The organism is Pseudomonas onubensis, from assembly GCF_965653655.1.
Taxonomy (GTDB): Bacteria; Pseudomonadota; Gammaproteobacteria; order Pseudomonadales; family Pseudomonadaceae; genus Aquipseudomonas.
This window is the reverse complement of record NZ_CBFHAZ010000028.1, coordinates 1-57671: the sequence shown is the minus strand read 5'-3', so window position 1 is coordinate 57671 and position 57671 is coordinate 1. Positions and strand designations below refer to the sequence as shown.

Below are 57671 nucleotides of genomic sequence, written 5' to 3'. Positions count from 1 at the left end.
GCGCCGCCGCGTTATAAGCGAGGGCGCGCTTGACCACTTGTCGTGGATAAACGATGGCCGTGTCGATGGTGCCCTCAAAGAGCGCCTCAAAGCCCAGCACCCGATGCTTTGAGTCAAGAAACAGGCAGCCAAATATCTCGTGGGGCTCATGGCGCAGCAAAGCCTTGAGGTACTCACGTACGGCCAGCGGGCTTTCCAGCACCGAGTCGGCGCGCAAGCGTTCGGCCATATGCCGTCGAGACATTTCCAGCACCGCCTGCAACTGGGCAAATTTCGCCGGCCCCAACCCCAACTGCTGGCTGAACAGGGTCTGGCTGGCCTCCAACAGCGGGCGCAGGCCACCAAATTGCGCCAATAGGTGGCGCGCCAGGTCGACTGCGCTTCTGCCGGAAACCCCGGTACGCAGGAAGATCGCCAACAACTCGGCATCCGACAGGCTCGCCGCGCCCCACTCCAAAAGCTTCTCCCGTGGGCGTTCCGCCACAGGCCAATCGCGAATACTCATCCCGCCTCCCTCTGCACGTACGCCGCTGTTGCCTGGCGGTCGCTGTGTTATCTTAAGCCCTCTTTTTTGCATGTGATTTCCCCTGGGGAGGGGGCATCGCAGGCGTCACTGAACTGGCATCACTGAACTGGAAAGGCAAACCAATGCAGCGTCTGTATCGGAAACGCATCGTTCTCGGCGTCGGCGGCGGCATTGCCGCCTACAAGAGCGCAGAACTGGTTCGCAGGCTCCTGGACCAGGGCGCCGAAGTGCGCGTGGTCATGACCCGTGGTGGCAGTGAGTTCATCACCCCGCTGACCATGCAGGCCCTGTCTGGCCACCCGGTTCACCTGGACCTGCTGGACCCGGCGGCCGAAGCCGCCATGGGCCACATCGAGCTGGCCAAATGGGCCGACCTGGTGTTGATCGCCCCGGCCACCGCCGACCTGATTGCCCGCCTGGCCCAAGGCATTGCCGATGACCTGCTGACCACGCTGGTACTGGCCACCGACGCTACCGTCGCCATCGCACCGGCCATGAACCAGGCCATGTGGCGCGACCCGGCCACCCAGGCCAACACCCAGCTCCTGCAAAGCCGAGGCCTCAAAGTGTTTGGCCCGGCGTCTGGCAGCCAAGCCTGTGGCGACGTGGGCATGGGCCGCATGCTTGAAGCCACCGACCTCGCGCTGTGCGCCGCCGAGTGTTTTCAGCACCTGGCCCTTACCGGCAAACATGTGCTGATTACCGCCGGCCCGACCCAGGAAAACATCGACCCGGTGCGTTACATCACCAACCATAGCTCAGGAAAAATGGGCTTTGCCTTGGCGGAAGCTGCGGTCGAGGCAGGCGCACGCGTCACCTTGATCACCGGTCCGGTGCACTTGCCGACCCCCGATCGGGTCACCCGAATCGACGTAGTCAGCGCCCGCGACATGCTGGCGGCCTGTGAGGCGGCCATTCCCTGCGACCTGTTTATCGCCTCGGCAGCGGTTGCAGACTACCGCCCGGAAGTTGTTGCCCCGCAAAAGCTTAAGAAGGACCCTACAAGCGGCGACGGCCTGCTCCTGCAAATGGTGCGCAACCCGGACATCCTGGCCACCATCGCCACGCGCCCGGACCGCCCGTTCAGTGTCGGCTTCGCCGCCGAAACCGAGCACCTGCTGGACTACGCCGCACGCAAGTTGAAAGACAAAAACCTCGACCTGATCGTTGCCAATGATGTCGCCAACCCGAGCATCGGCTTCAACAGCGAGGAAAACGCCTGCAGCGTGATCGACCGCGAGCTGCACGCCACCCTTTTCGCCCAGACCAGCAAGGGCAAGATTGCCCGCCAACTGATCTCTTTTATCGCCCAACGGCTGAACCAGGTTTAATTTACATGCACGCTTTGCAAGCCAAGATCCTCGACCCCCGCATCGGCAACGAATTTCCTCTGCCGGCCTATGCCACTCCGGGCTCTGCCGGCCTGGACCTGCGCGCCATGCTCAAGCAAGACACCGTGCTGGAGCCGGGCCAGACCCTCCTGATTCCTACCGGCCTGTCGATCTACGTCGGCGACCCAGGCTTGGCGGCATTGATCCTGCCGCGCTCGGGCCTTGGCCACAAACACGGCATCGTGCTGGGCAACCTCGTAGGCCTGATCGATTCGGACTATCAGGGCGAACTGATGGTGTCGTGCTGGAACCGTGGCAACACCGCTTTCAACATCGCTGTCGGCGAGCGAATCGCCCAGTTGGTGCTGGTTCCCGTGGTGCAGGCGCACTTCGAACTGGTGCAGGAGTTCGACGAAACTCAGCGCGGCGCAGGTGGTTTTGGGCATTCCGGCAGCCACTGACTAAGCTGAACCTTGCCGGACGCACTTGTCCGGCAAGACGCCACCGCATGGCTATTCAGGATGAAGAATGTGCGGATTTATTCAGCGAGATTTCCACAATGAAATCAATGCATTACGCGAACGCCCAAGCAGCGCCAGCACGCCGATGGCATTTTTGCACCACGAACTCTCTGCCGAAAACACCGTCATACCCTTCAGTTTGAGCCTGCCGGTCAGCCACTTTAAGGCCAGCTTTGCCCCCTTCAGATGGAGTTCACCCCCGCGATGAGTACCGCAGCCCGAGTAGCCCCGACATTCCCCGACAGCATCTTCCGCGCCTACGACATTCGTGGCGTGGTGCCCAAGACCCTGACCGCCGAAACCGCCTACTGGATCGGCCGCGCCATCGGTGCCCAGAGCCTGGCCCAGGGCGAACCTGATGTCTCGGTAGGCCGCGATGGCCGCTTGTCCGGCCCGGAGCTGGTGGAACAACTGATCCAGGGCCTCGCTGACAGCGGTTGCCACGTCAGCGACGTCGGCCTGGTGCCGACACCGGCGCTCTACTACGCAGCCAACGTACTGGCCGGCAAGTCCGGGGTGATGCTCACCGGCAGCCATAACCCATCGGACTACAACGGCTTCAAGATCGTCATCGCCGGTGACACCCTGGCCAACGAACAGATCCAGGCCCTGCACGAGCGCCTCAAGACCAACGACCTGACCAGCGGCAAAGGCAGTGTCACCAAGGTCGACATTCTGCAACGCTACTCTGACCAGATCACCGGTGACGTCAAACTCGCCCGTCGCCTGAAGGTGGTGGTGGACTGCGGCAACGGCGCGGCCGGCGTGATCGCCCCGCAACTGCTCGAAGCCCTCAACTGTGAAGTGATCCCGCTGTTCTGCGACGTCGACGGCAACTTCCCCAACCACCACCCGGACCCTGGCAAGCCGGAAAACCTGGTGGACTTGATCGCCAAGGTCAAGGAAACCGGCGCCGACGTGGGCCTGGCCTTCGACGGTGACGGCGACCGTGTTGGCGTGGTGACCAACACTGGCGAAAACGTGTTCGCCGACCGCCTGCTGATGCTGTTTGCCCGTGACGTGGTGGCGCGCAACGCCAACGCCGAAATCATCTTCGACGTGAAGTGCACCCGCCGCCTCACACCGCTGATCAAGGAATATGGCGGGCGCCCGCTAATGTGGAAGACCGGTCATTCGTTGATCAAAAAGAAAATGAAGGAAACCGGCGCGCTGTTGGCCGGTGAAATGAGTGGCCACGTGTTTTTCAAAGAGCGCTGGTTCGGGTTTGACGACGGTATTTACAGCGCCGCCCGCCTGCTGGAGATCCTGAGTAAGGAAAAATCCACGGCGCAGGAGCTGTTTCAGACCTTCCCGAATGATATTTCTACGCCAGAGATCAATATACATGTGACCGAGGAGAGCAAATTCAGCATCATTGACGCACTGCACGATGCGCAATGGGGCGAAGGCGCCAACCTGACCACCATTGATGGTGCGCGAGTCGATTACGCCAAAGGCTGGGGCCTGGTTCGCGCGTCCAACACCACACCGGTGCTGGTCCTGCGCTTCGAGGCGGATACCGAGGCTGAGTTGCAGCGCATCAAGGACGTGTTCCACGCCCAGTTGAAACGTGTTGCCCCTGATCTCCAATTACCGTTCTGATTTTTTACCGGAGCCCTGAATGACCCTCGAACGCGAAGCCGCTGCCAATACTGCCAAGGTCCTGTCCGAAGCGTTGCCTTACATTCGACGCTACGTCGGCAAGACGCTGGTGATCAAGTACGGTGGCAATGCCATGGAAAGCGACGAGCTGAAAACCGGTTTTGCCCGCGACATCGTGTTGATGAAAGCCGTGGGGATCAACCCGGTGGTCGTCCATGGTGGCGGCCCGCAAATCGGCGACCTGCTCAAGCGCTTATCGATCGAGAGTCACTTCATCGATGGCATGCGCGTCACCGACGCGCAGACCATGGACGTGGTGGAGATGGTCCTCGGTGGCCAGGTCAACAAAGACATCGTCAACCTGATCAACCGCCACGGCGGCAGCGCCATCGGCCTGACCGGCAAGGACGCGGAACTGATCCGTGCGAAAAAACTGACCGTTACCCGTCAGACGCCGGAAATGACCCAGCCGGAAATCATCGACATCGGCCAGGTAGGCGAAGTAATCGGCATCAACACCGACTTGCTCAACCTGCTGGTCAAGGGCGATTTCATCCCGGTGATCGCGCCAATCGGCGTGGGCGCTAACGGTGAGTCCTACAACATCAACGCGGACCTGGTGGCCGGTAAAGTGGCTGAAGCACTGAAAGCCGAGAAGCTGATGCTGCTGACCAACATCGCCGGCCTGATGGACAAGGAAGGCAAGGTGTTGACCGGTTTGACCACTCAACAAGTGGACGAACTGATCGCCGATGGCACCATCTACGGCGGCATGCTGCCCAAAATCCGTTGCGCGCTGGAAGCCGTGCAGGGCGGCGTGGGCAGTTCGCTGATTCTGGATGGCCGCGTACCGAACGCGATTTTGCTGGAAATCTTCACCGATACGGGTGTGGGCACGCTGATCAGTAACCGCAAGCGGCCTTAAGCGCTGCAAACAAAAAGGCCCCGCTCAATCAAATTGAGCGGGGCCTTTTTATTGGTACGCGGTCCAAGTGTGGGAGCGGGCTTGCTCGCGAAAGCGGAGTGTCAGTCACTGGATATGTTTCTGACCCACCGTATTCGCGAGCAAGCCCGCTCCCACACAAGCCCGCAGCCCGCATGGGCTAGCGTGTCAGACGCCGAACTGCTCGCGGTACGCGCGCACCGCCGGCAAATGCTGCTTGAGCTGCGCATCATCTTCCAGGTATTGCAGCACCTGGTTCAGCGACACGATGCTCACCACCGGAATACCGAAATCACGCTCCACTTCCTGGATTGCCGACAACTCACCGTTGCCGCGCTCCTGGCGGTTCAGCGCGATCAGCACGCCGGCGGCCTTGGCACCTTCCTGAGACGCGATGATCTGCATCACTTCACGGATGGCGGTGCCGGCGGTGATCACATCGTCGATGATCAGCACGTCGCCCTTGAGTGGCGCACCGACCAGGCTGCCGCCTTCGCCATGCGCCTTGGCCTCTTTGCGGTTGAAGCACCATGGCAAATCCAGCTCATGATGTTCAGCCAGGGCCACAGCGGTCGCGGCCGCCAAAGGGATGCCCTTATAGGCTGGGCCGAACAGCACGTCGAAGGAAATACCGCTGTCAACGATGGCTGCCGCGTAGAAACGACCCAGCTGAGCCAGGGCCGAACCCGAGTTGAACAAGCCTGCATTGAAGAAGTAAGGGCTGGTGCGCCCAGACTTCAACGTGAACTCACCGAAGCGTAAAACGCCGCGATCGATGGCAAAACGAATGAAATCGCGTTGATACGCCTGCATGAAAAAAGCCTCAGATACCACGGATTTAGCTAATTAGGTAGACGGCGTGTATCATACACGCACGCGATTTTTGGGGCCATTTATGCGGATCATCAGTGTGAACGTCAATGGTATTCAGGCTGCAGTCGAGCGTGGTTTGCTCAGTTGGCTGCAAGCACAGAATGCCGACGTCATCTGCCTGCAGGACACCCGCGCCTCCGCCTTTGAACTGGACGACCCAGCCTTCCAACTGGATGGCTACTTCCTTTATGCCTGTGATGCCGAAGTCCCTGCCCAAGGTGGCGTGGCTCTGTACTCACGGTTGCAACCCAAGGCGGTCATCAGCGGCCTCGGCTTCGAGACAGCCGACCGCTACGGGCGCTACCTGCAAGCCGATTTCGACAAGGTCAGCATCGCGACCTTGCTGCTCCCTTCGGGGCAGAACGGCGATGAAGACTTGAACCAGAAGTTCAAGCTAATGGACGATTTCGCCCGTTACCTGGATAAACAGCGACGCAAACGTCGCGAGTACATTTACTGTGGCTCGCTGTACGTGGCGCAACAGAAGCTGGATATCAAGAACTGGCGCGACAGCCAGCAATCACCGGGTTTCCTGGCGCCGGAACGGGCCTGGATGGACGAGATTGTCGGCAACATGGGTTATGTGGATGCCCTGCGCGAAGTCAGCCGTGAAGGCGACCAGTACAGCTGGTGGCCGGATAACGAACAGGCGGAGATGCTCAACCTGGGCTGGCGTTTCGACTACCAGTTGCTGACTCCCGGCCTGCGCCGGTTCGTTCGTAGCGCACGCTTGCCGCGTCAACCGCGCTTTTCGCAGCACGCGCCGCTGATCGTGGACTACGACTGGACATTGACCATCTAAGGTCTTTTTCCAGGCACAAAAAAACCGACATCGCTGTCGGTTTTTTTGTGCCTGTTCATTATTTGACCACTCGCCAGGTCAGTGGGTAGCGATAGGCTATCCCCTTGTTGGCCTTGATGCTGCCGATGATCGTCAGCACCACCGTTGCAATCGCCAGGGCAAACATCAGGAAAAACCCGATAACTGCGAAGGCCAGCACGATGCACGCCATCCAGGCGATGGCCACGGTGATCTGGAAGTTCAGGGCTTCCTTGCCCTGATCGTCAATGAACGGGTCCACTTCCTTCTTCATCTGCCACAGGATCAATGGTCCCACGACACTGCCGAAGGGGAACACAAACCCAAGAAACGCCGCGAGATGACACAACATTGCACTCTGGCGCACTTCGTAGGAAGGCGTAGGCACCGGCATTTGGCTGTCATTCATGGCGCTTCTCCTTGAGGCGGGTTCAGTCGGCCAGTGCGGCGTTCTGCAGTTCGAAGATTTCGCTCATGCCTTTCTGGGCCAGGGCGAGCATGGCGTTCAGGTCGGCCGGCTGGAATGGCGCGCCTTCGGCGGTGCCCTGCACTTCGATGAAACCACCGGTGCTGGTCATCACCACGTTCAGGTCGGTCTCGGCGGCCGAGTCTTCCAGGTAGTCCAGATCCAGCACAGGCTCGCCTTGATACATGCCCACCGACACCGCGGCGATCATCTGCTTGAGCGGGTCGCCGCCTTTGAGGCCGCCACGCTTCTTGATCACTTTAAGCGCATCAACCAGGGCTACCATGGCGCCGGTGATGGAGGCGGTGCGGGTGCCGCCGTCAGCCTGGATGACGTCGCAGTCGACGTACAGGGTCACGTCGCCCAGCTTGGACATGTCCAGGGCTGCGCGCAGCGAGCGGCCGATAAGGCGCTGGATTTCCAGGGTGCGGCCGCCCTGCTTGCCACGGCTGGCTTCACGCTGGTTACGCTCACCGGTAGCACGCGGCAGCATGCCGTACTCGGCAGTCAACCAACCCTGGCCCTGGCCCTTGAGGAAACGCGGTACGCCGTTTTCGACGCTGACGGTGCAGATCACTTTGGTATCGCCAAACTCGACCAGTACAGATCCCTCGGCGTGTTTGGTGTAGTTGCGGGTAATGCGGATCGAGCGGAGCTGATCGGCAGCGCGACCACTTGGACGTTTCATAGGGGATACCTGTACGAAGGACGAAAAACTGCCGAGCATTATAGAGCCGCGAACCGTTTCGGGGCACTTCTAAAAAATTCGGTTACGAATGTTCAGACTATTGCCCATTGTTTGGGCGCGCTCGCCCCACTGCGCTACAATCCTGCGCCTTCGCAGCCTGTCGGCTTCAACTTACTTATCAGCCCGTATTTGCGGGACTGCATCGCGAGGTACTTCCATGGTGCACAGCATGACCGCCTTCGCCCGCGTCGAAAAAGCCGGCGTCCAGGGCACCCTGAGCTGGGAACTGCGCTCGGTCAACAGCCGTTACCTGGAGCCGCACCTGCGCCTGCCGGAGTCGTTCCGCGACCTCGAAGGCGCCGTGCGTGAAGCGTTGCGCCAGGGTATCTCGCGGGGCAAGCTGGAATGCACTCTGCGCTTTACCGAAGAAACCACCGGCAAGCCGCTGCAGGTCGACCGTGACCGCGCCGCGCAGCTGGTAGCCGCCGCCGAAACCATCGCCGGCCTGATCAAACAACCTGCTGCGCTGAACCCGCTGGAAGTGCTGGCCTGGCCCGGCGTGCTGGTGGCCGACGCCACCGACCCGCAAGCCCTGAACGCCGAAGCCCTCGCGCTGTTCACCCAGGGATTGAAAGAGCTCAAGGCCGGCCGTGAGCGCGAAGGCGCCGAACTGGCCCGCCTGATCAATGAGCGCCTGACTTCGATCGAAGAAGACGTGCTCACCCTGCGCGAGCTGGTGCCGCAGATGCTCGCCACCCAGCGCCAAAAGGTCCTGGACCGCTTCACTGACATGAAGGCCGACCTCGACCCCGTGCGCCTGGAGCAGGAAATGGTGCTGCTGGCGCAAAAAAGCGATGTGGCCGAAGAACTCGACCGCCTGAGCACCCACATCCTGGAAGTGCGCCGCGTGCTCAAATCAGCGGGTGCCGCCGGTCGGCGCCTGGACTTCCTGATGCAGGAACTCAACCGCGAAGCCAATACACTGGGCTCCAAGGCGTTTGATCCGCGCAGCACCACGGCTGCGGTCAACCTCAAGGTGTTGATCGAGCAGATGCGCGAACAAGTACAGAATATTGAGTAAGGCAACTTCCATGACCCACAGCACCGGCACCCTTTACATCATTTCCGCCCCTTCGGGCGCGGGCAAAAGCAGCCTGGTCAAAGCCCTGACCGACGCTGATGAGCAGATCCGTATTTCGGTCTCGCACACCACCCGCGCCATGCGCCCAGGTGAAGTGAACGGCGTGCACTATCACTTCGTCGAGCGCACCGAATTCGTCAAGATGATCGAACACGGCGACTTCCTGGAGCGCGCCGAAGTGTTCGGCAACCTCTACGGCACCTCGCAGAGCCATTTGCAGCAGACCTTGGACGAAGGCCACGACCTGATCCTGGAGATCGACTGGCAGGGCGCCGAACAAGTGCGCCAGCTGATGCCCAAGGCGCGTTCGATCTTCATCCTCCCGCCATCTTTGGAGGCGTTGCACCAGCGCCTGACCAACCGTGGCCAGGACAGCGACGAGATCATCGAAGGCCGCATGCGCGAAGCTGTCAGCGAAATGAGCCACTACGTCGACTACGACTACCTGATCATCAACGACGATTTTGCCCACGCACTGGATGATTTGAAGGCGATTTTCCGCACCAATCAGCTCCAGCAAAAGCGTCAACAGCAGCGTTTTGGCAAATTACTGGCTGAACTGCTCGGTTGATTGGCCCTTCCCAAAACCGCTGCAAGGGCTTTACATTGGCACTTGTAGCGGTTTTGCGAGGGCGCGGGAAAAATCAGCGCTTCCCTAAACGCTGGTGATTTTTTAAACTGTTTAGTCCGCTCGCCCAACCGGGCAGCGCGCATCTTGCATTCGCTCCGAGGAATACCATGGCCCGCGTAACCGTTGAAGACTGCCTAGAACACGTGGATAACCGCTTTGAGCTGGTCATGCTCTCTACCAAGCGTGCCCGTCAACTGGCCACCGGCGGCAAAGAGCCCCTGGTCCAGTGGGAAAACGACAAGCCTACCGTTGTAGCCCTGCGTGAAATCGCTGAAGGCCTGATGAGCTACGAGTTCATCGCCAACGCTGAAATCGTTGAAGACGAACCGCTGTTTGCAGCGTTCGAGGACGAGTCCAACGAGGCCGTCTAAGCCTATGCCTGGTCGACGTAGCACGGCGCGGGGTCACAGCCAACGGCAGGAGTTCATACTTTGCCGAGCATAGACGCCCTCGCCGATCGCTTATCGGCCTACCTCGGCCCAGACCAGGTCAACCTGGTCCGCCGAGCGTATTTCTACGCCGAACAAGCCCACGACGGCCAACGCCGCCGAAGCGGTGAGGCGTATGTCACGCATCCTCTTGCAGTGGCCAATATTCTTGCCGACATGCACATGGACCATCAGAGCCTGATGGCCGCGATGCTGCATGACGTGATCGAAGACACCGGCATCGCCAAGGAAGCGCTCAGCGCCCAATTTGGCGAAACCGTGGCCGAACTGGTCGACGGGGTCAGCAAACTGACCCAGATGAACTTCGAGACCAAGGCTGAAGCCCAGGCAGAAAACTTCCAGAAGATGGCCATGGCCATGGCACGGGATATCCGTGTGATTCTGGTCAAGCTGGCCGACCGCCTGCACAACATGCGCACGCTGGAAGTGCTGTCCGGCGAAAAACGCCGGCGCATCGCCAAGGAAACTCTGGAAATCTACGCGCCCATCGCCAATCGGCTGGGCATGCATGCCATTCGTATCGAATTCGAAGACCTCGGCTTCAAGGCCATGCACCCAATGCGTTCGGCGCGCATCTACCAGGCAGTCAAGCGCGCACGCGGCAACCGCAAGGAAATCGTCAACAAGATCGAAGAGTCGCTGAGCCACTGCCTGGCGATCGACGAGATTGAAGGCGAAGTCAGCGGTCGGCAAAAGCACATCTACGGCATCTACAAGAAGATGCGCGGCAAGCGCCGGGCCTTCAACGAGATCATGGACGTGTACGCGTTCCGGATCATCGTCGACAAGGTAGACACCTGCTACCGCGTGCTGGGCGCTGTACATAATTTGTACAAACCCCTGCCGGGCCGCTTCAAGGACTACATCGCCATTCCCAAGGCCAACGGCTATCAGTCGCTGCATACCACGCTGTTCGGTATGCACGGGGTGCCGATCGAGATCCAGATCCGTACGCGGGAAATGGAAGAGATGGCCAACAACGGCATCGCGGCGCACTGGCTGTACAAATCCAGCGGAGACGAACAGCCAAAAGGCACGCACGCACGTGCTCGCCAGTGGGTCAAAGGCGTGCTGGAAATGCAGCAACGTGCCGGCAACTCCCTGGAATTTATCGAAAGCGTGAAGATCGACCTGTTTCCGGACGAGGTCTACGTGTTCACGCCCAAAGGCCGAATCATGGAGCTGCCCAAAGGCTCCACGGCGGTCGACTTTGCCTACGCGGTGCACACCGACGTCGGTAACAGCTGCATCGCCTGCCGGATCAACCGACGCCTCGCGCCGCTGTCCGAACCGCTGCAAAGCGGCTCCACGGTCGAGATTGTCAGTGCCCCCGGCGCGCGCCCGAACCCGGCCTGGCTCAACTTCGTGGTTACCGGCAAAGCGCGGACACACATCCGCCACGCCCTGAAGTTGCAACGCCGCTCCGAATCCATCAGCCTCGGCGAACGCTTGCTGAACAAGGTCCTCAACGGTTTCGACAGCGCTCTGGACAAAATCCCGGCAGAGCGCGTGCAAGCGATGCTCCATGAGTACCGCCAGGAAACCATCGAAGACCTGCTCGAAGATATCGGATTGGGCAACCGCATGGCCTACGTCGTAGCTCGCCGCTTGCTCGGCGAAGGCGAGCAGTTGCCAAGCCCGGAAGGCCCGCTGGCAATTCGCGGTACCGAAGGCCTGGTGCTCAGCTACGCCAAATGCTGTACGCCGATCCCTGGCGACCCGATTGTCGGCCACTTGTCGGCGGGCAAAGGCATGGTGGTGCACCTGGACAACTGCCGCAACATCACCGAAATCCGCCACAACCCGGAGAAATGCATCCAGCTTTCCTGGGCCAAGGACGTGACCGGCGAATTCAACGTCGAGCTGCGTGTAGAGCTGGAACATCAGCGTGGCCTGATCGCCTTGCTGGCCAGCAGCGTCAACGCGGCCGACGGCAATATCGAAAAAATCAGCATGGATGAACGCGATGGCCGCATCAGCGTGGTCCAGCTGGTGGTCAGCGTGCACGACCGTGTGCACCTGGCCCGCGTGATCAAGAAACTGCGCGCCCTGACCGGAGTGATCCGCATCACCCGCATGCGTGCATAGCCCCTCTCTTACAAGGAGCAACTCATGACCAAGACTGTTATCACCAGCGACAAAGCCCCGGCCGCCATTGGCACTTACTCCCAGGCGATCAAGGCCGGCAACACCGTCTACATGTCCGGCCAGATCCCGCTGGACCCAAAGACCATGGAACTGGTTGAAGGCTTCGAAGCACAAACCGTACAAGTCTTCGAAAACCTGAAATCCGTAGCCGAAGCCGCCGGTGGTTCGTTCAAGGACATCGTCAAGCTGAACATCTTCCTCACCGACCTGAGCCACTTCGCCAAGGTCAACGAGATCATGGGCAAGTACTTCGAACAGCCGTACCCAGCCCGCGCCGCCATCGGCGTTGCTGCCCTGCCAAAGGGCGCACAGGTTGAGATGGACGCGATTCTGGTCATCGAGTAAAACACCCGGCGCAGCCTCAACAGGCTGCGCCGACTTCGTTTCAGAAGGATTCCGTAATGCGCAAAGCGCTTGTAGCCACTTCGTTGCTCGCCCTGTTGCTCGGCGGCTGCGCCAGCAACCCCGCCGACCTGGATGTAAGCGGCACCTGGATCAACCAGGCCGCCATCAACGCGGCAGCCAAGGGCGGCCCTTTGCGTGAAGCGCTGCAGAGTTTTGGCCCGAACCTCGAATGGGAGGTCAACACCAAGGCTTTGCAGGCGCGCTACTACAACGGCTTTGAAGTCGCCGAAGGCAAGTTGCTCGGCGATAAATCCAGCGCCTGGAACGTCGAGTTCTACGGCAGCTCCGCCACCGAACTCAAGCGCAAAGGCAAACAACTGCTGCAAGTGGCCAACGATAACGAGCCCGAGCAGGTGTTCGCCCGTGCCAAGGATCCCGCCCCGGAAGGCGCGCCACTGGGTGCCAACTTCGAACGGGCACTGTATGCAGCCTATATGGGCGGCGACTGGAAGATTACCGACGGCACCGGCGATGGCGCCACGGTGCAGTTCCAGGCCGATGGCAAGGTCGCCGGCCTGCCAGGCGTCGACCGCTACTCGCTGTGCCTGGCGGGCGACTGCGCCTCCATGAGCGGCGGCTATGACAGCATCTGGCTGCAACTGAATGGCCAGGGCAACCCGTGGATCTTCACGCGCAAGGGCAAGCAGCTGGCGATATTCCAAGCGATCAACACCGCCCTGGCTGACGAGGTGCCGCAGTTCACGCCCGGCCCGCGCCAATGGCTGCTTGAGAAGAAATAACAGCAAAATACATATCTCAATGTGGGAGCGGGCTTGCTCGCGAATACGGTGTGTCAGCCAGCATATTCATCGACTGATTCACCGCATTCGCGAGCAAGCCCGCTCCCACATTTTTGACCGAGTTTCAGCCTTTCAATATCGCCGCATACCCTTCGCGATAACTCGGGTAGGTCGGCACCCAACCCAACGCCTTCGCCCGGGCATTACTACACTGCTTACTGCCCGCACGCCGCACACTGGCGTCATCCGCCCAGTCCGTTACTCCCAGGTACTCACGCAACCAACCGACCACCTCGGCCAATGGCGCCGGGGCATCGTCGACGCCAATGTAGACCTTGTCCAGCGAGCCGCCCTGCTCTACATGACGCAGCAAAAAGGCCAGCAAACCCGCCGCATCATCCGCGTGAATCCGATTGCCATATAAAGGTGGATCGATTGCCACGCGATAGCCTTGGCGTACCTGGGTCAGCAGCCATTCGCGGCCCGGGCCGTAAATCCCGGTCAAGCGCACGATACTCGCTGGGATCCCACTGTTGAGCGCGACCTGCTCGGCCTCCAACATGACCTGGCCGGAATAGCCCAGCGCCTTCGTTTCAGAGGTTTCGTCGACCCACTCACCATTCTGCTGGCCGTACACGCTGCTGCTGGACACAAACAGCAGATGCTTGGGCTCCTGGCCATAGTCACTCAGCCACTCCAACACATGCTGCAACCCTTGCACGTATGCCGCGCGATACCCGGCCTCATCGTGGTCGGTGGCGGCTGCGCAATACACCAGGTAATCCACCCCGCCGATCGGCCAGGTCTCAGGGCAATCCTTTTTGAACAGGTCGCCGGCAATGCCGATCACGCCATCGGGGAGCTTTGAAATATCACGGCGCAGGCCATGAACCTCCCAATTCGCGGCGAGCAATTGGCTGGCCAGCCGACTACCCACATCGCCGCAACCGGCAATCACAACAGAAGGCGCAGACATCATAAAACTCCGTTCTCAAAGGTCTAGATTAGCCTTCGCAGATGACGAGCGGCCAGAAAAAGCACAAATAAAGTTACTGTATTACTTCTGTTAACAAGAATTACTTGCAATAATAACCGCCCATTTGTCCTCGACCTCCAAGGGTCTGGCAGGACGATCACTCATTTTTTCCTCTCAGGTCCGGCCAGCATGACACGTAATACAAACCCCGCTTCGCCAACCAAGCTTCACAGCCCATCCCGCGCCTGGCGTGCGATTGCTGCGCTGCTGTTCAGCGTACTGCTGGCACCGACCGCCGCCTTCGCTGATGCCACCGCCCCAGCCGCACCGGCGGCTGCCGAGCACACTGGCGCCACGCCAGCCGCTCCTGTTGCTGCGCCGGTTGCCACCGACCCGGCTCAGGCTGCAGGCGACGTCGCACCTGCCGACGAAACCGGTGTAGTGCTGGAAGAAGACAACAGCCTGGGCATGGCCCATGACCTGTCGCCTTGGGGCATGTACCAGAACGCTGACGTGGTGGTAAAAGCCGTGATGATCGGCCTGGCCATCGCCTCGATCATCACCTGGACCATCTGGATCGCCAAGGGCTTCGAGCTGCTGAGCGCCAAGCGCCGCCTGCGTACTGAGATCGTCCACCTGAAAAAAGCCACCACCCTCAAGGAAGCCAGCGACACCGCGACCAAGAAGGGCACCCTGGCCAACCTGCTGGTACACGACGCGCTGGAAGAAATGCGCCTGTCGGTCAATACCCGCGAAAAAGAAGGCATCAAGGAACGCGTCAGCTTCCGTCTCGAGCGCCTGGTTGCAGCCTGCGGCCGTAACATGAGCAGCGGCACCGGCGTGCTGGCTACCATCGGTTCCACCGCACCGTTTGTCGGCCTGTTCGGCACCGTGTGGGGCATCATGAACAGCTTCATCGGCATCGCCAAAACCCAGACCACCAACCTCGCCGTCGTCGCCCCCGGCATTGCCGAAGCTCTGCTGGCAACTGCCCTGGGCCTGGTTGCAGCAATCCCAGCGGTGGTGATCTACAACGTTTTCGCCCGTTCGATTGCCGGCTACAAGGCCCAGGTTTCGGACGCGTCGGCAGAAGTTCTGCTGCTGGTGAGCCGCGACCTCGATCACCTGCCTACCGAGCGCAGCTCGCAACCGCACATGGTGAAAGTGGGGTAATCGGCCATGGGCCTGCATTTGAATCAAGGCGACGACGAGCTCGTCGAGAACCACGAGATCAACGTCACGCCGTTTATCGACGTAATGCTCGTGCTGCTGATCATCTTCATGGTGGCCGCGCCGCTGGCCACCGTGGATATCAAGGTCGACCTGCCCGCGTCCAGCGCCAAGCCTGCGCCGCGGCCGGAGAAGCCGATTTTCCTCAGCGTCAAGGCGGACCAACGCCTGTTCCTGGGCGAAGAAGAAGTCAAAGCTGAAACCCTGGGCCCGGTGCTCGACGCCAAGACCCAAGGCAAAAAAGACACGACGATCTTCTTCCAGGCCGACAAAGGCGTGGACTACGGCGACCTGATGAGCGTGATGGATGCCCTGCGGGCAGCCGGCTACCTCAAGGTAGGCCTGGTCGGACTAGAGACGGCAGCCAAGAAATGATCACGACGCGCCACAAACTGACGCGTTATGGCACCAGCCTCGCCGTCGTGCTGGGCGTGCATGCCGTCGCGATCATCATCGCGCTCCAATGGTCCGCGCCGCACCCGGTAACGTTGCCACCGGCGGCCATGGTCATCGACCTGGCGCCGATGCCTGCACCGCCGCCGCCGGCACCGCCCAAGGTTGTCACGCCGCCGCAGCCGCCTGCACCCGCGGAAGAGCTTCCTTTGCCGAAACTGGCTGAGTCGCCCAAGCCAACGATCCAGGTGCCCAAGCCGGTCAAGCCAAAACCCAAACCTCAGCCGCCCAAGCCGGTGGAGAAGAAACCCGAGCCGCCCAAGGAAAAACCTTCCGAAGAGCCGCCGAGCGAATCGCCACAGAACAATGCGCCGGCTGAAAAATCGGCTCAACCGGTTCCTGGCCCGTCGCCACAGCAGATCGCGGCGAAAGCATCCTGGGAAGGCACGCTGCTGGCGCACCTGCAGAAGTACAAGAAGTACCCGCCAGGTGCCCAACAGCGTGGCAAGGAAGGTTTGAACCGCCTGCGCTTTGTGGTCGATGCCGAAGGCAACGTGCTGTCCTATGAGTTGGTGGGCCGCTCCGGCAACGCCGACCTGGACCGTGCGACCCTGGACATGATCCGTCGTGCCCAGCCACTGCCCAAGCCACCGGCCGATATGTTGAAAGGCGGTAGCGTCGAAATCGTCGCGCCGTTCGTTTACAACATCGAGAAGCGCCGCCGGTAAGCAGCAAACGGGAGCTGGCTTGTGTGGGAGCCAGCTTCCACACAAGCCAGCTCCCACATTTGGTTTCACCACTTCAGCAAAATCCTCAACATTCCCCGCTCAATCCCCATCAAAGTTCTGATAACGTGCGTCTATCGATTGCAGCCGGTATGCTTGGCCCGCAACCTCATGGACGCTCGCTATGACTCTTACAGAATTACGCTACATCGTGACCCTCGCCCAAGAGCAGCACTTCGGCCACGCGGCCGAGCGTTGCCATGTCAGCCAGCCGACGCTGTCGGTGGGTGTGAAAAAGCTTGAAGACGAACTCGGTGTGCTGATTTTCGAGCGCAGCAAGAGCGCCGTGCGCCTGACGCCAGTGGGCGAAGGTATCGTCGCCCAGGCCCAAAAGGTCTTGGAACAAGCGCAAAGCATTCGTGAACTGGCCCAGGCCGGCAAGAACCAGCTGACCGCACCGCTCAAGGTCGGCGCCATCTACACCGTCGGCCCGTACCTGTTCCCGCACCTGATTCCGCAGCTGCACCGCGTTGCGCCGCAGATGCCGCTGTATATCGAAGAAAACTTCACCCACGTACTGCGCGACAAACTGCGCAACGGTGAGCTGGACGCGATCATCATCGCCCTGCCGTTCAACGAGGCAGACGTGTTGACCCTGCCACTCTACGACGAGCCGTTCTACGTGCTGATGCCGGCCTCCCACCCGTGGACGCAAAAAGACACCATCGACGCCGGCCTGCTCAACGACAAGAGCCTGCTGCTGCTTGGCGAAGGCCACTGCTTCCGCGACCAGGTACTGGAAGCCTGCCCGACCCTGACCAAGGGCAACGACGGCGCCAAGCACACCACCGTGGAGTCGAGCTCCCTGGAAACCATCCGTCATATGGTTGCGTCCGGTCTGGGCATTTCGATTCTGCCGCTGTCGGCGGTGGACAGCCATCATTACGCCCCCGGCGTGATCGCAGTCCGCCCACTCACGCCACCGGTACCGTTCCGTACCGTGGCGATTGCCTGGCGCGCCAGTTTCCCACGCCCCAAGGCCATTGAGATCCTGGCCGACTCGATCCGCCTGTGTTCGGTGGCCAAGCCGCCTGCTGCGAGCTAAATAGACGTATGACTGAGCTGTCGCAGGTGTCGGTGACGGCACTTAAAGGTGTCGGTGACGCCATGGCTGAGAAGCTGGCCAAGGTCGGCCTGGAAAACCTCCAGGACGTGCTGTTCCACCTGCCCCTGCGTTATCAGGACCGCACGCGCGTGGTGCCCATCGGCCACTTGCGCCCTGGGCAGGATGCAGTGGTCGAAGGCACCGTCAGCGGCGCCGACGTGGTAATGGGCAAGCGCCGCAGTTTAGTCGTGCGCCTGCAGGACGGCACTGGCGGCCTGAGCCTTCGCTTCTACCATTTCAGCAACGCGCAAAAGGACGGCCTCAAACGCGGCACCCGCGTGCGTTGCTATGGCGAGGCGCGCCCCGGCGCATCCGGCCTGGAAATCTACCACCCGGAGTACCGCGCAATCACTGGCGACGAGCCGCCTCCGGTCGATACCACACTCACACCGATCTATCCGCTGACCGAAGGCCTGACCCAGCAACGCCTGCGCCAGTTGTGCATGCAAACGCTGACGATGCTCGGCCCCAAAAGCCTGCCCGACTGGTTGCCTCTGGAGTTGGCGCGCGACTACCAACTGGCGCCGCTGGACGATGCGATTCGCTACCTGCATAACCCACCCGCCGACGCCGACGTCGACGAACTCGCACTGGGCCATCACTGGGCTCAGCATCGCCTGGCCTTCGAAGAACTGCTGACGCACCAACTGTCCCAGCAGCGCCTGCGCGAAAGCATGCGCTCCCTGCGTGCGCCGGCGATGCCCAAGGCTACTCGGCTACCTGCGCAATACCTGGCCAACCTTGGCTTTGCGCCAACGGGAGCCCAGCAACGTGTAGGCAATGAAATCGCCTACGACCTCAGCCAGCAAGAACCCATGCTGCGGCTGATCCAGGGCGACGTGGGCGCAGGTAAAACCGTAGTGGCCGCCCTCGCCGCCTTGCAGGCATTGGAAGCCGGTTACCAGGTGGCGCTGATGGCGCCTACCGAAATCCTCGCCGAGCAGCACTTCATCACCTTCAAGCGTTGGCTCGAACCCTTGGGCCTGGAAGTGGCGTGGCTGGCCGGCAAGCTCAAGGGCAAGGTACGTGCCGCAGCGCTGGAACAGATCGCGGGTGGCGCACCGATGGTGGTCGGCACTCACGCCCTGTTCCAGGACGAAGTGCAGTTCAAGAACCTCGCCCTGGTGATCATCGACGAACAGCACCGCTTCGGCGTGCAGCAACGCCTTGCTCTGCGCCAGAAAGGCGTGGGCGGGCGCATGAACCCGCACCAGTTGATCATGACTGCTACGCCGATCCCGCGCACCCTGGCGATGAGCGCTTACGCCGACCTCGACACTTCGATTCTTGACGAGCTGCCGCCCGGCCGTACGCCGGTCAACACCGTACTCGTCACCGATACGCGCCGCGTCGAAGTGATCGAGCGCGTGCGCGGCGCCTGTGCCGAAGGCCGTCAGGCGTACTGGGTGTGCACGCTGATCGAAGAATCCGAAGAGCTGACGTGCCAGGCAGCCGAGACCACATTTGAGGACCTCACCAGTGCTTTGGGCGAACTTAAGGTCGGGCTGATCCACGGGCGCATGAAACCTGCGGAAAAAGCCGCCGTCATGGCCGAATTCAAAGCTGGCAACCTGCAACTGCTGGTGGCCACCACCGTAATTGAAGTCGGCGTGGACGTGCCCAACGCCAGCCTGATGATCATCGAAAACCCCGAGCGCCTGGGCCTGGCCCAACTGCACCAACTGCGCGGCCGTGTCGGCCGGGGCAGCGCCGCCAGCCACTGCGTGCTGCTGTACCACCCGCCGCTGTCGCAGATCGGCCGTCAGCGCCTGGGCATCATGCGCGAGACCAACGACGGTTTTATCATCGCCGAAAAAGACCTCGAACTGCGCGGCCCCGGCGAAATGCTCGGCACACGCCAGACCGGCCTGCTGCAATTCAAGGTCGCCGACCTGATGCGCGATGCCGACTTGCTGCCTGCCGTGCGTGATGCGGCGCAAGCGCTGCTGGAGCGCTGGCCGGAGCATGTCAGCCCATTGCTGGATCGCTGGCTCAGGCATGGGCAGCAATACGGCCAAGTGTGACGCCTGACTCACTTATCCAACCAACAGTTGTATCAAGCTGGTTATACTTCGGTGACTGTACGAAATTGGATCAGGCCATGTCAGAAGTTGCCCTCGCCACAGCCCCACTGACCGCCCCGCCGGTCATTCGGGCTCTGCTCGCAAAGCTCGCCATCCCCTACACGGAAGTGACCGAAGACGCCGGCCTGAATCCCGCACGAAAGGTCCAGGCAGTACTGCTGGAAGATGCCGTGGGCGCACTCATGGTGCTGTTCCCGCAGAGCCAGTTGCTCGACCTCAACCGGTTGGCTGAACTCACCGGCCGCCGCCTCACGGCTGTGTCGCCGGACCGCATCGAACGCATGCTGGCCAAGCACGACTTGAGCCTGTTGCCTGGCCTGCCGGTACTGACCAGCTCGCCGTGCCTGTATGAAGGCAGCCTGCTCAGCGAGCCAAGCCTGTTGGTGCATTCCGGTGAAGCCGGGCTGCTGCTGGAAATCGCCAGCAGCGATTTCAAGAGCATGCTCACCAAGGCCAGCGCCGGGCACTTCGGTGAGCCGCTGAGCAACATCCGCCCCAACCTCGACCGCCCAAACGATGACCGCGAGGAAATCACCCAGGCAATGCAGGCGTTCACCGCCCGCCGAATCCAGCAGCGCCTGGAAGCGACCATCGAGATTCCGCCGCTGGCCGACACCGCGCAGAAAATCATCAAGCTGCGCGTCGACCCCAACGCCACCATTGATGACATCACCAGCGTCGTCGAAACCGACCCGGCCCTCGCTGCCCAAGTGGTGAGCTGGGCAGCGTCGCCCTACTACGCCTCGCCGGGCAAGATTCGTTCAGTGGAAGACGCCATCGTGCGCGTGCTGGGCTTTGATCTGGTGATCAACCTGGCACTCGGCCTGGCCCTGGGCAAAACCCTGAGCCTGCCCAAGGACCACCCGCACCAGTCCACGCCGTACTGGCACCAGTCGATCTACACCGCCGCGGTGATCGAAGGCCTGACCCGCGCCATGCCCCGCGCCCAGCGTCCGGAAGCTGGCCTGACTTACCTGGCCGGCCTGTTGCACAACTTTGGTTACCTGCTGCTGGCCCATGTGTTCCCGCCACACTTCTCGCTGATCTGCCGCCACCTGGAGGTCAACCCGCACCTGTGTCACAGCTATGTCGAGCAGCACCTGCTGGGCATCAGCCGCGAGCAGATCGGCGCGTGGTTGATGCGCTACTGGGACATGCCGGACGAACTGTCCACTGCCCTGCGCTTCCAGCACGACCCGACGTATGACGGGCAATATGCTGAATATCCCAACTTGGTGTGCCTGGCCGTGCGTTTGCTGCGCAGTCGTGGAATTGGTTCCGGGCCGGATGCGGCGATACCCGACGCCCTGCTCGAACGTTTGGGCTTAAGCCGGGAAAAGGCTGAAGAAGTGGTCGGCAAGGTACTGGATGCCGAGGTGCTGTTGCGCGAGCTGGCGTCTCAATTCAGCCAGGGCTAAACATGATCGTTCCCACGCTCCGCGTGGGAATGCATCCGGTGACGCTCTGCGTCACGACTTCAAGCGCGGACGCAGAGCGTCCAAAGCAACATTCCCACGCAGAGCGTGGGAACGATCAGGCCTTACTTCTTTTTCTTCGGTTTCAAATACTTGGTCAACCCCTGGAACCAGATCACCAGCGCCGGGTTGCCCTTGATCTGAATCGACTTGTCCTGAATCCCCGTCATGAATGCCAATTGCTTGTTCTTCGCCTGCATCGTGGCGAAGCCATAGGCGGCATCTTTAAAGGCAATGGCAAATGCCGGCGCTGGGTGGACACCCGAACGGCTGGTGATGCGCTGGTCTTTGACGATGAAGTGACGGGCAACCTTGCCGTCGAGGGTCTGCAACTGGAACGCCAGGTCTTTGTCACCCAGCTGTTGCTGGAAAGCAGGGTTGGTGCGGCTGGCTTTGCCCATCATCAGGCCCAGCACCCACAGCAGAAGACGAAATTTCATGCACACAGCCTCAGTGTATTTATTAAGTGGCCGCAGCAGTGTAACGATTTACCGGCGTAACGCCACCGATCTCGCGCTTTAGCAGGAGATCGGCAGGCGTTTAACGCTTATAGCAACATGTTGCTTAAACGTTAGGGCACGGCACTGGCGCCCAGTCGGCCAGGTTCGGATCGCGGCAGGTGCCTTCGATCTGCGCCTTGCCGGCGCTGGCGACCTGCTTGCTTTCAGCCTGCTTGGTTTGCACTGTCTGAATACTCTTCTCGGTGGTCACCGCCTCTTTCGGCACGGTTGGCAGCACCGGTTTTTTCGCGACTTTGGCAGGCGTCTTGCCTTTCTTCGCCGGCACCACCTGCGGCGTCGTTGTGTCGGCCTGGGCCACGGTCACCACGTCAGCACGCTGCACACCCACTTGTTTCAGGTCTTGCTCGTAGGCCTGTGTGTAGTTGTTCAAGTCTTCGCTGGCCTTGCCGTTCACTGCAACGATCAGGTCATTGGACTCTTTCAAGCCAGCCACGATTTCCGCCAGGCGCTTGCGGCCTTCGGTATCGTTGACGGTTTTGGCCTTGCGGTCGGCCACCAGCTTGGTGAAGGCGCTCTGGTAGCACTGCTGGGATGCCTTGGCATACGCGGTGCTGCGGTCGATGTCGGACGCGCTTTTGTTGAAGTCGGTGGAGTAGGACGCGATGCGCTGGTTGTCATCGGTAATCTGCTTCTGACGCTCGGTGTAGTAACCCGCCGCGCCACCCGCCAGGGCGCCGCCCGCTGCACCAATGGCAGCATTACGGCCGCGCTTGTCGGAGTCGCCGGTGAGCGCGCCCAGCAATGCACCGCCGGCTGCGCCCAGGGCGGCACCCGTCACGACCGACTTGGTCATGTTCGAATCGGTTGCACGCAAGTGCTGCACCGGCTCGTAGCAGTTGGGGTAGTACTCGACCTTGGTGCTCGACGCGACCTTGGAGGCCGGCGACGTAGCGCAACCAGTCAACACGGTGCTGAAACCAGCTGCGATCAGCAGCAGGTGACGCTTGGAAACCGCCTTACGGGAAAAAAGCATAGGTGTGTTCTCTGTTAAGTTTGACTTGCCCAGCACGGCCCACCGCCGCCTGAGTCCCTTCCAAGCTCGCCGCACAACCAGCGGTCAAGACCGCTGACCGCTCGCTGCGAGCAGTTCCTTCAAGATCGCTGCCGGGTCGGCCCGCTGTTGCTTGCGGTAGTTGCCGACATGGCGAACGAACAGTGTCGCGCGCGTCACCAGGCTCTTGCCGAGCACTGGCTTGCGATCCAACTCTTCCTTGATCCGTTGAAACTGAGCCTGGATCACCGCATCGGTGTAGCGCGTGCCGGTGGCCAGGTTGTCGATGTAAATCGCCACCGCGCCGTCGAGGGCACTGCGACCATTGGTGATGGCCATGTCGAACAGTTGCGCGCTGGCCTCATCCTTATTGTCTTTGGCCTGTTGGCGGCTCTTCTGCAAGTTGGCCAGGCGGATGTTGTAGTTGCTGATGGTCTCGGCCACCAACGCGGCCGACTGGATCAGGTTGCCCGCTGCTTCTTCGCGTTGCTGGGCAATCAGCGAGACGTTGCGTTTCAGCTCTTCGTTGACCAGGCCGAGTTCGGCTTGCAACTTGGGGTCGACGCTGGCGGCGATGATGCTGTCCAGGCGCTTGGTCGGGTCCTGGGCGTCATCGATGGCGTCAGTCAGCGAGGCCAGGCGGCCTTCTTTCTGCCACTGGGCGAACAGCTCCTTGTAGCGCGAACGCGGCGCCGACAGTGCACCGATCGCCACGCGAAAACCGGTGGTTTCGTTGCTTTGCTCAGTGCCATCGGCTGCGAACAACGGGTACTCACGGCGCATGCCGGTAAACAGCGTGCCCTCGCCTTCCAGGTAATTGCCGCCCTTGACCACAAAACCGCCGTAGGTGCCCTGGCGACGTCCGGCATGCACCAGCTGGAACGATTCCTGGACCATTTCCGCCGCGTTGCCGATCACGTCAAACAGGCCGATGGGGTTGGGCAATTTGGTGCCGATGGGCATCAAGCGCGCCGCCTGGCCAGTGCCGCCGGCGACCTGGTTGAACACCGCGTAATCGCCCAGCGGGCCGTCGCTGTCGCTGCCCTCGACACGGCGTGGGAACAGGCGCCCTTCCAGTTCCTGACGGCTCACCGCCTGGCCACCGCGTGCGGCATATTCCCATTCCACTTCGGTGGGCAGGCGCACAAAGCCCAGGCCACCGTCATCCACGGAAGACCCGCGCCCGCTCACCGGCAGCAACTCCCGGTGGTATTTCATCAGCCAGGCGCTGTACACCGCCGAGAAACGCTCCGCTTCAAAACGCGACAACTTCACCTTGGGCAAACGCCCGGCCATGCCAGTCGGTGCATCACACGCAGGTGCCGGTTCGCCGCTGGCCAGCGACTGTGCCTGAGACATCACCTGTGCATACTGGCGGGCAGTCACTTCGTACTTGCCGATGAAATACAGCATCGGCTTGAGCGGAGTTTTGGCGTCGGTTTTCGGCATCAACGGCGCGATGACTGTGTTCCAGTCCTTGGGCAAGTCCTTGAGGGTGAACTGGCCGTTGATAAAGTCGCGGCGGTAGCCGGAAATAAACGATTGCTGATAACCCGCCTCGCCTTCGGCAAAGGGGTAACCGAGGCTGATCTCGCGGTCATCCAGCGTGCCTTGGGCCAGCACGTAGGCGTAGCGGAACACCATGTTGCCTTCGCAGGGCAGCGGCAGGCTCACGTCATCGGGCAACGGTTTAGGGTTATCGAGTTTGTCACTCGCCTCATCGGCCCACGCCAGCGAAGCCAAGCTCAGCGCCATGGCGGCGCCCAGTAACTTATACATCTCTGATTCCTTCAGAAGCCTGGACCCGCGTCACTCGCCAACCGCCACAAGCCGCTGCCACGGCGCTGACGCCGAGGATTGCAACCAGGGCCAGGCCGTAGTGACGCGCCAGCAGGTGGCTGGCGTACTCGCCCGGCACCTGCATAAACATTTGGTTCAAACCTGCCTCGGCCAGCCCATACAGACCGGCGCTGAGCAAGGCCGCAAAACCTGCGCTGTAAAGCGCCTGCACCACCACAAACAGCGATAGTGCGGCGGTGGAAAACCCCAGCAGGCGCAACACCGACAATTCCCGCCGCTTGCGTGCAACCGCCGCCAGCGCCCCGGCGAAGATCGCTGCAAACGCCCCGGCCAAGGCCAGCCCGGCAATAATCCAGAACACCAGCGACAGGTTGCGGCTCAGCGACTGCACCTGGGCGATGGTCTGTGCCTGGGTCGATACCAATAGATTCTGCCCGGCGAAATACACCCGCAACGGATCTACATCGGTGAGGTTGCGCGCGTACAGACGAAACGCCGGATACACACGCTGCTCGCTGACGCCCATCGCATCACCTTCCCAAGCCAACGCCGGCACGGCGCGACCATCGCGGTAATCTTCCGCTGCTTCCAGTAAACCCAAATCCGCAAACAAGCCATCACGGGCGAAAGCTGCCAGCGGCAACACCGCCAGCACTTGCAGGCGCATACGCTGGGCTTCGACGCGCCCCGCCACTTGTCGTGCAAAACTGGTTTCCAGCCAGTCGCCAGGCCGCGCCGCGAGCTTTTCGGCGGCGGTGTGGCTCAGCACGATCTGGTCCAGGCCCTTGGGCATAGGCAAACCGCTGAGTAATGGATCACCCGCCGCCGTCGGCAGCATTTCCAACGTCAGCGTACCCACCTGCGCAGTTGCCGCAATTTGCCGGGTACGCGGCACGGCAAACGCCACATCGCTGCGCTGGCCAAGCTGCTGGATAAATTCGCGGCTGAATCGGCCACCGCCCAATGGGATAATTTCACGGGTAGCCGGGTCGGTCTCCAAGCGTTCGGTCAAACTGCCAACCAGTCCAAATTTCAAGCCGAATAACACCAGCAACGGCGCGATCACCGCCACCAGCGCCAGCACCGAACAGGCCGACAGCCAGGCGTCATTGCGGTAATCCTGCCAAGCCAGTGACGCCACCAAGCCGATGCGCATCAGCACACCTCCCCGAGCATGGCCGTGACGCCGCCGTCAGGGTCACGACGGCAACCGATGCGCCGTACCTGCAAGCCACTGGCGCGGGCCAAGGGTTCGTCATGGGTGGCGATCACGCAGGCGGCACGCTGTTCGCGGGCCTGGGCCAGCAGCGCTTGCATCACGCGCTCGGCATTCAGCGGGTCCAGCGACGCGGTCGGTTCATCCGCCAGCACCAACTGCGGCGCATGGGCCAGGGCTCGGGCGCAACTCACGCGCTGGCGTTGGCCTACGGACAAGTCGGCCGGTTTCTTCGCCAACTGGTCACTGATCTCCAGCTGTTGGGCCAGGCGCGCCACGCTGCCGTCATCCTTCAAACCGAGCAATTGCCGCGACAAGGCGATATTGCTCCGCACATCGAGAAAGCCCAGCAGGCCGCCGGTTTGCAGCACATAACCCAAGTGCTGGCGGCGCAGCGCAGCCAGTGTGGATTGCTGATCGGCACGCCACAGCCCACCGATGTCGGCCTGGTGAAATTCAAACTGGCCAACGTGATCCGGCGCCAACACCAGCGCCAGCAGGTCCAGCAAAGTGCTTTTGCCGCAACCACTGGGCCCGACAATCGCCAGTTGCTCGCCCGCACGCAGCTGCAAAGCCGGAATCACCAGGCTGTAACGCTGGCTCCCCGTGCCCCGGCTTTTGTGCACCGCGCTCAAGTTCAGCATTACGGCAGCGTCGACAATGGCACGCGGTACAACGCATCGCCCGGCTCGGCATCGCCGAAACGGACCCAGTTGGCCACGTCATTGTGGAAGGTTTCGTAGAGGCGGATCTTCGAATCCAGCTCGTCGATAAAGTCTTCCTGCTCGGCCACACTCAGCGACAACCACAAGTCCTGGGTCATGTTCAGCGACTTGCTGCGATACGGCAGGCCTTCCAGGTACTCGCCAAGCAGGCCGCCATTGGCCAGGTTACCGCCCTTGCGCAGGGCCTGCGGGTCACGGCTCATATAGGCCGAGGCGCTGGCGATTTCCTGGAAGAAGTCCTTGGGCGAGGTCTGGGTTTTGCGCGCGGCATCCACGATCAGTTTCAGCGATTGCTGCAGGTCGTTGAGCTGCAACTTGGTGAGCATCACGCACACCTGAAACGCCGGCAACGCCGGGTTAGTCAGGTCGCGGTCGGCGGTCCAGGCGCTGACCAGCTGCGGCGCCTGGCTCGCGGTTTTGCGGCCGAGGAAATCCATGTGCATGGCGTAGCCGACTGCTGCGGATTTGTCCGCCAGGCTCGGCGCGCTGCTCAGCAACGGCACCGGTTGCGGCGTGTCGCTGCGTACCTGGTGCACCAGATTGGCGAACACCGTGCCGATCTCATCCACCCGCTCACCCAGCTTGTGCACATCACCACCGGGTACCGGCGTGTAGAGGTCGCCGATCTGCGGGTTAGCGTCGGCGGTGAGCACGCGGTACTGGGTTTCGGCACCGGCATGGGTTTTCTTGCCGGCGTCGGTGCGCAGGTGCAAGGCGTAAATCTTGATCTGCTTGCCGAGTGCCGCCTGACGCACTTCGGCTTCGTTCATCTGGGTAGCGGCGAACAGATCGTTTTTGCGCAGCGCGCCAGCATCGGTGACCAGCAGAATGATGCGCCCGCCATAGCCGGACCAGTCCATGCCATCGACCGCCTGCATCACTCCGGCAAATGCATCTTCGTTGAACGAATGGCTGGACACCGTGGACGCTTTGACCTGACGCGCCATGTCGAGGAAGCGCTGCGGGTCGCGGCCCTGGTCCAGAGTGATAAGCGTCTTGGCGACGTATTCCAAACCGGGGGTTTTCTTGATGCTGTTGCGAAACCCCACCAGCCCGAAGCTCACGCTATCAAGCTCGCCGCGCTCGGCGATGCGGGTTTGCAGTTCATGCACCACATCGCGAACCTGATCGATGTAAGGCTGCATCGAAACCGTAGTGTCGACCACCAGCACCACGGCCGTGCGGAAAGCGTCTGCAGCGATCGCTTTGGTGGCCGGCTTGGCCGCCGCGCTGCCTGGGTCGATGGACGCCACATTGAGCAACTGCACCGGCTGGCCGTTTTCGTCGAAGCTTTCTTTGGAATCAAAAATCGGCAGCAGGTAAAACTGGTTTTGCGGCACCGCGCTGGCCGTCGGCTCAAGCGCCAGCACCTGTTGATTGTCTTCGCGGTTCTTCTGCGCCTTGGCCAACACGTTTTTGGCGGCGGCGGGATCAGTCAACAGCTTTTCCACCTGCGCCGATTGGCGCAGGAACATCACCGGCGCGCGGCCCGAGCGCTCGGTGAACTTGAGCACCAGGCTTTGCTTCCAGTCGCTGACTTGAGCGGCGGGCAACCACCCATCGCTGCGCCCATCGGTAGCGGCGCCGACGCGCACCCACGGGCTGCCGTCAATGTCTTTGCGCTGGTAAACATAGAGCACCGAAAACGCTGGCAGAGCTTCACCTGCTGCACCACCGGCATCATGGGACAGCTTGGCGCCCGGCTTACTGAGCACGCGCTGGAACAAAGTCTTTTTACCGGCCATCAGCAACGGCCGCTGACCGCCATCCGCCTCGGCCACCACCGGCGTTACCGCTGGCGGCGGTGTGGTCTTGGGCACCACGGCGACAGGCGGTTTGGCAGGTTCATCGCTGCCGCTCAGCCACCAGTAACTGGCGCCGCCGATGGCCAGCGCAACCGCCACGGCAACAGCCGCCAGCGCCAACACAGGCCCACGGCGTTGCTCGGACACGGCGCGGTGTTGCGTTGGCGTCACCACCGGCTGACGCACCGGTTGCGGCTGGGGTTTTTCGGTCGGAATCTCGATGGACACTGGCGTCATTCCGGCCAAGTCAAAACTCAGCGGAATCGGCAACGGCCGCACCAGCGTGGCTTCCGGCGAATCTGCCGGCAGTTGGTCCAGCGCGCGCAGCAACGCCGCCGCATCCGGGAACCGCTCGGCCGGGTCTTTGGCCAACAGCTTGCGTAGCACGTCCTGATAACGCCCGTGGTGCACCGGCAGTTCCGGCAGCGGCTCGGTCAGATGCGCCAACGCAGTGGACAGCGCATCAGTGCCGTTATACGGCAGCTTGCCGACGAGGATTTCGTAGAGCACCACGCCCAACGCATACAGGTCGGCGCGGCCATCGATTTCCTGGCCACGCGCCTGCTCCGGGCTCATGTAGCTCGGCGTGCCCACGGCAAAACCGGCTTGAGTGAACTGGGTGCGATCGTCCAGGGACTTGGCAATGCCGAAGTCCGAGAGCACGGCGGTGCCGTCAGCGCGAAACAGGATGTTCGCCGGTTTGACGTCGCGGTGTACCAGCCCTTGGGCGTGCGCATAGCCCAACGCCGAAGCAATCTGACGAATCAGCGTCACGCCCTGCTCCGGCGTCAGGCCGGCGGCGATGCGCTCTTTGAGCGTGCCGTTGGGCAGGTATTCCATAGCCATGTAGTACAGCTCACCGACATTGCCGATGTCATGGATGGTCACCGTGTGCGGGTGCGACAAGCGCGCCAGGGTCTTGCCCTCACGCAGAAAACGCTCGCAAAAACTCGGGTCGGCCGCCAGTGCCGCCGCCATCACCTTCAAGGCCACCTTGCGCTCAAGCGAGCGTTGGGTCGCCAAGTAAACGCTGGCCATGGCGCCTTCGCCGATCTCGCCTTCGATGTCGTAGCCTGGGATCACAATGTTCATGGCGAAACCTTCACGACAATGGCAGTGATATTGTCCGGCGCGCCACGGTTGAGCCCCAGGTGCACCAGGCTGCGCACGATTTCGTCCGGCGCGTCGTGGCTCAGCACTTCACGAATTTCATAATCTTCGACGGTCTTGTTCAGGCCATCGCTGCACAGCAGGTAACTGTCGCCTGGAGCGATCAGCAGGTCAGCCACCGCCACTTCCAGCTGGGCTTCCACGCCCACCGCGCGGGTGACGATATTGGCGCGAGGATGCACGCGCGCGTCGGCTTCGCTGAGCAGGCCGCTGTCTTGCAGGTCTTGCACGTAGCTGTGATCGCGGGAAATGCTGTCCAGTTGCCCCTCCCGCAGGCGGTACAGGCGACTGTCGCCGGCCCATAAACACACGCCACGCAGGCCACGTGCGGCGAGCACCACTACGGTGCTGCCCATCATGGTCACGCCACGGTTGGCGGTTTCTTCACGCACGCTGGCGTTGATGCGGATCAGGTCATTGCGCAGGGCCGCTGAGTATTCATCCAGAGAGCGCCCCACCGGCACATTGCGCAGGCTGTCGACGATCAGGCTGCTGACGTAATCGCCGGCCGCATGCCCGCCCATGCCATCGGCTACCACCCACAGGCGGTTTTCCGGCAGGTCCAGGCACGCGTCTTCGTTGACCTGGCGCACCATGCCCACATGGCTTTTGCTCGCTGATTTGAACGTCGCCCCCATCTACACCACACCTTCTTGTCCGAGCAAAAACTGCGCAAAATCGCCGGCAGCAGGCAAACCCTGGCACCGCAATAAACCTGGGGAAATACGTTGTGAACCACGGCCCCACCACAGGCTGGCGCCTTCACAGGCCTGCTCGGCCAGGGCGGTCATGCGGCTGTGGGGCACCGTGGCGGCGACCCGTTGCAGGCCCGCGAAGCGACTGTCGACCGCGCGTTGTTCACTGGCCGGGATGCCCAGGCTGTCGACACCCTCGTTGAAGTCTTCAAACGTAGCGCCAGCCTCCAGCGTGCCGAGCAAAAGCTCCTCAGCCTGCTCAAACCAGGTGTCCGGGCCGCCCACCAGGGACGCCGGATTAGTGTCGTGATCGAGCAACGCCACCACCGCCAACGGGAAATAGCGCCCGACCCGATCAATGCTCGGCATTACCACGCCTGCCGCCGCGTCCGGCCCGCAAACGCCCGGCGCCAAGACAAAACGCCACAACGGGCTGACCAGATAGACGTTGAGCCAATCGCCGCCCAGGCTGCTCTGGCTGGCGAGCAAACCTGCCGCCAGCCAGCTGTCCCACGGGCCGATAAAACTCTGGGGCAAGGCGCGGCTTACAAAGTCACCGCGGCTGGCCAACTTGCCGTAGAAGCCCAGCGTGGTCATAACCGCTCCGGCAGGCTGAAGCCACTGAGTACGCGGCTCTTGAACGGGTTGAAGGCGCTGTTGGCGCGCAACTCGTAGGCAATGCTCGCGCCGTCGACCCGCAGACGCAGGTTGAAGCGGTCCGGTGAGTTACCAGCGCTCAGGTCCGATTGCTCCAGCAGACGGAACCATGCCCATGGGCCGTCCAGCGTCACGCCGGAACGGCCGCTGGCTGACGGCGGCATGATCGAAATACGCACCACGCCGATGCTGCCGGGGTTGGGCCATTGCATCGCTACCGGGCGGCTCGGGCCGTGGTCGTAGCTCAACTGCTGGCCGTCGAGGTCGAGCAGGAACTGGGTGATGGTCGGGTCCATCGACACCGGCTTGAGCTCGAAACGCACGATCGGCTGGGTGCCCCCCGATCTAAAGAACGCGTCACGAATAGCCGCCGCACGCTGGAAGGTTTGCAGCACGCCCGGCGCAATCCCAAGCTTCTGCGCCGCGCCCGGTTGCCAGCGCCAGGTTTGCGCCGAGGTGTCCACATAAGGCTGCAGGTATTTGCGGAAGTAATTATCCATCACCCCGCCCACACCGAAGAACTGGCCGAAGTCATCCAGGGTGGCATCGCGCGCGCTGCCCGGCGACATCGGATAACGCCCCGCCAGGGATTGGCGATACACGTTGACCACTTCGCTCACCCACGCCGCATTCAGTTGGTTACGCACCCCGCCCATCATGCTGTTGGTGGTGGAGTTGACCACCGACTTGACCATGCCCTGCACCAGCGGTGGCTGGCGTTCGGCATTCAGGCTGACCCGCGTGGCCGCAGCCGCCGCCTGGTTCTTGGCCTCGCCGAGCAAGGCGTCGCCACTGGCGCCGACCATGGCGCTGACTTGCACATACAGCGCGTTCATGTCCGCCAACAGGCCGTCGATGGCCGCCGGTTCGCCTTCGTTTTTGCTGACGATGCTATTGAGTTCGGCAAAGTGCGCGGTCACCGGATCGTCCGCCGCTTGGGGTGCACTAGCGCTCGGTTGTTCCTGGCCCAGCAAGCTGCCCAGTCGCTCCTTGAGCTTGTCGACACCGCCTTCTACCGGCACGCCTTTGGCGGCCAGTTGGCGTTCTTCAGCTTGCAGATCGGTCTCTTTAGCCACGGCTACCAGCAGCTTTTTCAGCGGCGAAGTCGGGCCGGAAATCACCCGCAGCACATCAGCCGCCTGGGCCACGCTGGTGATCGGCACAAAGTCGATGTCCGCGAGCAAGGCGTCCCACTGGCGCTGGTAGTCCTGGAAGTACAGGCGGCGCACATCGGCGGCCAGGCTCACTACGTTCTGTTGATCGGCTTGCTCACGGCCCAGCACCCATTGCTCTTCGGCCAGAGTGCCGGTCTGGTTAAGACTGCTGAGCAGGAACGCCTGGCGATAGCCTTTGGCGGTGAAAAACCCGCTCAGCGGTTCGCCCAATGGCTTGCCGCTTTTACGGCTGAAGACAAGCGCAGCATCACGGCCGGCGGCTTCGTTGAGGCGAAAGTCCGCAATGCCCTCGGGCAGTTTCTGGCGTTTGACCCGGTCGTAAACACGCTGTGCAACCGGCAGCTGTTGCAACTGGCGACGCAGGTCGTCGATCAAGCGTGGGTCCAGCCGCGCATTGGGCGGGTGGCGGTCGAACAGCGCCTGCAAGTGCCCGGTCAACGCCTGGCGCTGATCGGCCGGCAGGTCACGCGGCAGGTTGCGGTCCCAGTCCAGGGCGATCCAGGCCTTGATGAAGTCCGGGTCGTAATGCTCGCTGTCGGCGAGCATCAAGTAGGCCTTGAGGCCCTCGTAGAGGAAGTCGGAAGTGCCGCCGCCGTGCAGTTGTTCTTCGATGCGCGTCACGAGTCGCGGCGCGAACACGGCGATCAACAGCTTGCGGTAGACGCTGGCGGATTCGGCTTCAAGCATATCGCCCTGATACAGGCCCAGGCCTTCAGACCAACTCGGCGAATCACCCGCAAGGCTCTTCACCGCGTTGAGCAGGGGCAACACCGCCAGCACTTCGCGCTGCGCCGGGCTGAGGTTCTGTACGGCCTGGCCCAGCGGCGCGACCTTCTGATCAACCTGGGCGATGTACGCCTGGTTGGCGCGATAACTCACCCACCACAGGCCACTGACCACCACCACCAAGGCGACGGTAGCTGCCAGCACACCGCGTGCAATCCACTTGCGGCGATGCTCGACTTTCGGGTTCACACCCACCAACCCACGCTCGGCAAACGCCACGGCGGTGAACAACTTTTCGATGAAATAACTGCGCCCGGTGCCGCTCTGGCGCGCCAGGTGCTGGCGGTCCAGGTTCATGCTCTGGGCCATGGCGCCGATCAGGCGATCAATCGGGCTGCCTTCCTGGGTGCCGCTGGTGAAGTACACGCCGCGCAACAACACGCGCTCTTCGAAGGCGTTGGGTTTGAACACGCCTTCGAGGAAGCTTTGCAGGCAATTTTTCAACGCGCCGAACTGCTGCGGGAAGCCGTAGATCAGATCACGCCGCGCCGGGTCACGCTCCTGTTGCAGGCGTTCCACCAGCCGTTCGTTCAGGCGCTGCTCAAGACCGGCAAACTCGCTTTGCAGATGGGCCAGTGGGCTGTCGCTGTTTTTGCCGTCGTCCAGGGCGAAGGTCATACCCCACACCTGGGCGCGGTCTTCCTTGCTCAGGTTGTCGAAGAACTCCATAAAGCCCGGCACCAGGTCGAGCTTGGTCAGCATCAGGTAGATCGGGAAACGCACGCCCAACTGGGTGTACAGCTCCTGGATCCGCAGGCGAATCGCGGCCGCATGGGCGGCGCGCTCGGCATCCGTACCGAGCAGCAGATCCGACAGGCTGATGGCGATAAACGCGCCATCAATCGGGCGACGCGAACGCTGCTTTTTCAGCAGCTCGAGAAAGCCCAGCCATGCAGCTTTATCCACTGTGGAGTTGCTGTCCTGGGTGGTGTAGCGGCCAGCGGTATCGAGCAAAACGGCCTGGTCGGTAAACCACCAATCACAGTTGCGCGTACCACCAACGCCACGCACGGCACCGGCGCCCAACTGTGCAGCCAGTGGAAAGTGCAGGCCCGAATTGACCAGCGCGGTGGTCTTGCCCGAACCCGGCGGGCCGATGATCACGTACCACGGCAGCTCATAGAGGTTGCGGCGCTCATCACCACCCAGCCTGGCCTTTTTCAGCAATGTCAGGGCTTCGTCCATGCGCTGGCGCAAGGTCGACAACTCTTCGGCGGTGGCGACGCTGTTGGGGTCGGCTGGGGTTTCGGCGGCGAGGCTGCGCATCACTTCGGCGGCCTGGCGGCGCGCCTGGATAATGCGCACTACGCGGTAGGCGATCCACAGCGCAAACACCAGGATGATCAGCGCCCAGCGCCGCCCTTCCGGCATCAGCACATCGAGCAACGGCCCTACAAACCAGATGATCAGGCTCAGGGCAATCAGGCCCAGCACGGGGATCACCCAGCGAATCATGAAACTGAAAAACGCCTTCACTCGACGCCCTCCGCCAATACGGTGATTTCAACCCGACGATTGCGGGCACGGCCTTCGGCAGTGCTGTTGGTAGCCACCGGCTCGGTGTCGCTGCGGCCTTCGGCGCTGAAGCGATCCGCCTGGCCGGTCTTGGCCGCCAGAATTTCCAGCACCGACTTGGCGCGTGCTTCGGACAATGCCCAGTTGGACGGGAAACGCAGCGTGGCAATCGGGCGGTTATCGCTATGGCCGGTGACGCGCACTTGACCCTTGACCTTGCGGATGGCGTCGGCGATGCGCAGCATTAGCGGCTCGAAATCATCGCGGATGCTGGAGCTGGCAGAAGCGAACAGTTCATCACCGCGGATCGTCACCACGGAACGGTCGACCTTGTCTTCCACCGCCACGCGGCCCGCCTTGATATCTTCCACCAAAAAGCCGGCCAGGCGCGGCCGCTCGATGACTTTGGGCTGCACCACTGGGCGGTCGATGGCCTGCACCGGAATTTCGCCCAGGGCATGAATATTCTTGAACACCGGTTCCGCATCCGACGCCAGCTTCATGCGCAAGCCAAACAGCAATGCCAGCAGCAACGCCAGGCCGATGGCCACGGCGATCCACGGCGGCATGAATTGCGCCAGGCGATCACGCGCCACGGTCACGCCGCGCCAATGCGGCGACAGCTCGCGCTCGTGCTCGCCACGCGCACTGCGAATGGCGGCGGCGGTGCGCTCACGCAGGGCTTCCAATTGGCTGCGACCGTCATTCATCACGCGGTAGCGGCCTTCAAAACCCAGGCACATGCACAGGTACAACAGCTCCAGCAGGTACAACCGTTCGCGCGGGCTTTGCAGGCAATGGTCGAGCAACTGGAAGACTTTTTCGCCGCCCCAGGCTTCATTGTGCACGGTGATCAACAGGCTCTGCTTGCCCCAGTCGCTGGCACTGCCCCACGGCGTGCTGAGCACGGCTTCATCGAGGGCGGTACACAGCGCATAACGCGCCAGCAGCACTTCGTTGCGCGCCACGCCGGCAGCCTCGGCGCGTTCTTCGAACTGGCGCAGGTAGGCCAGCAACTGCGCACGCAAACTGGCCGGCGCTGGGTGCGCGATGGTGTTGCGCAGGCGCGTCAACAACGCCAATAACGGCCCGGCGGCGCTTTCCAGCGGGTTGAGGCCCTGGCTTTTGCCGGTGAGAATCGGTGCCGCCGGCATCGACAGCGGTGCCGGTTCAGCACGTGCAGGTTCTGGCGCACGGCCACCTGGGCGCGGCATGAACTGGGTGCGGTCATCATCATTGGGATGCATCGCGGATTATCCTCGGATCGCCCAGAAGGCCAGGTTCAAGCCCGGGAACTGCCCGGCGATATGGAAGGCAAACCCGCCGGAGTTGTTCAGTTGCTGCCAGTGCTCGCTGCCACGGTCCAGCTCGTAATAGGTGCTGCCTGCGTGGTACGGGATCTGGCGTGGTGCAACCGGCAACGGCAGCAGGCCGATGCCTGGCAGTTGCAGGTTGACCATGTCGCGGATGTGCTCCACCGAGCCGACTTTGCTCTGCTGGCCGAAGCGCGCGCGCAGGGTTTCGCCGGGCACGTCGGCGCGTACCACGAGGATGAAACTGGCGCTGTCGAGCAAGGTTTTGTCGGCGAGCATGGCCACGTGGATACCGTAGGCTTTTTCCACAATCGGGATCGGCGTGGCTTTGCTGTCGATCAGCATTGACAGTGCTTCACGCAACGCCGCCACCACCGGGGCGAAGCTCAGCGACAGGTCGTCGTGCTGGTATTGCGGGTATTCCTGAGGGCGACGGCCTGAGGTTGAAAAGGTCGAAAACTCACCGGCCAGGCTCACCAGTTCGCTGAAGAATCGCTCTGGGTGCAACGGGCTTAACTGGCTCAAATGCTGGATCAGCGGCTGTGCCCGGTTGACCAGTTGCAGCAGCATGAAGTCGGCAATCTCCGACGCACCACCCGCACCCGAGGCGACCACGCGGCCCGCCAGGGCTTCGCCGCGCTGGTGCAGCAGGCCGAGCAACTCGCTGCGAAAGGCGCTCAGCGGTTTGCTCGCGGCGACGTCCAGCACTGGTGGGATGTAAGTGTCGTCGAGTACCAGCGCGCGGTCGGCGCGTTTTTCCTTGATGCGCACCAGGCCGATGGCGGCGTAGTCACTGATGCCGTCCTGGGCGGTCAACAGGCGCAGCGCTCGGGAGCCCACGGCCACTGTCGCGCGGTTTTCAAACGGGGCGTTATCGTCGCGCACTTCACGCACCTGGCTGACGTAGCGCGCCGCTTCCAGCGCTTCGCCTTCATCCACCGTGTCGCGCGCACCGGCACGCTTGAGCGGCAACGCCAGGTACACCAAGCCATCGCGCAGGCTGTCGTCGATATTCAGCGGGCTCGGCGCCAGGTCGTCCTGGGGAATATTGAACGGCGTGCCGTCGGGCAACAGGCCACGCGCCGACACAATCGCCAGCTTGCCCTGGGCCAACAGGCCCTGGTCAATCAGCAACTCGGAAAAGCCCCAGGCACCGGCGGACAACGGGCGGCTGCGCGCGTCGATGAGGTTTTCCAGGTAACGGTCATGCTGCTGGAAGTGCTGCGTTCCGATGAACATGCCTTCCGACCAGACCACGCGATTGTTCCAGGACATGGGGACTCCGAGGGTTTCTTATTGGGCAGGGCTGGATGGGGGAACCACGACGTCGGCGCGCACGGCGCGCACATCGAGGCTGATCTGGTATTCGGTGTATTGGCGCGCCGGAACGGTGAGCACCGTGCGCCATTGCGCGCGGTCCAGTTCGCGGTAGCCCACCAGCAAGCCGACCTGGCGTGTGGAGGGGTCAAGGTCGCGCTGAATGCTCAGTTGCTGGCCGGGCTGGATCATCACTTCGTCCTGGTCCAGCAGGTCCAGGCCAAGGGTGGATTGCGCGCGGTCAGCCAAGGCGAAATAGTCGGACCGACTGAAGGTGGCGGCGTTTTTCAGCTCAAAAATGCGCACCCGCACCGGCGCGGCCAGGCCGTTGGCGCCGGGGTTCAGCCCGGCAATGGCGTGAAAGTGCAACTCGACGGCGGCAGTGCCTGCTTGCGCCTCAGCGGCAACCTCGGGTTTGACCGCGTCCTTGGCACACGCCGTCAGCAACAGCGCGGTGGCGGCTGCGAGTAAAAACCTAGGAATCATCCTGCGTCCTCAATGACGTACTTAGCTATCCGTTTTATCCATTGTTGCGGCGCGTTTAGCGTCGCTGTCGTGCGCTGTGTTCTTCGTAAGCCCGGCTGAATTCGCGACCGAACAGGTCCTGGAAATCTTCCTGGGCTTCGCGGGAAATATTGCTGTAGAGCTCGGTGAACTGCTGCCAGTACTGCGCCTGGCGCGAGCCGTTGAACAGGCTCGACAGCCCGGCGGGCTTGCCCATGCGCTCTTCCAGCTGTGCCGGTTCAAAACGCGTGAGCAGGTGTTTGATCGCCGCTTCCACACCGGCCATCACCGCCAGTTGGTGAGCGCGCAGGTCGTCGAAACTGTCGCGCACGGCAATGTCCGGCGCCATAAACGCTTGGTTTCCATGACGAAGCAGAAGCAGTAAGGCTTCGTCGGCATTCGGCGCAAATTTCAACGGGTTGTTTTCAGCCGGCTGGATCATGGTCTGCTGCATGCGGAACTCGCCCTTGAGGCTGGCGCGGGCACGCAACACATCGATCAGCCCTTCGACCATAAGGCGGTAGCTGCGGCCGATGCTTTCCATTTGCGCTTCGGCTTGAGCCTTGTCGAGGCGCAATTGGTCCAGCCCGGCGCCGCGCAGGAAGGCTTGCAGCAGGTCGGGCTGTTGGGTGATGGCCGGGGCGGTTGGCTGGTCGTCTGGCGCTGCCGGCGGTTCAGGTAGCGCAACCGGCAGTGGCGTTGCAACAACGGGCGCGGGCGTGTCGCCGAACAAATCCCAGTCTTCGGGAATCACCGAGCCCGACACGATGGGCTTTTCGTCCACGGGCACCACGACCGGCGTAGGCGGACGAAAATCGTGCTGCTCGCTGGGTACGTGGTCCGCCACGGTAGGCGGCGGCACGGTGGTCGGAGTGAGGAAGTCGAACAGGTCGGGCAGCGTATCCATCGACGACGCGCCCTGGAACTGCGGCGCGATCACAGGCACGGGTGCGGGTTTGTTCGCCACTGCGCCCATCAGCGCTTCAAAACTGTTCGGCGAATCGCCAGTGAACGGTTGGCTATCAAGCGCTTGCACGTTGAAATCGATACGCGCCTGGATCTCGTAATCGCCGATGCGGATCAACTCGCCATCTTGCAACGGCTCGCTGTTCCCTCTACGCATTCGGATACCGGCGTTAACCAGCTCCACTCCGTTTGTACTGTTATCGGTTAGATAGTAACGGCCATCTTTGTATTGGATAACGCAATGTTGCGAGGAGACTAACCGCTCTGGATCAGGCAATACCCAGTCATTGTCGGAGCTGCGGCCAATAGCCATCGCGCCCTGATTCATGGACTTTTCAGGGCATTGACCAGGGGTGATCTTGTGATAACTAGTGATAGTCAAACACAGCGACATCTTGCCTCCTTGCTGATACATCGCGCGCGGTCTATTCCAAGGGAGAGCGCTTCCCGCAAGCACCCTGCCAAGTCGTGCAAACGACCGTAAAATCTGCTTTTGTCAGCATGATTGCTGATCTTAACCGGCTTCTGTGACAAAAATCCTGTCTGGGGGCGCCGTCAGACCCGTCAGTCGCGCAGTGTGTTAAACACCGCACATCTGTCACAGAGGGCGAATAGCTTACCTTGACAAGGCGTAACTACTACACCAAAAATGCACAACTTCTTGAACATAAGTGATGGCACCGTAGTGGCACGCTGAGTATATGACCAAGAAAACATGCAAAGTTCATTGCGCAACTAATGCATGCATTGCCCGCCATCTAACGGGCTGATAAGGAGATCGAATCAAGTGGATGTGCCGTTGCTGCTCGCCGCCGTTTCCGCGACTTCGCCCTGTGGCGAAGACATGGAATATGACGCGCAATTCCTCCAACTGGAACGTGATGCCAAGGGCCAACCCGAGCGCAGCATGGGCGACTCGATCTTGCCCGCCGAACCACCGCAATGGCGCAGCATCCAGCAGCAAAGCCTCGACTTGTTGCAACGCAGCAAAGACCTGCGTATCACCCATTTCCTGTTGCAAAGCTCCCTCGCCCTCCAAGGCGTGGCCGGGCTTGCCGAAGTCCTTACGCTGATCAACGCGCTGCTGCGCGAATACTGGGCCGAGCTGTACCCGCGCCTGGATGCCGACGACGATAACGACCCCACGGTGCGCATCAACGCCCTGTCTGGCTTGACCAGCGACGCGACCATCCGCCTGCTGCGCGAAAGCATCCTCACGCGCTCACGCACGTTCGGGCCGGTGAGCCTGCGCGCCGCGCTCAACGCCAGCGGCTTGTTGAACTTCCCGGATGAACAACTCGGCGCCCAGCAACTCAACGCCGCGTTCCTCGACAGCGACCCCGAGCAGCTGCAAGCCACCCGCGACGCTTTGAGTGCCGCGCGCGCCGCCTGCGAAGCCATCGAACAACAGGTCAGCGACCAAGTCGGCTCGGCTCAGGGCGTGGACCTGAGCCTGTTGAAGCAACCGCTCAAGCAGGCGTTGCAGATCCTCAATCAAGCCGTACCCGACCCTGCAGGCAGCAGCGAACCCGAGGCCGTCAGTGAAGACGATGCCCCCTCGGTCGATTTGGCCGCAGCCACCGCCGCACCGCGCCCGACGGGTGACATCGCCACCCGCGATGACGTGCTGCGCAGCCTCGACAAGATCCTTGCGTACTACACCCGGCACGAGCCTTCGAGCCCGCTGCCGGTGCTGTTGAACCGGGCGAAGCATCTGGTGCACGCCGACTTTGCGGCCATCGTGCGCAATCTGATCCCCGACGGCATGTCCCAATTTGAAAACCTGCGCGGCCCGGAAGGCGAATAAGCCGCCGGACTGTGCAGTAACAACACCGTCGCTCAAGCGACCAGGAGCAGCAACGTGGCGAAGCAAAGTTCTCAGAAATTCATCGCGCGCAACCGTGCGCCTCGAGTGCAGATCGAGTACGACGTCGAGCTTTACGGCGCCGAGAAAAAGGTCCAGCTGCCCTTCGTAATGGGCGTGATGGCCGACCTCGCCGGCAAGCCTGCCGAGCCGCTGGCGCCTGTGGCTGATCGCAAGTTCCTTGAGGTGGACGTCGACAACTTCGACTCGCGTCTCAAGGCCATGCAGCCACGCGTAGCCTTCCACGTACCGAATGAGCTGACCGGCGAAGGCAACCTGAGCCTGGACATCACCTTCGAAAGCATGGACGACTTCAGCCCGGCCGCCGTGGCCCGCAAAGTCGATTCGCTCAAGCAACTGCTCGAAGCCCGCACCCAACTGGCCAACCTGCTGACCTACATGGACGGCAAGACTGGCGCCGAAGAAATCATCATGAAGGCGATCAAGGACCCGGCACTGCTTCAGGCACTTGCCAGCGCGCCCAAGCCAGCAGGGGATCAGTAATCATGACCGACAATACCGCCCGCGAAGGCTCCCAGATCCTGGGGGCTACCGAAGAAGCCAGCGAGTTCGCCAACCTGCTGCTGCAAGAATTCAAACCCAAGACCGAGCGTGCCCGCGAAGCCGTGGAAACCGCTGTGCGCACCCTGGCCGAACAGGCCCTGGCGCAGACGGACCTGGTTTCCAATGACGCGATCAAGTCGATCGAATCGATCATCGCCGCCATCGACGCCAAGCTCACCGCCCAGGTCAACCAGATCATTCACCACCCGGATTTCCAGCAGTTGGAAAGTGCCTGGCGTGGCCTGCACTACCTGGTCAACAACACCGAGAGCGATGAGCAGCTGAAGATTCGCGTGCTCAATATCGCCAAACCTGAACTGCACAAGACCCTGAAAAAATTCAAGGGCACGGCGTGGGACCAGAGCCCGATCTTCAAGAAGATGTACGAAGAAGAATACGGCCAGTTCGGCGGCGAGCCTTACGGCTGCCTGGTCGGCGACTACTACTTCGACCAGTCGCCTCCGGATGTCGAGTTGCTGGGCGAGTTGTCGAAAGTCTGCGCCGCCATGCACGCGCCATTCATCGCTGCGGCTTCGCCGACCGTGATGGGCATGGGCTCGTGGCAGGAACTGTCGAACCCGCGCGACCTGACCAAGATCTTCACCACCCCGGAATACGCCGGCTGGCGTTCGCTGCGTGAATCGGAAGACTCGCGCTACATCGGCCTGACCATGCCGCGCTTCCTGGCGCGCCTGCCGTATGGTGCCAAGACCGACCCGGTGGAAGCCTTCGCCTTCGAAGAAAACACCGACGGTGCCGACAGCTCCAAGTACACCTGGGCCAACGCTGCCTACGCGATGGCGGTGAACATCAACCGTTCGTTCAAGCACTACGGCTGGTGCTCGCGCATCCGTGGCGTGGAGTCCGGCGGTGAAGTGGAAAACCTCCCGGCCCACACGTTCCCTACCGATGACGGTGGCGTGGACATGAAGTGCCCGACCGAAATCGCCATCAGCGACCGCCGTGAAGCGGAGCTGGCAAAAAACGGTTTCATGCCGCTGCTGCACAAGAAAAACACCGACTTCGCCGCGTTCATCGGTGCCCAGTCGTTGCAGAAACCGGCCGAATACGACGACCCGGACGCCACCGCCAACGCCAACCTGGCCGCGCGCCTGCCGTACCTGTTCGCCACCTGCCGTTTCGCGCACTACTTGAAGTGCATCGTGCGCGACAAAATCGGCTCCTTCAAAGAGAAGGACGAGATGCAGCGCTGGTTGCAGGACTGGATCCTCAACTACGTCGACGGCGACCCTGCGCACTCCACCGAAACCACCAAGGCCCAGCATCCGCTGGCCGCCGCAGAGGTGATCGTGGAAGACGTCGAAGGCAACCCGGGTTACTACAACTCCAAGTTCTACCTGCGCCCGCACTACCAGCTCGAAGGGCTGACGGTGTCGTTGCGCCTGGTATCGAAGCTGCCTTCGGCAAAAAGCGCCTAACTAACGGTTGAACCGGCTCTTCTGTGGGAGCCGGGCTTGTGTGGGAGCGGGCTTGCTCGCGAATACGGTGGGTCAGTCGAAACATCTTAGGCTGATACACCGCTTTCGCGAGCAAGCCCGCTCCCACACAAGCGGGTTCCCACACAAACCAAATTCAGTGGCGCACGCCACACAGGGAGAAAACATGGCTGTTGATATTTTCATCAAGATCGGCGACATCAAGGGCGAGTCCATGGACAAGGCCCACAAGGACGAAATCGACGTGCTGAACTGGAGCTGGGGCATGGCCCAGTCCGGCAACATGCATGTGGGCGGTGGCGGCGGCGCGGGCAAGGTGAATATCCAGGACCTGTCGCTGACCAAGTACGTCGACAAGGCTTCGCCCAACCTGATGATGCACTGCGCCAGCGGCAAGCACATCGACAAGGTCAAGCTGACCGTGCGCAAAGCCGGCGGCGAAAGCCAGGTCGAGTACATGGTGATCAACCTGGAAGAAGTGCTGGTTACGTCCCTGAGCACCGGCGGCTCGGGCACCGATGATCGCCTGACCGAAAACGTCACCCTCAACTTTGCCCAGGTGATGGTCGACTACCAGCCGCAGAAAGCCGACGGCACCAAAGATGGCGGCGCGATCAAGTTTGGCTGGAACATCCGTTCCAACACCAAGCGCTGATAGCCCTGGCGGCCGCAGCCAATGGCCGCAGCCCCTGGCTGCGACCCCTGGCTGCGGCCCCTGGCTGCGACCCCTGGCACCTTGTCCCTCTCTTAGCCCGTCCGTGGAGCTGCTTTGGTGGTAACTGAAATCGCTTCCCGCGACCGTCTGCAACCGTCCCTGCTGGACCGGCTGACCGACGACGACCCGACCAATCCCAAGGAAAGCGCCGATAAACGCGTGCTGTCCCTGACCCAATTAAAAGCCTCGGTGCTGCGTGACCTGGCGTGGTTGCTTAACACCACGTCTTTGTTGGATGCCGATGCTACGTTGCACACACCAGCCGGTACTTCGGTGGTCAATTACGGCCTGCCTGCGCTGGCGGGCAACAGCGTTTCCAGTGTGGATATCAAAGCCCTGGAAGCCTTGATTTACCAAGCCATCGCCACCTTTGAACCACGTATTTTACGCCACACGCTGCGCGTCAAAGCCCGCGTGGGCCATGGCGAGATGAACCACAACGCGCTGAGTTTCGAGATTGAAGGCGACCTGTGGGCGCAGCCGGTGCCGTTGCGCCTGCTACTGCAAACCGACCTCGACCTGGAATCCGGGCACGTGCGTGTCGTCAATGCCGACCAGCGGAGACGCCCATGAACCCGCGCCTGCTGGAGCTGTACAACCAGGAACTGCACCACGTGCGCGAAAGCGCCGCTGAGTTCGCCAAGGAATACCCGAAGATCGCCAGTCGGCTGACGTTGTCCGGCATGGACTGCGCCGACCCGTACGTCGAACGCCTGCTCGAAGGCTTTGCCTACCTCACGGCCCGCGTGCAGCTCAAGCTCGACGCCGAGTACCCGACCTTCACCCATAACCTGCTGGAAATCGCCTACCCGCACTACCTCGCGCCCACCCCGTCGATGACCGTGGTGCAATTGCAGACCGACCCCGACGAAGGCTCGCTGGCCAGCGGTTTCCCGTTGCCGCGCGACACGGTGCTGCGCGCCGCACTGGGCCGCGAAACCCAGACCTGCTGCGAGTACCGCACCGCGCACCCAGTAACACTGTGGCCGTTGCAGGTCAGTAATGCTGAGTACTTCGGCAACCCCGGCGCCGTGCTGGGACGCCTGGCCGCCAGCGAACCCAAAGCCAAGGCGGGTTTGCGCCTGACCCTGCGCACCGGCGCCGATTTGCAGTTCAACAGCCTCGACCTCGACAGCCTGCCGCTGTACCTCAGCGGTGCCGATGAGCAGCCGTTTCGGCTCTACGAACAATTACTCGGCAATGCCTGCGCGGTATTTGCCCGCAAACCCGGTGGTGATTGGGTCGAGCGCCTGCCGCAAGACGCGTTGCGCTCCCGGGGTTTTGACGACGCCGATGCGGCCATGCCGGTGGTGGCCCGTGCGTTTCAGGGTTATCGGCTACTGCAGGAATACTTCGCCCTGCCCCACCGCTTCCTGTTCGTCGAATTTGCGCAGCTGAGCCGTGCGGTCAAACGCTGCGACGGCCAGGAGCTGGAACTGATCGTACTGTTCGACCGTCACGAGCCGAGCCTGGAAGGCAGCGTCGGCGCGGCGCAGTTCATGCCGTTCTGCACGCCGGCGATCAACTTGTTTCCCAAACGCGTCGACCGTATCCACCTGTCGGACCGCGTTAACGAACACCATGTCATCGCTGACCGCACGCGGCCGATGGATTTCGAGATTCACTCGTTGAGCGGCGTCACCGGCCATGGCACTGGGCCGGAGCAGCCGTTCCTGCCGTTCTATGCGGTGCGCGATCCATCGCGCTATGGCCGCGACCAGGCCTACTACACCCTGCGCCGTGAACCGCGTGTGTTGTCCAGCGACCAACGCCGTAACGGCCCGCGCTCGACCTATGTGGGCAGCGAAACCTTTGTCAGCCTGGTCGACAGCCAGCAAGCGCCGTACCGCCATGACCTGCGCCAGCTCGGCGTGACCGCGCTGTGCACCAATCGCGATCTGCCGCTGTTTATGAGCGTGGGCAACGGCAAAACCGACTTCACATTGGCCGACAGCGCCCCCGTATTGTCGGTGCGTTGCGTCGCCGGGCCGAGTCGTCCGCGCGCCAGCCATGCCCATGACGCTAAAGCGTGGCGCCTGATCAGCCAGCTGTCGCTTAACTACCTGTCGCTGAGCGAACAAGGCCAGGGCGCTGGCGCCTTGCGTGAACTGCTGCGCCTGTACGGCGACAGCAATGACGCGGCGCTGCAATTGCAGATCGAAGGCTTGCGCGAAGTCAGCAGCAAAGCCGTGACCCGGCGCCTGCCGATGCCCGGCCCCATCGTGTTTGGCCGGGGTTTGGAAATTACCCTGGAGTTCGATGAAAACGCGTTTCGCGGCACCGGCGTGTTCCTGCTCGGTGCGGTGCTGGAACGCTTCCTGGCACGTTACGTGTCGATCAACAGCTTTACCGAGACGGTGATCCGTACCACCGAACGCGGCGAGATCATGCGATGGAAAGCCAAGCCCGGGCGACGTCCGACCCTGTGAACACACTGGATGCGATGCATCAGGAGCCCTGGGAATACGATTTCTTCCAGGCGCTGCGGCGTATCGAGTGCGAATCGCCAGAGCTGCCGCGCCTGGGCCATTCCCTGCGCCTGGCGGATGACCCGCTGCGCCTTGGCCAGCAGGCCGATTGCACCTTCGCCCCAGCCACCCTGGCCTCGGTCGACCCCGGCGGTGATGGCAAACCGGCGCGGCTGGAGCAGTTCTTTTTCGGCCTCGGCGGCCCCAACGGCCCGCTGCCGCTGCATATCACCGAGTACGTGCGTGAACGCCAGCGCAACAACGCCGACAGCACCAGCAAACAGTTTTTGGATGTGTTCCACCATCGCCTGCTCAGCCTGTTTTACCGGGCCTGGGCCGAGGCGCGGCCGACGGTCAGCCACGACCGCCCGGCTGATGACTACTGGTCCGCGCGCCTCGCAGCGCTGAGTGGCCGAGGCATGCCGAGCCTGCTGAATCAGGGGCTGATTGCGGACACCGCGAAGCTGCATTACAGCGGCCACCTGTCGGCGCAAACCCGCTACCCGGACGGCTTGAAGGCCATTCTCAGCGAGTACTTCGGCCTGCCGGTAGCCATCGAAGAATACGTCGGCCAGTGGCTGGAACTGCCGGAGCGCAGCCGCGTGAGTGTCAGCGCCAACCAGCTGGGCGTGGACTTTTGTCTGGGTCGCCACGTGTGGGATCGCCAGCATAAATTCCGTATTCGCTTGGGCCCGCTCAAGCTGGACGATTACATGGGCATGCTGCCCGGCAGCCAGCCGTTCAACGAGTTGGTGGCGTGGGTAGCCGAGTACCTGGGCCATGAACTGGACTGGGACTTGAACCTGGTTTTGCAACAACCCGAAGTCCCAAAGCTGCAACTCAATGGCCAGTTCCGCCTGGGCTTCAACACTTGGCTCGGCCAACCCGAGCATGACGCCAACGACCTAATCCTGTCCCGGCACTACGCCGACCACGCCACCACCTCAAGGAATCCAGAGCATGGGTGAAATCAGTCGCGCCGCACTGTTCGGCAAACTCAACAGCGTGGCCTACAAGGCCATCGAAGCCGCCACCGTGTTCTGCAAACTGCGGGGCAACCCGTATGTGGAACTGGCCCATTGGTTTCACCAATTGCTGCAACTGCAGGACTCGGACTTGCACCGCATCATCCGTCAGTTCAACGTGGAGCCGGCGCGCCTGGCCCGTGACCTGACCGAAGCGCTGGACCGCCTGCCCCGTGGTTCGACGTCGATCACCGACTTGTCCTCCCACGTGGAGGAAGCCGTAGAGCGCGGCTGGGTCTATGGCAGCTTGATGTTCGGCGAAAGCCAGGTGCGTACCGGCTACCTGGTGTTGGGCATTCTGAAGACGCCAAGCCTGCGCCATGCGCTGCTGGGCTTGTCCGCCGAGTTCGACAAGATCAAACCCGAAGCCCTGAGCGAGCGTTTTGACGAATACGTCGGCGACTCGCCGGAGAATGCGCTGAGTGCCAGTGATGGCTTCAATGCCGGTGCCGTGCCGGGCGAAGCCAGCGGCGCCATGGCACCCAGTGCGATGGGCAAGCAGGAGGCGCTCAAGCGTTTTACCGTCGACCTGACCGAACAAGCGCGCAGCGGCAAGCTCGACCCGATCGTGGGGCGTGATGAAGAGATCCGCCAACTGGTGGACATCCTGATGCGCCGCCGCCAGAACAACCCGATCCTCACCGGTGAAGCGGGTGTGGGCAAAACCGCCGTAGTGGAAGGGTTCGCCCTGCGCATCGTCGCCGGTGACGTGCCGCCTGCGCTCAAGGATGTGGAACTGCGCAGCCTCGATGTGGGCCTGCTGCAAGCCGGCGCCAGCATGAAAGGCGAGTTCGAACAGCGCCTGCGCCAGGTCATCGAAGACGTGCAGGCTTCGCCCAAGCCGATCATTCTGTTTATCGACGAAGCCCACACCCTGGTAGGTGCCGGTGGCGCCGCCGGGACTGGCGACGCCGCCAACTTGCTCAAGCCTGCGCTGGCCCGTGGCACCTTGCGTACCGTGGCCGCCACGACCTGGGCCGAGTACAAAAAACACATCGAGAAAGACCCGGCCCTGACCCGCCGCTTCCAGGTGGTACAGGTGGCCGAGCCGTCGGAAGACAAAGCGCTGCTGATGATGCGCGGCGTGGCCTCGACGATGGAGAAGCACCATCAGGTGCAGATCCTCGACGAAGCGCTGGAAGCCTCGGTGAAACTGTCGCACCGCTACATCCCCGCGCGTCAGTTGCCGGACAAGTCCGTCAGTTTGCTCGATACCGCCTGTGCTCGCGTCGCCATCAGCCTGCATGCGGTGCCGGCCGAAGTGGACGACAGCCGCCGTCGCATCGAAGCGCTGGAAACCGAGCTGCAAATCATCGCCCGTGAGCATGCTATCGGCGTCGCCATTGGTGCGCGTCAAACCAATAGCGAAACCTTGCTGAGCGCCGAACGTGAGCGCCTGGCGACGCTGGAAAGCCGCTGGGCCGAAGAAAAAACCCTGGTTGATGAGCTATTGGCCACTCGCGCGACCTTGCGCGAAAAGGCCGGCGTGGTAGACAGCGGCAACGATGAGTTGCGTGCGCAACTGGTCGACCTGCAACAACGCCTCACTACCCTGCAAGGCGAAACCCCGCTGATCCTGCCGACTGTGGATTACCAGGCCGTGGCCTCGGTGGTCGCCGACTGGACCGGCATCCCGGTGGGCCGCATGGCGCGCAACGAGTTGGAGACGGTGCTCAATCTCGACCAGCATCTGAAAAAACGCATCATCGGCCAGGACCACGCCTTGCAGATGATCGCCAAGCGCATCCAGACCTCCCGCGCCGGGCTCGATAACCCGAGCAAACCGATTGGCGTGTTCATGCTCGCCGGCACCTCGGGTGTGGGCAAGACCGAAACCGCCCTGGCCCTGGCCGAAGCCATGTACGGCGGTGAGCAGAACGTCATCACGATTAACATGAGCGAGTTCCAGGAAGCCCACACCGTGTCCACACTCAAGGGCGCGCCACCGGGTTATATCGGCTACGGCGAAGGCGGCGTGCTGACCGAAGCGGTACGGCGTAAACCCTACAGCGTAGTGCTGCTGGACGAGGTGGAAAAAGCCCACCCGGATGTACACGAGATCTTCTTCCAGGTGTTCGACAAGGGCGTGATGGAGGACGGCGAAGGCCGGGTGATCGACTTCAAGAACACCCTGATCCTGCTGACCACCAACGCCGGTACCGAGCTGATTTCCCAGGTGTGCAAAGACCCGGCGAACCTCCCCGAGCCGGAAGAAATTGCCAAGGCTTTGCGCCAGCCGCTGCTGGAGATTTTCCCGCCCGCGCTGCTGGGCCGTTTGGTGACGATTCCGTATTACCCGTTGAGCGACGAGATGCTCAAGGCGATCACCCGCCTGCAACTGGACCGCATCAAAAAGCGTGTGGAGAACACCCATAAGGTTGCTTTCGATTACGACGACGCGGTGGTCGATTTAATCGTCTCGCGCTGCACCGAAACCGAAAGCGGCGGGCGCATGATCGATACCATCCTCACCAACAGCCTGCTGCCGGACATGAGCCGTGAATTCCTCACGCGCATGCTCGAAGGCAAGGCGCTGGCGGGTGTGCGTATCAGCAGCCGGGATAATGAATTGCACTACCAATTCAACGATTGACCTGACGGAATACGATCAAAACTGTGGGAGCGGGCTTGCTCGCGAAGGCGGTGTGTCAGTGGATGCATCCGGTGACTGATTCACCGAATTCGCGAGCAAGCCCGCTCCCACAGTTGGAGCCGGTTCCTACAGTTATTACGCAATTTACGGGTTAACCGATGCTATTCAACCAAGCCTCACGCCTGGCCAAGATCACCAGCCCACTTGGGCCGGATGTGTTGTTGCTCAATGAAATGGGCGGCGGCGAAGAGCTGGGCAGGTTGTTCAACTTTGAGCTGCGACTGACCTCGCTGGACGCCAACATCGACCTTAACCAGTTGCTGGGCAAGCCGATGAGCGTCGGCGTGCAGTTGGCGGACGGTGGCGAGCGGCATTTCCACGGCATCGTCGCGCGCTGCAGCCAGAATATCGACCAGGGCCAGTTCGCCAGTTATCAGGTGACCCTGCGCCCGTGGTTCTGGCTGCTCAGCCGCACCTCGGACTGCCGGATTTTCCAGAACCTGAGCATCCCGCAGATCATCAAGCAGGTGTTCCGTGACCTGGGTTTTTCCGACTTCGAAGACGCGCTGAGCCGCCCGTATCGCGAGTGGGAATACTGCGTGCAGTACCGCGAGACCAGTTTCGATTTCGTCAGCCGCTTGATGGAGCAGGAAGGTATCTACTACTTCTTCCGCCATGAACAGGACCGTCATGTACTGGTGCTGGCCGATGCTTATGGCGCCCACACCACGGTGCCGGGCTACGCGTCGATCCCGTACTACCCCAAGGACGAACAGCAGCGCGAACGCGACCATATGCACAACTGGCACCTGGCGCAGGAAGTGCAGCCGGGGTCGCTGGAGCTTAACGACTACGACTTCCAGCGCCCCAGCGCCAGCATCGACGTGCGCTCGGCCATGCCGCGCCCGCACACCGCCGGCGACTACCCGCTGTACGACTACCCAGGCACCTACGTGCAAAGCGCCGACGGCGAACACTATGCGCGCACCCGCATCGAAGCCCTGCAAACCCTGCATGAGCAGATCGAGTTCAGCGGTAATGCGCGGGGCTTGGGCTCGGGCCATTTGTTCAGCCTCACCGGTTTCAGCCGCCAGGACCAGAACCGCGAATACCTGATCGTCGGCTGCCGCTATGTCATCGTCCAGGAAAACCTGGAAAGCGGCGGCGGCTCGGGAGCGGCGCAGTTCGAAAGCAGCCTTACCTGTATTGACGCCCAGCAAAGCTTCCGCCCGCTGGCCAGCACCTATCGGCCCATCGTCAAAGGCCCGCAGACTGCGCTGGTGGTCGGCCCCAAGGGCGAGGAAATCTGGACCGATCAGTACGGCCGCGTGAAGGTGCATTTCTACTGGGACCGTCATGATCAATCCAACGAAAACAGCTCATGCTGGATTCGTGTATCGCAGTCCTGGGCCGGTAAAAACTGGGGCTCGATGCAGATCCCACGGATCGGCCAGGAAGTGATCGTGAGCTTTCTGGAAGGCGACCCGGACCGACCGATCATCACCGGGCGCGTCTACAACGCCGAGCAGACCGTGCCTTACGACCTGCCGGAAAACGCCACCCAGAGCGGCATGAAAAGCCGCTCCAGCAAAGGTGGCACGCCGGCCAACTTCAATGAAATCCGCATGGAGGACAAGAAGGGTCTGGAGCAACTGTATATCCACGCCGAGCGCAATCAGGACATCGTGGTGGAGGTGGATGAAAGCCACTCGGTGGGGCATGACCGCAACAAGAGCATTGGGCATAACGAGACGGTGACCATTGGTAATAACCGCCTGCGCATCGTCAAGCAGGAGGACATTCTCTCGGTGGGCCAGCGCAAGACCGACAGCATCAGCCAGAGCTACGTGATTGAAGTGGGCGAGAACCTGCGGCTGGTCTGCGGCGAAAGCATTCTGGAGTTGAATGCCAGCGGGCAGATCAACCTTACGGGTGTGAACATCAGTTTCTATGCCAGCGGCGATGCCGAGTTTAATACCGGCGGCCTCCTGCACCTGAACAACGGCGGCGGCCCGGGCGCCACACCCGATGGTCAAGGCCAGAAAGCCAGCATCGATGCCAACATCAAAGCCGCGTTCCCCACGCCTAAAAGCTCCTGACGAGACCTGTTTGCCATGACGTACCGAATCAACGAATTTCAGTTCCAGCTGCCAGCCGCAGAGTTGCAGGACGCGACGATCAATATTCTCAAATTTCCCGAGCTGGGCACTTCTTTGATCGTCAGCCGCAGCTTGCTGGCCGAAGGCGAAACGTTGCACAGCAACTTCGATGACCAGCTCAAGCGCCTGGAAAAACAAGTGCAGGATTTGCGTTGCCAACCCAGCGTTACCGTGCGCCTGGGCGCCGCTCAAGAGGTGGAAGGTATCGAGTTGCGCAGCCAGTTCAACAAGGGCAATGACAAGGTGTTCCAGTATCAGTTGGCGCTGGTGTTGCCGGGTACGCGCAAGATGCTTGCCTTGAGTTATGTGAAGGCCGAAAAGCTGGGCGATGCCGAGGCTGCGCACTGGGCATTGATAAAAAATTCGCTGTCGTTTGACGCTATTTCTTGATGAGCTGCCTGCATGTCTGACGCGTTATGGGCAGCCCGGATGGGCGATGCGCTCTCCCACACTTCGATGATGGCGGACATCCTCGGCGGTGTGCTGGAAGTGGCGGCCAATATCGCGATCACGGCGGTGGCGACGGCTGCCGTGGTTGCGGCCACCGGCATTACCGTGGTCACCGGTGGCCTCGGCTGCTTCCTGCTGGGTGCGGTGGTGGGCACGATTGTTGGCCTGGCCATGAGCAAAAGTGGCGCGGACAAAGGCCTGACCAAGATATGCGATGCCTTCAGTAACGCCCTGTTTCCGCCCACGGTGCAGGCGAACATTCTCACCGGTTCCACCAATACCCTGACCAATAACATGCCTGCCGCTCGCGCCGCCGGGGCGATCAGCTCCCATGTCACACCGGCCGGTACCGAGCTGGAAGCGCCTGAACCGGAACCCGAAGCCAGTTATCTGGACATGGCCGCAGGTTTCTTTTCGCAGATGTGGCGCCCTACCGTCGCCACACCTGCGCCGGGTGCCGTGCCCAAGCCGCTGGATCTGGTGGTGTGCATGAAGCACCCGCCAATGCCGCCGCAGTTTCTGGCCGAAGGCTCGGATAAGGTCACGATCAACGGCCAACCCGCCGTGCGCAGTGGTGATCGCAGTACCTGCGATGCGACGGTGGTGTCGTCCGGGCTGATTTCCTCCAACGTGACCATTGGTGGCGGTTCGGTGGTGGTGCGTGAAATTCGCAGCGGCAAGACGCCCGGAGTCGGGCTGGCGGTTACAGCGCTGTTGATGCTCAAGGGTGGCAAGGGCAAGTTCTTCAGCAAGTTGCCGTGCATGTTGGTCAGCGGCGCCACTTCGATGGCGATCAGCAGTGCGATGGGCGCTGCGGCCAACGCTGCGATGGGCTCGTCGAACCCGGTGCATGCCGCGACGGGCGCGAAGGTACTGGGCGACGTCGACGACCTGGATTTCGTGCTGCCGGGTATCCTGCCGATTGACTGGCAGCGCTTTTACAACAGCCGCGATGAACGCCCGGGCAGCCTGCTTGGCGCTGGTTGGAGCGTGCCCTACGAAGTATGCGTCGACATTCAGCCGCATCCCGAGGGCGGCGAAACGCTGGTCTATACCGATGAGCAGGGCCGGCCCATCGACATGGGCGCCATTCCGTTGGGCGGCGCAGTGTTCAGCGCGGGCGAAGGGCTCGCGGTGCGGCGACACCTCAATGGGCAATTGCTGATCGAAAGCGACGACGGCATGTACCGCTTGTTCGAAGCTGCTCCAGCAGCCCCGTCGCGACTGCGTCTGAGCCAACTGGGTGATCGTAACGACAACCGCATCTACCTCGACTATGACGAAGCCGGGCACTTGGTGCGCCTGCGCGATACATTCGATCTGGTTCAGGTTGAGCTGATCCGCGATCAGCGCCATGTGACTCATATTGAGCGCCTCTACCCGGATCAACGTCGCGAAGTGCTCGTGAGCTACGGCTACGACGCGGCAGGCAATCTCGCGCAAGTGCGGGATGCAACCGATCAAGTGCAGCGGCGCTTTGCCTACGATGCCGGGCGCCGAATGGTGGAACATCAATTGCCCACCGGATTGCGCTGTTTCTATGAGTGGGCACTGGTCGAAGGCCTGGAATGGCGCGTGGTTCGGCATTGGACTGATGAGGGCGACGCTTACCAGTTCGACTATGACCTGCAGGCTGGCTTAACGCGCATCACCGATGGCCTGCAGCGCGTGAGTACGCGGTACTGGAACACTCAGCACCAGATCATTCAGTACAGCGACAACCTCGGCCAGACTTGGCTGTTCGAATGGAACGACGAACGTCAGTTGCTCACCGCGACTGATCCGTTGGGTGGGCGCTATGAATACAGCTACGATGAGAGCGGCAACGTAATCGGCGAAACCGACCCGCTGGGCCGCAGTGATTCGACCTTGTGGCTGGAACATTGGGCATTGCCGCTGGTGGAAACCGACGCGGCCGACAACAGCTGGCAATATCGCTATGACCCACGCGGTAACTGCATCGCCGAGACCGATCCGCTGGGTTATATCACCCGCTATCGCTATGACGCCCACGGCCAGGTCGTGGAGATTGTCGACGCCACCGGCAAAAGCAAAAAGCTGCGCTGGAATGCATTCGGGCAGTTGGTCGAGCATATCGATTGCTCGGGCTACCCGACGCGTTTCAGCTACGACGAACGCGGTTATTTGCAGGTCATCACCGATGCGCTCGGTGAACGCACGCAGTTCAGCTATGACGCTCAGGGGCGCTTGCTCAGCAGCCAGCTACCAGACGGGCGCACTGAGCAATATCAGCGCGATACCAGTGGGCAGTTGGTGGGTTATACCGACCCCGCCGGGCACACCACGCTCTACCAACACAACCGACGCGGCCAGGTACGCCAGCGCACCGATGCCCATGGGCGGCAGGTACAGTTTGGGTATGACAGCTACGGGCGGTTGCAAGCGCTGGTCAACGAGAACGGTGAAAGCTATCGGTTTGCGTGGGACGCCGGGGATCGGCTGACCGAGCAGCAAGACCTCGACGGCAGCGCCAAGCGCTACGACTACGACTTGCTCGACAACATCACGACGGTGACTGCGCTTGCGGCGCCTTATGGCAATGGTTTGGCGGTGGTGCCCGAGACGCCACCCGCGCCCATCGTTCATCGGGTGGAGCGTGATGCGGTCGGGCGACTGGTGGCCAAAACCACCGACGATGGCCGCACCGACTACAGCTATGATGCAGTGGATCAGCTCACGGCTGTGACCTTCACTGATCTGCAAGGCAATTCCCAAGCCTTGGGTTTCGCCTACGACGCCGTCGGCCAGTTGCTTGCCGAACAGAGCGCCGCCGGCAACCTGCAACATCACTACGACGAACTCGGCAACCTGATCCAGACCCAGCTGCCGGACGGCCGCTGGCTCAACCGCCTGTACTACGGCAGCGGCCATCTGCACCAGATCAACCTGGACGGCCAGGTGATCAGCGATTTCGAGCGCGACCGCCTGCACCGCGAAGTGCTGCGCACCCAAGGCCAGCTCAGCACCCGCAGCGAATACGACCGCAGCGGCCGCCTGCGCTCACGCCAGCGCCGCCTGAACAGCCAGCCAACGCTGATGCCCGCAGCGGCACAAAAGCAATTCGAATACGACCCCGCCGACAACCTGATCGGCAAACTCGACCAGCAACCCACCGCGCAACATCGCCAACTGCTGCACTACGACGCCACCGGCCGCATCATCGCCAGCCAGGACAGCCTGCATGGGCAGCGCGAAACCTTTGCCTACGACGCCGCCGCCAACCTGCTGGATGGCCCGCAAGCGGGCGCCGGGTTGGTGGTGCATAACAAGCTGCTGACGTATCAGGACAAGCGTTATCGCTACGATGCGTTTGGGCGGATGATTGAAAAGCGCAGCGTCAAGCGTGGCGTGCAGCGGTTTGCGTATGACGCTGAAAGTCGGCTGGTTGAAGTGCGTAATGACGATGGCAGCGTGGTCAGGATGGTGTATGACCCGCTGGGGCGTCGGATAGAAAAAACCGAGCATGGCAGTGATGGGTATCCGCTGGGGCAAACGCGGTTTACCTGGGACGGTTTACGGTTATTGCAGGAGCATAAGCACAGTCAGACAAGCCTGTACGTCTATGAAGATGAAGGCTACCAGCCTCTGGCTCGCGTGGATGGGACCGGGCCGCTGCAGAAGATTCGTTACTACCACAACGATCTGAATGGGTTGCCGGAGCAGTTGACCGAGGCTGATGGGCACATGCTCTGGCAGGCGACTTATCGGGTGTGGGGCAACACGCTGGAAGAGGTGCGTGAGCCTTATTACATTGAGGAGCAGAACCTGAGGTTTCAGGGGCAGTACCTGGACCGGGAGACGGGACTGCATTTTAATACGTTCAGGTTTTATGATCCGGATGTGGGGCGGTTTACGACGCCGGATCCGATTGGGTTGGCGGGAGGGGTCAACCTATATCAATACGCGCCAAATCCACTGACCTGGATTGACCCATGGGGATGGGCTTGCAAAAGTGCAGTCAGTGGTAATAAAGGCCGGACCAAAGCGATTCATGACTTGAAGCGAAATGGGTTCAAAGTCGTCTCCGAGGAAGTCACCATGAAGGTAAACGGAAAACGTATACGGGCTGACTTCGTAGCCAAAGACCGCCACGGAAAACTCCACGTCTTTGAAGTGAAACACGGCACTGGGAAACTGACCCCTAATCAAACCAACTCCAATGTATTTGACATGACCAAGCCCGCCAACACGACGAAACACTTGGGAGGGGGCACAATCAAGCCCTCAGCCGGTACCAAGGGATCGTTCACGGTTGATACCAAAGGAAAACCGGGCGTGCCGTTAGGCGGGAAAGGCACACCGCACAAAGCAACCTTCAATCTTCTGATCTACAAGTGAATACCATGAGCCAAGAAGTCCGTAAAAATGTTGAAGTGGAGTTACTGGCAAGACTGAAGCAAATCACGTCTCCTCACCTGGACTTGAAGGCAGGTAAAAACAAACTTGGCCTACTTGTAGCGAAGGAAAAATTTGGAGAAATTTACGTCCAACATTTAACCAAAGCCGATGGTTACTATGCGGGAATGGAAATTTATATATGTGAGGCATATAGGTTTTGTAAAAACCAATCACCTCCTTATCAGAGCAGGCTGTTGAACACGTCATTTTTGTCCAAGAGTTCCCTGTCGGAAGAAACAAAACAGTTCGGCGACGAGTTGGGCGGTATCATTAGAACCCCTGCGCCTCAGGATATAAGCACAGCAGTAGAAAAAATCACTGACCGCATAAAACTTTTTTACTTATCAAAGGCGGAGAACTGCATACTTGGTACAACGTCATTAATTGACGACGTGCTGACCGAACCCGACAACTATGCATTCCCGTTTTTGACAATTCTCTTCGTTGCCCATAAAAACAATCTGAAGCTCGAATCAGAATTGCTCAAAAAAGCTTTTGCAACAAAGTCAATCTATGGAAACAAGCAATTCGACTTAGCATTGGCAAGTAAGATTTTGAATCCTAAAGACAAATAGCCGCAAAAAAATGCGTGTCTGACAATCTTAAAATTGCGCACCAAGAGGGATAGATTTATTGGATAGCTTTAAATAAATCCGTCCCCTTTATACTACAAGCAGGTCGCTGCGGGAAATAATATGTACCTATTGGACGTCAGTGAAAGTTACTCGGAAATTTACTGGTTTAAATACGACCAGAAAGCCTCCCCCGATCACCTATTGTTTATAAGTGGAGAAAAACATTCATCGATTACTACCACACCGACCTTTAGAAACAAAAAAAAGGTCAGTAAGCCTCGCGTACTGTCTTACGATCTTCTTCAAAGTGACACACTCGAGTTTGTAAGTACCGCAATGGCCAACATACTGTGCACGTTTCCAGAAGACGTTCAGCTCTTCCCTGCTGACGTTTACCTCAAAGAAGAAAAACTGCATGGCTATTATGTATTCAATGTAATCCAGACGTTACCTTGTATTGACTTGGATAACTCTGAGTATGGCCCCATGTTTAGTTTTATGCCTGATGGCCCTCTTAGATTTACATCACTTCAAAGTCTACCGCCTGATGCTTTAGGCAATCATCATATCGTCAGGGCGAAGGAAAGCTCTCAACGCATCTTCGTTTCCCAGCAGTTCAAGGAGCAGTGCGAAGCTGCCCAACTTAAGGGCATGCAATTTGTAGATTGCTCTAAAGGCATTCAAGTGTGAGCTTATATAATAGACGTTTCCACACATTAAAAGTTAATTCAAGTTATATAGGTCAGCAAGGAATGGCACTTCCTTAACAGCTAACCAGCTGATCTGACTACAGAAAAATGAAAAAAGGCCGTCCTTGGTCTACGGTGATAGTTGCGAACACACACCACTCGAACAAGGACAGCCCGCGTGAATCGTAGACGTCAAATCGTCAGG

General features: G+C 61.1%; 47 protein-coding genes and 1 pseudogene (1 of these 48 running past the window's edge). 30 read left to right on the top strand and 18 right to left on the bottom strand.

The window, feature by feature from the left end; translation table 11 throughout:
* On the bottom strand, positions 1 to 505 hold the 5' portion of the coding sequence (gene radC / locus ACTD9P_RS12260) for a RadC family protein (protein WP_219270054.1). 170 nt of this gene lie to the left of the window's left edge; only the first 505 of its 675 coding nucleotides appear in the window; its start codon is at positions 503 to 505; its stop codon lies beyond the left edge, outside the window.
* Between the two features lie 143 nt (positions 506 to 648).
* Here radC and coaBC point away from each other — a divergent pair, with 143 nt between their 5' ends.
* The 4 genes and pseudogenes from coaBC to argB all read left to right on the top strand — a co-directional run bounded on the left by coaBC (position 649) and on the right by argB (position 4905).
* On the top strand, positions 649 to 1857 hold the full coding sequence (coaBC, locus tag ACTD9P_RS12255; protein WP_015886530.1) for a bifunctional phosphopantothenoylcysteine decarboxylase/phosphopantothenate--cysteine ligase CoaBC: 1209 nt from the start codon (positions 649 to 651) through the stop codon (positions 1855 to 1857).
* A 5-nt stretch (positions 1858 to 1862) separates the two neighbouring features.
* A complete protein-coding gene (gene dut / locus ACTD9P_RS12250) occupies positions 1863 to 2318 on the top strand; it encodes a dUTP diphosphatase (RefSeq protein WP_053258661.1) in 456 nt (151 codons plus the stop codon).
* 240 nt (positions 2319 to 2558) lie between these two features.
* A pseudogene (locus ACTD9P_RS12245) lies at positions 2559 to 3980 on the top strand (phosphomannomutase/phosphoglucomutase); the annotation flags it as partial.
* A gap of 19 nt (positions 3981 to 3999) precedes the next feature.
* Positions 4000 to 4905: an acetylglutamate kinase gene (gene argB, locus ACTD9P_RS12240; protein ID WP_015886532.1), complete on the top strand. Its 906-nt coding sequence runs from the start codon at positions 4000 to 4002 to the stop codon at positions 4903 to 4905.
* Positions 4906 to 5091: 186 nt separating this feature from the next.
* Here the strand turns inward: argB and pyrE are convergent, their stop codons facing one another.
* Positions 5092 to 5736, bottom strand: coding sequence for an orotate phosphoribosyltransferase (gene pyrE / locus ACTD9P_RS12235; protein WP_017135848.1), 645 nt, complete (start codon positions 5734 to 5736; stop codon positions 5092 to 5094).
* Positions 5737 to 5818: 82 nt separating this feature from the next.
* On the opposite strand from pyrE, the gene crc reads away from it, so the two are divergent.
* Entirely contained in the window at positions 5819 to 6598 is a 780-nt protein-coding gene (gene crc / locus ACTD9P_RS12230; RefSeq protein ID WP_003176915.1) for a catabolite repression control protein Crc, read from the top strand.
* A gap of 58 nt (positions 6599 to 6656) precedes the next feature.
* Here crc and ACTD9P_RS12225 read toward each other — a convergent pair whose 3' ends face one another.
* Both ACTD9P_RS12225 and rph read right to left on the bottom strand, forming a co-directional pair.
* On the bottom strand, positions 6657 to 7025 hold the full coding sequence (locus ACTD9P_RS12225; RefSeq protein WP_200432373.1) for a DUF4870 domain-containing protein: 369 nt from the start codon (positions 7023 to 7025) through the stop codon (positions 6657 to 6659).
* 22 nt (positions 7026 to 7047) lie between these two features.
* The gene (gene rph, locus ACTD9P_RS12220) at positions 7048 to 7770 is read right to left on the bottom strand and encodes a ribonuclease PH (RefSeq protein ID WP_057961002.1); all 723 of its coding nucleotides are present in this window, start codon (positions 7768 to 7770) and stop codon (positions 7048 to 7050) included.
* Between the two features lie 217 nt (positions 7771 to 7987).
* Between rph and ACTD9P_RS12215 the strand changes: the two genes are divergently transcribed.
* From ACTD9P_RS12215 to ACTD9P_RS12190, 6 genes are all read left to right on the top strand, one after another.
* Entirely contained in the window at positions 7988 to 8851 is an 864-nt protein-coding gene (locus tag ACTD9P_RS12215) for a YicC/YloC family endoribonuclease (protein WP_438867912.1), read from the top strand.
* A 10-nt stretch (positions 8852 to 8861) separates the two neighbouring features.
* Positions 8862 to 9482, top strand: a complete 621-nt coding sequence (gene gmk, locus ACTD9P_RS12210) for a guanylate kinase (protein ID WP_010168203.1) — start codon at positions 8862 to 8864, stop codon at positions 9480 to 9482.
* Between the two features lie 167 nt (positions 9483 to 9649).
* A complete protein-coding gene (rpoZ, locus tag ACTD9P_RS12205; RefSeq protein ID WP_003176920.1) occupies positions 9650 to 9913 on the top strand; it encodes a DNA-directed RNA polymerase subunit omega in 264 nt (87 codons plus the stop codon).
* Positions 9914 to 9973: 60 nt separating this feature from the next.
* A complete protein-coding gene (gene spoT, locus ACTD9P_RS12200) occupies positions 9974 to 12079 on the top strand; it encodes a bifunctional GTP diphosphokinase/guanosine-3',5'-bis pyrophosphate 3'-pyrophosphohydrolase (RefSeq protein WP_056860838.1) in 2106 nt (701 codons plus the stop codon).
* Between the two features lie 24 nt (positions 12080 to 12103).
* Positions 12104 to 12484, top strand: coding sequence for a RidA family protein (locus tag ACTD9P_RS12195; protein ID WP_003176922.1), 381 nt, complete (start codon positions 12104 to 12106; stop codon positions 12482 to 12484).
* A gap of 56 nt (positions 12485 to 12540) precedes the next feature.
* Positions 12541 to 13284, top strand: coding sequence for a hypothetical protein (locus ACTD9P_RS12190; RefSeq protein WP_438867911.1), 744 nt, complete (start codon positions 12541 to 12543; stop codon positions 13282 to 13284).
* Positions 13285 to 13408: 124 nt separating this feature from the next.
* Here ACTD9P_RS12190 and ACTD9P_RS12185 read toward each other — a convergent pair whose 3' ends face one another.
* A complete protein-coding gene (locus ACTD9P_RS12185; protein ID WP_438867910.1) occupies positions 13409 to 14260 on the bottom strand; it encodes an SDR family oxidoreductase in 852 nt (283 codons plus the stop codon).
* Positions 14261 to 14449: 189 nt separating this feature from the next.
* On the opposite strand from ACTD9P_RS12185, the gene exbB reads away from it, so the two are divergent.
* The 6 genes from exbB (at position 14450) to ACTD9P_RS12155 (ending at position 21275) form a co-directional block, all read left to right on the top strand.
* Entirely contained in the window at positions 14450 to 15433 is a 984-nt protein-coding gene (gene exbB / locus ACTD9P_RS12180) for a tonB-system energizer ExbB (RefSeq protein ID WP_438867909.1), read from the top strand.
* Between the two features lie 6 nt (positions 15434 to 15439).
* Complete coding sequence (gene exbD / locus ACTD9P_RS12175) at positions 15440 to 15865, top strand: TonB system transport protein ExbD (RefSeq protein ID WP_003195519.1); 426 nt, start codon at positions 15440 to 15442, stop codon at positions 15863 to 15865.
* Positions 15862 to 16611, top strand: a complete 750-nt coding sequence (locus tag ACTD9P_RS12170; RefSeq protein WP_438867908.1) for an energy transducer TonB family protein — start codon at positions 15862 to 15864, stop codon at positions 16609 to 16611. The genes exbD and ACTD9P_RS12170 overlap by 4 nt, the downstream gene beginning before the upstream one ends.
* A 181-nt stretch (positions 16612 to 16792) precedes the next feature.
* Positions 16793 to 17713 (top strand): hydrogen peroxide-inducible genes activator, encoded by a 921-nt coding sequence (locus ACTD9P_RS12165; RefSeq protein WP_003213305.1) that lies wholly within the window; start codon positions 16793 to 16795, stop codon positions 17711 to 17713.
* A gap of 8 nt (positions 17714 to 17721) precedes the next feature.
* Positions 17722 to 19797 carry an ATP-dependent DNA helicase RecG gene (gene recG, locus ACTD9P_RS12160; RefSeq protein ID WP_438867907.1) on the top strand — a complete coding sequence of 692 codons (2076 nt, stop codon included), beginning with the start codon at positions 17722 to 17724 and terminating at the stop codon, positions 19795 to 19797.
* 77 nt (positions 19798 to 19874) lie between these two features.
* The gene (locus ACTD9P_RS12155) at positions 19875 to 21275 is read left to right on the top strand and encodes an aminoacyl-tRNA deacylase and HDOD domain-containing protein (protein ID WP_438867906.1); all 1401 of its coding nucleotides are present in this window, start codon (positions 19875 to 19877) and stop codon (positions 21273 to 21275) included.
* Between the two features lie 122 nt (positions 21276 to 21397).
* Here the strand turns inward: ACTD9P_RS12155 and ACTD9P_RS12150 are convergent, their stop codons facing one another.
* The 13 genes from ACTD9P_RS12150 to tagH all read right to left on the bottom strand — a co-directional run bounded on the left by ACTD9P_RS12150 (position 21398) and on the right by tagH (position 38882).
* Complete coding sequence (locus tag ACTD9P_RS12150) at positions 21398 to 21772, bottom strand: hypothetical protein (protein ID WP_003195530.1); 375 nt, start codon at positions 21770 to 21772, stop codon at positions 21398 to 21400.
* Positions 21773 to 21896: 124 nt separating this feature from the next.
* A complete protein-coding gene (gene tagQ / locus ACTD9P_RS12145) occupies positions 21897 to 22826 on the bottom strand; it encodes a type VI secretion system-associated lipoprotein TagQ (protein ID WP_438867905.1) in 930 nt (309 codons plus the stop codon).
* A gap of 84 nt (positions 22827 to 22910) precedes the next feature.
* Positions 22911 to 24623 (bottom strand): formylglycine-generating enzyme family protein, encoded by a 1713-nt coding sequence (locus ACTD9P_RS12140; RefSeq protein ID WP_438867904.1) that lies wholly within the window; start codon positions 24621 to 24623, stop codon positions 22911 to 22913.
* On the bottom strand, positions 24616 to 25800 hold the full coding sequence (locus tag ACTD9P_RS12135; RefSeq protein ID WP_438867903.1) for an ABC transporter permease family protein: 1185 nt from the start codon (positions 25798 to 25800) through the stop codon (positions 24616 to 24618). The genes ACTD9P_RS12140 and ACTD9P_RS12135 overlap by 8 nt, the downstream gene beginning before the upstream one ends.
* Complete coding sequence (locus ACTD9P_RS12130) at positions 25800 to 26504, bottom strand: ABC transporter ATP-binding protein (protein ID WP_438867902.1); 705 nt, start codon at positions 26502 to 26504, stop codon at positions 25800 to 25802. The genes ACTD9P_RS12135 and ACTD9P_RS12130 overlap by 1 nt, the downstream gene beginning before the upstream one ends.
* The gene (locus ACTD9P_RS12125) at positions 26504 to 29482 is read right to left on the bottom strand and encodes a serine/threonine-protein kinase (protein ID WP_438867901.1); all 2979 of its coding nucleotides are present in this window, start codon (positions 29480 to 29482) and stop codon (positions 26504 to 26506) included. The genes ACTD9P_RS12130 and ACTD9P_RS12125 overlap by 1 nt, the downstream gene beginning before the upstream one ends.
* Positions 29479 to 30198, bottom strand: coding sequence for a PP2C family protein-serine/threonine phosphatase (locus ACTD9P_RS12120; protein WP_200432359.1), 720 nt, complete (start codon positions 30196 to 30198; stop codon positions 29479 to 29481). Before ACTD9P_RS12120 ends, ACTD9P_RS12125 begins: the two co-directional genes overlap by 4 nt.
* The gene (gene tagF / locus ACTD9P_RS12115) at positions 30199 to 30852 is read right to left on the bottom strand and encodes a type VI secretion system-associated protein TagF (protein ID WP_438867900.1); all 654 of its coding nucleotides are present in this window, start codon (positions 30850 to 30852) and stop codon (positions 30199 to 30201) included.
* Positions 30849 to 34349 (bottom strand): type VI secretion system membrane subunit TssM, encoded by a 3501-nt coding sequence (gene tssM, locus ACTD9P_RS12110; protein ID WP_438867899.1) that lies wholly within the window; start codon positions 34347 to 34349, stop codon positions 30849 to 30851. Before tssM ends, tagF begins: the two co-directional genes overlap by 4 nt.
* On the bottom strand, positions 34346 to 35635 hold the full coding sequence (locus ACTD9P_RS12105) for a DotU family type VI secretion system protein (RefSeq protein WP_438867898.1): 1290 nt from the start codon (positions 35633 to 35635) through the stop codon (positions 34346 to 34348). Before ACTD9P_RS12105 ends, tssM begins: the two co-directional genes overlap by 4 nt.
* A 6-nt stretch (positions 35636 to 35641) precedes the next feature.
* The gene (tssK, locus tag ACTD9P_RS12100; RefSeq protein ID WP_438867897.1) at positions 35642 to 36976 is read right to left on the bottom strand and encodes a type VI secretion system baseplate subunit TssK; all 1335 of its coding nucleotides are present in this window, start codon (positions 36974 to 36976) and stop codon (positions 35642 to 35644) included.
* 18 nt (positions 36977 to 36994) lie between these two features.
* A complete protein-coding gene (tssJ, locus tag ACTD9P_RS12095; RefSeq protein ID WP_438867896.1) occupies positions 36995 to 37504 on the bottom strand; it encodes a type VI secretion system lipoprotein TssJ in 510 nt (169 codons plus the stop codon).
* 55 nt (positions 37505 to 37559) lie between these two features.
* Positions 37560 to 38882 (bottom strand): type VI secretion system-associated FHA domain protein TagH, encoded by a 1323-nt coding sequence (tagH, locus tag ACTD9P_RS12090; protein ID WP_438867895.1) that lies wholly within the window; start codon positions 38880 to 38882, stop codon positions 37560 to 37562.
* Positions 38883 to 39275: 393 nt separating this feature from the next.
* Here tagH and tssA point away from each other — a divergent pair, with 393 nt between their 5' ends.
* The 13 genes from tssA (at position 39276) to ACTD9P_RS12025 (ending at position 57467) form a co-directional block, all read left to right on the top strand.
* Positions 39276 to 40295, top strand: coding sequence for a type VI secretion system protein TssA (gene tssA, locus ACTD9P_RS12085; RefSeq protein ID WP_438867894.1), 1020 nt, complete (start codon positions 39276 to 39278; stop codon positions 40293 to 40295).
* Positions 40296 to 40349: 54 nt separating this feature from the next.
* Positions 40350 to 40856, top strand: coding sequence for a type VI secretion system contractile sheath small subunit (gene tssB, locus ACTD9P_RS12080; protein WP_017135823.1), 507 nt, complete (start codon positions 40350 to 40352; stop codon positions 40854 to 40856).
* 2 nt (positions 40857 to 40858) lie between these two features.
* Positions 40859 to 42355: a type VI secretion system contractile sheath large subunit gene (gene tssC, locus ACTD9P_RS12075; RefSeq protein ID WP_017135822.1), complete on the top strand. Its 1497-nt coding sequence runs from the start codon at positions 40859 to 40861 to the stop codon at positions 42353 to 42355.
* Positions 42356 to 42539: 184 nt separating this feature from the next.
* Complete coding sequence (locus tag ACTD9P_RS12070) at positions 42540 to 43028, top strand: Hcp family type VI secretion system effector (RefSeq protein ID WP_005792512.1); 489 nt, start codon at positions 42540 to 42542, stop codon at positions 43026 to 43028.
* A 117-nt stretch (positions 43029 to 43145) separates the two neighbouring features.
* Positions 43146 to 43661, top strand: coding sequence for a type VI secretion system baseplate subunit TssE (gene tssE / locus ACTD9P_RS12065; RefSeq protein WP_005792513.1), 516 nt, complete (start codon positions 43146 to 43148; stop codon positions 43659 to 43661).
* Positions 43658 to 45517, top strand: coding sequence for a type VI secretion system baseplate subunit TssF (gene tssF / locus ACTD9P_RS12060; protein ID WP_438867893.1), 1860 nt, complete (start codon positions 43658 to 43660; stop codon positions 45515 to 45517). The genes tssE and tssF overlap by 4 nt, the downstream gene beginning before the upstream one ends.
* Positions 45481 to 46524: a type VI secretion system baseplate subunit TssG gene (gene tssG / locus ACTD9P_RS12055; RefSeq protein WP_438867892.1), complete on the top strand. Its 1044-nt coding sequence runs from the start codon at positions 45481 to 45483 to the stop codon at positions 46522 to 46524. The genes tssF and tssG overlap by 37 nt, the downstream gene beginning before the upstream one ends.
* On the top strand, positions 46517 to 49174 hold the full coding sequence (gene tssH, locus ACTD9P_RS12050) for a type VI secretion system ATPase TssH (protein ID WP_438867891.1): 2658 nt from the start codon (positions 46517 to 46519) through the stop codon (positions 49172 to 49174). Before tssG ends, tssH begins: the two co-directional genes overlap by 8 nt.
* 158 nt (positions 49175 to 49332) lie before the next feature.
* Positions 49333 to 51273 carry a type VI secretion system Vgr family protein gene (locus ACTD9P_RS12045; protein ID WP_438867890.1) on the top strand — a complete coding sequence of 647 codons (1941 nt, stop codon included), beginning with the start codon at positions 49333 to 49335 and terminating at the stop codon, positions 51271 to 51273.
* A gap of 15 nt (positions 51274 to 51288) precedes the next feature.
* A complete protein-coding gene (locus tag ACTD9P_RS12040) occupies positions 51289 to 51723 on the top strand; it encodes a DcrB-related protein (protein WP_069787147.1) in 435 nt (144 codons plus the stop codon).
* Positions 51724 to 51735: 12 nt separating this feature from the next.
* Complete coding sequence (locus ACTD9P_RS12035; protein ID WP_438867889.1) at positions 51736 to 56142, top strand: RHS repeat-associated core domain-containing protein; 4407 nt, start codon at positions 51736 to 51738, stop codon at positions 56140 to 56142.
* Between the two features lie 5 nt (positions 56143 to 56147).
* Positions 56148 to 56777: a hypothetical protein gene (locus tag ACTD9P_RS12030; RefSeq protein ID WP_438867888.1), complete on the top strand. Its 630-nt coding sequence runs from the start codon at positions 56148 to 56150 to the stop codon at positions 56775 to 56777.
* A 120-nt stretch (positions 56778 to 56897) separates the two neighbouring features.
* Positions 56898 to 57467 (top strand): imm11 family protein, encoded by a 570-nt coding sequence (locus tag ACTD9P_RS12025; RefSeq protein ID WP_065932086.1) that lies wholly within the window; start codon positions 56898 to 56900, stop codon positions 57465 to 57467.
* The last annotated feature ends 204 nt before the right edge of the window (positions 57468 to 57671 follow it).

Bases quoted from the DNA above. Each gene is read 5' to 3' on its own strand.
- tagF (WP_438867900.1), bottom strand. From the start codon at position 30,852: ATGACCACGCTGGGCTTCTACGGCAAGTTGGCCAGCCGCGGTGACTTT.
- ACTD9P_RS12190 (WP_438867911.1), top strand. From the start codon at position 12,541: ATGCGCAAAGCGCTTGTAGCCACTTCGTTGCTCGCCCTGTTGCTCGGC.
- ACTD9P_RS12140 (WP_438867904.1), bottom strand. From the start codon at position 24,623: ATGTATAAGTTACTGGGCGCCGCCATGGCGCTGAGCTTGGCTTCGCTG.
- ACTD9P_RS12195 (WP_003176922.1), top strand. From the start codon at position 12,104: ATGACCAAGACTGTTATCACCAGCGACAAAGCCCCGGCCGCCATTGGC.
- ACTD9P_RS12135 (WP_438867903.1), bottom strand. From the start codon at position 25,800: ATGCGCATCGGCTTGGTGGCGTCACTGGCTTGGCAGGATTACCGCAAT.
- ACTD9P_RS12125 (WP_438867901.1), bottom strand. From the start codon at position 29,482: ATGAACATTGTGATCCCAGGCTACGACATCGAAGGCGAGATCGGCGAA.
- gmk (WP_010168203.1), top strand. From the start codon at position 8,862: ATGACCCACAGCACCGGCACCCTTTACATCATTTCCGCCCCTTCGGGC.
- tagH (WP_438867895.1), bottom strand. From the start codon at position 38,882: ATGTCGCTGTGTTTGACTATCACTAGTTATCACAAGATCACCCCTGGT.
- ACTD9P_RS12225 (WP_200432373.1), bottom strand. From the start codon at position 7,025: ATGAATGACAGCCAAATGCCGGTGCCTACGCCTTCCTACGAAGTGCGC.
- tssF (WP_438867893.1), top strand. From the start codon at position 43,658: ATGAACCCGCGCCTGCTGGAGCTGTACAACCAGGAACTGCACCACGTG.
- argB (WP_015886532.1), top strand. From the start codon at position 4,000: ATGACCCTCGAACGCGAAGCCGCTGCCAATACTGCCAAGGTCCTGTCC.
- ACTD9P_RS12025 (WP_065932086.1), top strand. From the start codon at position 56,898: ATGTACCTATTGGACGTCAGTGAAAGTTACTCGGAAATTTACTGGTTT.
- ACTD9P_RS12030 (WP_438867888.1), top strand. From the start codon at position 56,148: ATGAGCCAAGAAGTCCGTAAAAATGTTGAAGTGGAGTTACTGGCAAGA.
- rpoZ (WP_003176920.1), top strand. From the start codon at position 9,650: ATGGCCCGCGTAACCGTTGAAGACTGCCTAGAACACGTGGATAACCGC.
- tagQ (WP_438867905.1), bottom strand. From the start codon at position 22,826: ATGCTTTTTTCCCGTAAGGCGGTTTCCAAGCGTCACCTGCTGCTGATC.
- exbB (WP_438867909.1), top strand. From the start codon at position 14,450: ATGACACGTAATACAAACCCCGCTTCGCCAACCAAGCTTCACAGCCCA.
- ACTD9P_RS12040 (WP_069787147.1), top strand. From the start codon at position 51,289: ATGACGTACCGAATCAACGAATTTCAGTTCCAGCTGCCAGCCGCAGAG.
- ACTD9P_RS12170 (WP_438867908.1), top strand. From the start codon at position 15,862: ATGATCACGACGCGCCACAAACTGACGCGTTATGGCACCAGCCTCGCC.
- ACTD9P_RS12130 (WP_438867902.1), bottom strand. From the start codon at position 26,504: ATGCTGAACTTGAGCGCGGTGCACAAAAGCCGGGGCACGGGGAGCCAG.
- ACTD9P_RS12155 (WP_438867906.1), top strand. From the start codon at position 19,875: ATGTCAGAAGTTGCCCTCGCCACAGCCCCACTGACCGCCCCGCCGGTC.
- tssG (WP_438867892.1), top strand. From the start codon at position 45,481: ATGGAAAGCCAAGCCCGGGCGACGTCCGACCCTGTGAACACACTGGAT.
- ACTD9P_RS12070 (WP_005792512.1), top strand. From the start codon at position 42,540: ATGGCTGTTGATATTTTCATCAAGATCGGCGACATCAAGGGCGAGTCC.
- crc (WP_003176915.1), top strand. From the start codon at position 5,819: ATGCGGATCATCAGTGTGAACGTCAATGGTATTCAGGCTGCAGTCGAG.
- tssJ (WP_438867896.1), bottom strand. From the start codon at position 37,504: ATGATTCCTAGGTTTTTACTCGCAGCCGCCACCGCGCTGTTGCTGACG.
- ACTD9P_RS12150 (WP_003195530.1), bottom strand. From the start codon at position 21,772: ATGAAATTTCGTCTTCTGCTGTGGGTGCTGGGCCTGATGATGGGCAAA.
- ACTD9P_RS12165 (WP_003213305.1), top strand. From the start codon at position 16,793: ATGACTCTTACAGAATTACGCTACATCGTGACCCTCGCCCAAGAGCAG.
- ACTD9P_RS12120 (WP_200432359.1), bottom strand. From the start codon at position 30,198: ATGGGGGCGACGTTCAAATCAGCGAGCAAAAGCCATGTGGGCATGGTG.
- ACTD9P_RS12185 (WP_438867910.1), bottom strand. From the start codon at position 14,260: ATGTCTGCGCCTTCTGTTGTGATTGCCGGTTGCGGCGATGTGGGTAGT.
- exbD (WP_003195519.1), top strand. From the start codon at position 15,440: ATGGGCCTGCATTTGAATCAAGGCGACGACGAGCTCGTCGAGAACCAC.
- dut (WP_053258661.1), top strand. From the start codon at position 1,863: ATGCACGCTTTGCAAGCCAAGATCCTCGACCCCCGCATCGGCAACGAA.
- ACTD9P_RS12215 (WP_438867912.1), top strand. From the start codon at position 7,988: ATGGTGCACAGCATGACCGCCTTCGCCCGCGTCGAAAAAGCCGGCGTC.
- ACTD9P_RS12035 (WP_438867889.1), top strand. From the start codon at position 51,736: ATGTCTGACGCGTTATGGGCAGCCCGGATGGGCGATGCGCTCTCCCAC.
- rph (WP_057961002.1), bottom strand. From the start codon at position 7,770: ATGAAACGTCCAAGTGGTCGCGCTGCCGATCAGCTCCGCTCGATCCGC.
- pyrE (WP_017135848.1), bottom strand. From the start codon at position 5,736: ATGCAGGCGTATCAACGCGATTTCATTCGTTTTGCCATCGATCGCGGC.
- recG (WP_438867907.1), top strand. From the start codon at position 17,722: ATGACTGAGCTGTCGCAGGTGTCGGTGACGGCACTTAAAGGTGTCGGT.
- tssH (WP_438867891.1), top strand. From the start codon at position 46,517: ATGGGTGAAATCAGTCGCGCCGCACTGTTCGGCAAACTCAACAGCGTG.
- ACTD9P_RS12045 (WP_438867890.1), top strand. From the start codon at position 49,333: ATGCTATTCAACCAAGCCTCACGCCTGGCCAAGATCACCAGCCCACTT.
- tssK (WP_438867897.1), bottom strand. From the start codon at position 36,976: ATGTCCTGGAACAATCGCGTGGTCTGGTCGGAAGGCATGTTCATCGGA.
- tssC (WP_017135822.1), top strand. From the start codon at position 40,859: ATGACCGACAATACCGCCCGCGAAGGCTCCCAGATCCTGGGGGCTACC.
- ACTD9P_RS12105 (WP_438867898.1), bottom strand. From the start codon at position 35,635: ATGCATCCCAATGATGATGACCGCACCCAGTTCATGCCGCGCCCAGGT.
- coaBC (WP_015886530.1), top strand. From the start codon at position 649: ATGCAGCGTCTGTATCGGAAACGCATCGTTCTCGGCGTCGGCGGCGGC.